Source organism: Acidovorax sp. FHTAMBA (assembly GCF_038958875.1).
Taxonomy (GTDB): Bacteria; Pseudomonadota; Gammaproteobacteria; order Burkholderiales; family Burkholderiaceae_C; genus Acidovorax.
In genome coordinates, this window is record NZ_CP152407.1 from 2,822,560 (window position 1) to 2,877,339 (window position 54,780).

55 protein-coding genes (1 of these 55 only partly in view) are annotated in these 54,780 nt (G+C 65.1%); 28 read left to right on the plus strand and 27 right to left on the minus strand.

The genetic code is table 11. The features are described 5' to 3' along the window. The 4 genes from AAFF19_RS13275 to AAFF19_RS13290 form a co-directional block, all read right to left on the minus strand. A protein-coding gene (locus AAFF19_RS13275) for a carboxymuconolactone decarboxylase family protein (protein ID WP_182119542.1) crosses the window boundary here: on the minus strand, positions 1–185 show its 5' portion. 175 nt of this gene lie to the left of the window's left edge; 185 of the gene's 360 nt are visible here — the first part of the coding sequence; the start codon lies at positions 183–185; its stop codon lies off the left edge, out of view. Positions 186–249: 64 nt separating this feature from the next. Continuing rightward, positions 250–441: a DUF2892 domain-containing protein gene (locus AAFF19_RS13280; protein ID WP_008904868.1), complete on the minus strand. Its 192-nt coding sequence runs from the start codon at positions 439–441 to the stop codon at positions 250–252. An 86-nt stretch (positions 442–527) separates the two neighbouring features. Further along, a complete protein-coding gene (locus AAFF19_RS13285) occupies positions 528–908 on the minus strand; it encodes a rhodanese-like domain-containing protein (protein WP_008904869.1) in 381 nt (126 codons plus the stop codon). A gap of 30 nt (positions 909–938) precedes the next feature. Further along, positions 939–1,799, minus strand: a complete 861-nt coding sequence (locus AAFF19_RS13290) for an MBL fold metallo-hydrolase (protein WP_342720323.1) — start codon at positions 1,797–1,799, stop codon at positions 939–941. A gap of 100 nt (positions 1,800–1,899) precedes the next feature. Between AAFF19_RS13290 and AAFF19_RS13295 the strand changes: the two genes are divergently transcribed. The 7 genes from AAFF19_RS13295 to AAFF19_RS13325 all read left to right on the plus strand — a co-directional run bounded on the left by AAFF19_RS13295 (position 1,900) and on the right by AAFF19_RS13325 (position 7,397). After that, positions 1,900–2,235, plus strand: a complete 336-nt coding sequence (locus AAFF19_RS13295) for a metalloregulator ArsR/SmtB family transcription factor (protein ID WP_342720324.1) — start codon at positions 1,900–1,902, stop codon at positions 2,233–2,235. Further along, positions 2,229–2,660 carry a YeeE/YedE family protein gene (locus tag AAFF19_RS13300; RefSeq protein WP_182119539.1) on the plus strand — a complete coding sequence of 144 codons (432 nt, stop codon included), beginning with the start codon at positions 2,229–2,231 and terminating at the stop codon, positions 2,658–2,660. The genes AAFF19_RS13295 and AAFF19_RS13300 overlap by 7 nt, the downstream gene beginning before the upstream one ends. Before the next feature lie 29 nt (positions 2,661–2,689). Continuing rightward, the gene (locus tag AAFF19_RS13305; protein ID WP_342720325.1) at positions 2,690–3,139 is read left to right on the plus strand and encodes a YeeE/YedE family protein; all 450 of its coding nucleotides are present in this window, start codon (positions 2,690–2,692) and stop codon (positions 3,137–3,139) included. Position 3,140: 1 nt separating this feature from the next. Continuing rightward, positions 3,141–3,497 (plus strand): TIGR01244 family sulfur transferase, encoded by a 357-nt coding sequence (locus tag AAFF19_RS13310; RefSeq protein ID WP_342720326.1) that lies wholly within the window; start codon positions 3,141–3,143, stop codon positions 3,495–3,497. 16 nt (positions 3,498–3,513) lie between these two features. After that, a complete protein-coding gene (sulP, locus tag AAFF19_RS13315; protein ID WP_342720327.1) occupies positions 3,514–5,253 on the plus strand; it encodes a sulfate permease in 1,740 nt (579 codons plus the stop codon). Between the two features lie 78 nt (positions 5,254–5,331). After that, positions 5,332–6,417, plus strand: a complete 1,086-nt coding sequence (locus AAFF19_RS13320; protein ID WP_342720328.1) for an IS630 family transposase — start codon at positions 5,332–5,334, stop codon at positions 6,415–6,417. Positions 6,418–6,599: 182 nt separating this feature from the next. Next, entirely contained in the window at positions 6,600–7,397 is a 798-nt protein-coding gene (locus tag AAFF19_RS13325; RefSeq protein WP_342720329.1) for an SDR family oxidoreductase, read from the plus strand. A gap of 76 nt (positions 7,398–7,473) precedes the next feature. Here AAFF19_RS13325 and AAFF19_RS13330 read toward each other — a convergent pair whose 3' ends face one another. After that, positions 7,474–8,880, minus strand: a complete 1,407-nt coding sequence (locus tag AAFF19_RS13330) for an MATE family efflux transporter (protein ID WP_342720330.1) — start codon at positions 8,878–8,880, stop codon at positions 7,474–7,476. Between the two features lie 35 nt (positions 8,881–8,915). Further along, positions 8,916–9,395 carry a MarR family winged helix-turn-helix transcriptional regulator gene (locus AAFF19_RS13335; RefSeq protein WP_182119534.1) on the minus strand — a complete coding sequence of 160 codons (480 nt, stop codon included), beginning with the start codon at positions 9,393–9,395 and terminating at the stop codon, positions 8,916–8,918. Positions 9,396–9,466: 71 nt separating this feature from the next. On the opposite strand from AAFF19_RS13335, the gene AAFF19_RS13340 reads away from it, so the two are divergent. Both AAFF19_RS13340 and gloA read left to right on the plus strand, forming a co-directional pair. Further along, positions 9,467–10,018 (plus strand): PaaI family thioesterase, encoded by a 552-nt coding sequence (locus AAFF19_RS13340; RefSeq protein ID WP_182119533.1) that lies wholly within the window; start codon positions 9,467–9,469, stop codon positions 10,016–10,018. Continuing rightward, the gene (gene gloA, locus AAFF19_RS13345) at positions 10,015–10,428 is read left to right on the plus strand and encodes a lactoylglutathione lyase (protein WP_182119532.1); all 414 of its coding nucleotides are present in this window, start codon (positions 10,015–10,017) and stop codon (positions 10,426–10,428) included. Before AAFF19_RS13340 ends, gloA begins: the two co-directional genes overlap by 4 nt. Before the next feature lie 114 nt (positions 10,429–10,542). On the opposite strand, the gene AAFF19_RS13350 is transcribed toward gloA, so the two are convergent. After that, positions 10,543–11,067, minus strand: a complete 525-nt coding sequence (locus tag AAFF19_RS13350; RefSeq protein WP_008906840.1) for an OmpA family protein — start codon at positions 11,065–11,067, stop codon at positions 10,543–10,545. A 113-nt stretch (positions 11,068–11,180) separates the two neighbouring features. Between AAFF19_RS13350 and AAFF19_RS13355 the strand changes: the two genes are divergently transcribed. The 3 genes from AAFF19_RS13355 to AAFF19_RS13365 all read left to right on the plus strand — a co-directional run bounded on the left by AAFF19_RS13355 (position 11,181) and on the right by AAFF19_RS13365 (position 13,386). Beyond that, positions 11,181–11,774, plus strand: coding sequence for a gamma-glutamylcyclotransferase (locus tag AAFF19_RS13355; RefSeq protein WP_182120043.1), 594 nt, complete (start codon positions 11,181–11,183; stop codon positions 11,772–11,774). Between the two features lie 53 nt (positions 11,775–11,827). Then, positions 11,828–12,712 carry a universal stress protein gene (locus tag AAFF19_RS13360; RefSeq protein WP_182120044.1) on the plus strand — a complete coding sequence of 295 codons (885 nt, stop codon included), beginning with the start codon at positions 11,828–11,830 and terminating at the stop codon, positions 12,710–12,712. Between the two features lie 152 nt (positions 12,713–12,864). Then, positions 12,865–13,386, plus strand: coding sequence for a superoxide dismutase family protein (locus AAFF19_RS13365; RefSeq protein ID WP_008906843.1), 522 nt, complete (start codon positions 12,865–12,867; stop codon positions 13,384–13,386). Positions 13,387–13,402: 16 nt separating this feature from the next. Here the strand turns inward: AAFF19_RS13365 and AAFF19_RS13370 are convergent, their stop codons facing one another. The 4 genes from AAFF19_RS13370 to AAFF19_RS13385 form a co-directional block, all read right to left on the minus strand. Further along, positions 13,403–13,981 carry an NTP transferase domain-containing protein gene (locus AAFF19_RS13370; RefSeq protein WP_342720331.1) on the minus strand — a complete coding sequence of 193 codons (579 nt, stop codon included), beginning with the start codon at positions 13,979–13,981 and terminating at the stop codon, positions 13,403–13,405. Further along, a complete protein-coding gene (locus AAFF19_RS13375; protein ID WP_342720332.1) occupies positions 13,981–16,272 on the minus strand; it encodes a xanthine dehydrogenase family protein molybdopterin-binding subunit in 2,292 nt (763 codons plus the stop codon). The genes AAFF19_RS13370 and AAFF19_RS13375 overlap by 1 nt, the downstream gene beginning before the upstream one ends. A gap of 15 nt (positions 16,273–16,287) precedes the next feature. Then, entirely contained in the window at positions 16,288–16,749 is a 462-nt protein-coding gene (locus tag AAFF19_RS13380; RefSeq protein WP_342720333.1) for a (2Fe-2S)-binding protein, read from the minus strand. A 185-nt stretch (positions 16,750–16,934) separates the two neighbouring features. Continuing rightward, positions 16,935–17,507 (minus strand): TetR/AcrR family transcriptional regulator, encoded by a 573-nt coding sequence (locus AAFF19_RS13385; RefSeq protein WP_342720334.1) that lies wholly within the window; start codon positions 17,505–17,507, stop codon positions 16,935–16,937. Positions 17,508–17,641: 134 nt separating this feature from the next. Between AAFF19_RS13385 and pdxH the strand changes: the two genes are divergently transcribed. Beyond that, the gene (gene pdxH / locus AAFF19_RS13390; RefSeq protein WP_342720335.1) at positions 17,642–18,295 is read left to right on the plus strand and encodes a pyridoxamine 5'-phosphate oxidase; all 654 of its coding nucleotides are present in this window, start codon (positions 17,642–17,644) and stop codon (positions 18,293–18,295) included. 60 nt (positions 18,296–18,355) lie between these two features. Here pdxH and AAFF19_RS13395 read toward each other — a convergent pair whose 3' ends face one another. Further along, a complete protein-coding gene (locus AAFF19_RS13395) occupies positions 18,356–19,309 on the minus strand; it encodes an AEC family transporter (RefSeq protein WP_182120049.1) in 954 nt (317 codons plus the stop codon). A gap of 423 nt (positions 19,310–19,732) precedes the next feature. On the opposite strand from AAFF19_RS13395, the gene AAFF19_RS13400 reads away from it, so the two are divergent. Beyond that, on the plus strand, positions 19,733–22,132 hold the full coding sequence (locus AAFF19_RS13400; RefSeq protein ID WP_182120050.1) for a choice-of-anchor Q domain-containing protein: 2,400 nt from the start codon (positions 19,733–19,735) through the stop codon (positions 22,130–22,132). Between the two features lie 174 nt (positions 22,133–22,306). Here AAFF19_RS13400 and AAFF19_RS13405 read toward each other — a convergent pair whose 3' ends face one another. From AAFF19_RS13405 to AAFF19_RS13450, 10 genes are all read right to left on the minus strand, one after another. Continuing rightward, positions 22,307–23,188 (minus strand): hypothetical protein, encoded by an 882-nt coding sequence (locus AAFF19_RS13405; RefSeq protein WP_182120051.1) that lies wholly within the window; start codon positions 23,186–23,188, stop codon positions 22,307–22,309. Between the two features lie 428 nt (positions 23,189–23,616). Beyond that, positions 23,617–24,528: a bifunctional GNAT family N-acetyltransferase/nucleoside diphosphate kinase regulator gene (locus tag AAFF19_RS13410; RefSeq protein ID WP_182120123.1), complete on the minus strand. Its 912-nt coding sequence runs from the start codon at positions 24,526–24,528 to the stop codon at positions 23,617–23,619. A 174-nt stretch (positions 24,529–24,702) separates the two neighbouring features. After that, positions 24,703–26,325 (minus strand): PAS domain-containing protein, encoded by a 1,623-nt coding sequence (locus tag AAFF19_RS13415; RefSeq protein ID WP_342720336.1) that lies wholly within the window; start codon positions 26,323–26,325, stop codon positions 24,703–24,705. 170 nt (positions 26,326–26,495) lie between these two features. Then, positions 26,496–28,595 carry a TonB-dependent receptor gene (locus tag AAFF19_RS13420; RefSeq protein WP_182120053.1) on the minus strand — a complete coding sequence of 700 codons (2,100 nt, stop codon included), beginning with the start codon at positions 28,593–28,595 and terminating at the stop codon, positions 26,496–26,498. Between the two features lie 345 nt (positions 28,596–28,940). After that, entirely contained in the window at positions 28,941–29,426 is a 486-nt protein-coding gene (locus tag AAFF19_RS13425; protein ID WP_342720337.1) for a hypothetical protein, read from the minus strand. Positions 29,427–29,505: 79 nt separating this feature from the next. Beyond that, positions 29,506–30,153, minus strand: coding sequence for a DUF3299 domain-containing protein (locus AAFF19_RS13430; RefSeq protein WP_182120055.1), 648 nt, complete (start codon positions 30,151–30,153; stop codon positions 29,506–29,508). Between the two features lie 43 nt (positions 30,154–30,196). Then, positions 30,197–30,448: a hypothetical protein gene (locus AAFF19_RS13435; protein WP_182120056.1), complete on the minus strand. Its 252-nt coding sequence runs from the start codon at positions 30,446–30,448 to the stop codon at positions 30,197–30,199. Between the two features lie 137 nt (positions 30,449–30,585). Beyond that, positions 30,586–31,824 (minus strand): FtsX-like permease family protein, encoded by a 1,239-nt coding sequence (locus AAFF19_RS13440; protein ID WP_182120057.1) that lies wholly within the window; start codon positions 31,822–31,824, stop codon positions 30,586–30,588. Further along, the gene (locus AAFF19_RS13445) at positions 31,821–32,504 is read right to left on the minus strand and encodes an ATP-binding cassette domain-containing protein (RefSeq protein ID WP_342720339.1); all 684 of its coding nucleotides are present in this window, start codon (positions 32,502–32,504) and stop codon (positions 31,821–31,823) included. The genes AAFF19_RS13440 and AAFF19_RS13445 overlap by 4 nt, the downstream gene beginning before the upstream one ends. Then, positions 32,501–32,926: a transcriptional repressor gene (locus AAFF19_RS13450; RefSeq protein WP_342721852.1), complete on the minus strand. Its 426-nt coding sequence runs from the start codon at positions 32,924–32,926 to the stop codon at positions 32,501–32,503. Before AAFF19_RS13450 ends, AAFF19_RS13445 begins: the two co-directional genes overlap by 4 nt. A 161-nt stretch (positions 32,927–33,087) precedes the next feature. On the opposite strand from AAFF19_RS13450, the gene AAFF19_RS13455 reads away from it, so the two are divergent. Then, positions 33,088–33,342: a hypothetical protein gene (locus AAFF19_RS13455; RefSeq protein WP_342720340.1), complete on the plus strand. Its 255-nt coding sequence runs from the start codon at positions 33,088–33,090 to the stop codon at positions 33,340–33,342. A gap of 32 nt (positions 33,343–33,374) precedes the next feature. Here AAFF19_RS13455 and msrA read toward each other — a convergent pair whose 3' ends face one another. Further along, positions 33,375–33,911 (minus strand): peptide-methionine (S)-S-oxide reductase MsrA, encoded by a 537-nt coding sequence (gene msrA / locus AAFF19_RS13460; RefSeq protein WP_342720341.1) that lies wholly within the window; start codon positions 33,909–33,911, stop codon positions 33,375–33,377. Between the two features lie 96 nt (positions 33,912–34,007). Between msrA and AAFF19_RS13465 the strand changes: the two genes are divergently transcribed. From AAFF19_RS13465 to AAFF19_RS13490, 6 genes are all read left to right on the plus strand, one after another. Then, positions 34,008–34,727: a TetR/AcrR family transcriptional regulator gene (locus tag AAFF19_RS13465; RefSeq protein WP_342720342.1), complete on the plus strand. Its 720-nt coding sequence runs from the start codon at positions 34,008–34,010 to the stop codon at positions 34,725–34,727. 2 nt (positions 34,728–34,729) lie between these two features. Beyond that, complete coding sequence (locus AAFF19_RS13470; RefSeq protein WP_342720343.1) at positions 34,730–35,923, plus strand: efflux RND transporter periplasmic adaptor subunit; 1,194 nt, start codon at positions 34,730–34,732, stop codon at positions 35,921–35,923. Positions 35,924–35,947: 24 nt separating this feature from the next. Beyond that, positions 35,948–39,130 (plus strand): efflux RND transporter permease subunit, encoded by a 3,183-nt coding sequence (locus AAFF19_RS13475; RefSeq protein WP_342720344.1) that lies wholly within the window; start codon positions 35,948–35,950, stop codon positions 39,128–39,130. 39 nt (positions 39,131–39,169) lie between these two features. Continuing rightward, positions 39,170–39,883: a protein-L-isoaspartate O-methyltransferase gene (locus AAFF19_RS13480; RefSeq protein WP_342720345.1), complete on the plus strand. Its 714-nt coding sequence runs from the start codon at positions 39,170–39,172 to the stop codon at positions 39,881–39,883. A 28-nt stretch (positions 39,884–39,911) separates the two neighbouring features. Further along, entirely contained in the window at positions 39,912–40,265 is a 354-nt protein-coding gene (locus AAFF19_RS13485) for a rhodanese-like domain-containing protein (RefSeq protein ID WP_008906874.1), read from the plus strand. A gap of 96 nt (positions 40,266–40,361) precedes the next feature. Continuing rightward, on the plus strand, positions 40,362–41,696 hold the full coding sequence (locus AAFF19_RS13490) for a TolC family outer membrane protein (RefSeq protein WP_182120065.1): 1,335 nt from the start codon (positions 40,362–40,364) through the stop codon (positions 41,694–41,696). A 36-nt stretch (positions 41,697–41,732) separates the two neighbouring features. On the opposite strand, the gene AAFF19_RS13495 is transcribed toward AAFF19_RS13490, so the two are convergent. After that, positions 41,733–43,094 carry a 3-deoxy-D-manno-octulosonic acid transferase gene (locus AAFF19_RS13495; protein WP_342720346.1) on the minus strand — a complete coding sequence of 454 codons (1,362 nt, stop codon included), beginning with the start codon at positions 43,092–43,094 and terminating at the stop codon, positions 41,733–41,735. Positions 43,095–43,119: 25 nt separating this feature from the next. Further along, on the minus strand, positions 43,120–44,508 hold the full coding sequence (locus AAFF19_RS13500; RefSeq protein WP_342720347.1) for a phosphomannomutase/phosphoglucomutase: 1,389 nt from the start codon (positions 44,506–44,508) through the stop codon (positions 43,120–43,122). A gap of 132 nt (positions 44,509–44,640) precedes the next feature. Between AAFF19_RS13500 and AAFF19_RS13505 the strand changes: the two genes are divergently transcribed. The 4 genes from AAFF19_RS13505 (at position 44,641) to AAFF19_RS13520 (ending at position 51,722) form a co-directional block, all read left to right on the plus strand. Continuing rightward, entirely contained in the window at positions 44,641–46,203 is a 1,563-nt protein-coding gene (locus AAFF19_RS13505; protein ID WP_342720348.1) for an AlkA N-terminal domain-containing protein, read from the plus strand. Between the two features lie 62 nt (positions 46,204–46,265). Beyond that, positions 46,266–46,814, plus strand: coding sequence for a methylated-DNA--[protein]-cysteine S-methyltransferase (locus tag AAFF19_RS13510; protein ID WP_342720349.1), 549 nt, complete (start codon positions 46,266–46,268; stop codon positions 46,812–46,814). After that, positions 46,811–47,737, plus strand: coding sequence for an EamA family transporter (locus AAFF19_RS13515; RefSeq protein ID WP_008906881.1), 927 nt, complete (start codon positions 46,811–46,813; stop codon positions 47,735–47,737). Before AAFF19_RS13510 ends, AAFF19_RS13515 begins: the two co-directional genes overlap by 4 nt. A gap of 154 nt (positions 47,738–47,891) precedes the next feature. Continuing rightward, positions 47,892–51,722, plus strand: coding sequence for an EAL domain-containing protein (locus AAFF19_RS13520; protein WP_342720350.1), 3,831 nt, complete (start codon positions 47,892–47,894; stop codon positions 51,720–51,722). Between the two features lie 284 nt (positions 51,723–52,006). Here the strand turns inward: AAFF19_RS13520 and AAFF19_RS13525 are convergent, their stop codons facing one another. Beyond that, complete coding sequence (locus tag AAFF19_RS13525; protein ID WP_008906883.1) at positions 52,007–52,339, minus strand: hypothetical protein; 333 nt, start codon at positions 52,337–52,339, stop codon at positions 52,007–52,009. A 207-nt stretch (positions 52,340–52,546) separates the two neighbouring features. Between AAFF19_RS13525 and AAFF19_RS13530 the strand changes: the two genes are divergently transcribed. Beyond that, positions 52,547–52,729, plus strand: coding sequence for a hypothetical protein (locus tag AAFF19_RS13530; protein ID WP_008906884.1), 183 nt, complete (start codon positions 52,547–52,549; stop codon positions 52,727–52,729). A 49-nt stretch (positions 52,730–52,778) separates the two neighbouring features. Then, complete coding sequence (locus AAFF19_RS13535) at positions 52,779–53,180, plus strand: TerB family tellurite resistance protein (RefSeq protein ID WP_182120071.1); 402 nt, start codon at positions 52,779–52,781, stop codon at positions 53,178–53,180. A gap of 50 nt (positions 53,181–53,230) precedes the next feature. Here the strand turns inward: AAFF19_RS13535 and AAFF19_RS13540 are convergent, their stop codons facing one another. Continuing rightward, a complete protein-coding gene (locus AAFF19_RS13540) occupies positions 53,231–54,115 on the minus strand; it encodes a LysR family transcriptional regulator (RefSeq protein WP_182120072.1) in 885 nt (294 codons plus the stop codon). A 128-nt stretch (positions 54,116–54,243) separates the two neighbouring features. Between AAFF19_RS13540 and AAFF19_RS13545 the strand changes: the two genes are divergently transcribed. Beyond that, the gene (locus AAFF19_RS13545; RefSeq protein ID WP_008906887.1) at positions 54,244–54,642 is read left to right on the plus strand and encodes a hypothetical protein; all 399 of its coding nucleotides are present in this window, start codon (positions 54,244–54,246) and stop codon (positions 54,640–54,642) included. Positions 54,643–54,780 lie beyond the last annotated feature (138 nt).

Below are 54,780 nucleotides of genomic sequence, written 5' to 3' on the forward strand. Positions count from 1 at the left end.
CACCGCTGTGTGACGCCGATGGCCAGTGCAATCAGCTCCTTGTGCTTGGCGCTCAGTGTACCCTCTGCCATGGACGCTTGTGCGAGCTGGGCAAAACCCCGCATGGCATCCGGCTGCGCCTTGCGGAAAGGTGCCAAGCTTTCATTGATGCCTTGGATCAGGCCTGCGTGATCAAACGTACTCATCGAAGGGGTCCTTCCTCGAACGTTGCAGGGGCATGCACGCATTGGCGCAATGCCTTCGGGTGATTCATTTCTTCATGGGGCAGGTGTTGACGCCCAACAAGGTATAGGCCGGGCAAAATCGAAACAGGCCGGTGGCCAGGGGCACCACGCCCAGCCATCCCCACCAGCCGACAGTGCCCGTGGCTGCCAGTGCTATCAGGACCAGCCCTGCCACGACGCGCAGCGCGCGATCCAACGTTCCAACATTGACTTTCATGATGACTCCTTGGGTTAATTTACCGGCCCCATGTGGGGCCCCTGTTTGACCTGGGCAGTAGGTGCGGCATGCACGCACTGCACAGGTCAATCGAAAGCCGGAGATTCCGGCACCACGACGGGCTTGCCGGCCGCGAGCCAAGCGTCAAAGCCGCCGGCGATGGACTGCACCTGGAGGTAGCCCATATCGTGCATGGCGCGCGCCGCCAGCGCAGCTCGCCCGCTGGTTTTGCAATACACCACCACCTTCAGGTCGCGCGGGGTGAGTGCGGGCGTGCTGCTGAGTTTGAACTCCAGCACACCGCGTGAGGCATGGATTGCGCCGGGGATGTGTCCCGCCTGGTATTCATCGGCTTCCCGGACATCGATCAACACGTCGGCTGCACGAATGGCTTGCTCGGCCTCGTCCACCGGGGTTTCCTGGATCTGGGCTTTGGCTGCAGCGACAAGGTCATGGGCAGTTTTCATGGCGTGGTCCTTGGATTGGATTTGAGCGTGTCACAGCGCGTTGACGGGAATCTTGAGATAAGTCACGCCATTGGCTTCCGGTGGCGGCATTTCTCCCGCCCTGATGTTGACCTGCACCGAGGGCAGGATGAGCACGGGCATCTCCAGCGTTGCATCGCGCTGGGTGCGCAGTGCCACGAAAGCCTCCTCGCTCACTCCGTCGTGGATGTGGATGTTCCTGGCACGCTGGTCCGCAACAGTGGTTTGCCAAGCCACGGGGCGCCCTGCGGGAGGGTAGTCGTGGCACATGAACAGGCGGGTTTCATCCGGCAGGCAGAGCAATTTGCGCACTGACTGGTACAGCGTATGGGCATTGCCGCCGGGAAAGTCGCAGCGCGCGGTGCCCACGTCGGGCATGAAGAGGGTGTCTCCCACAAACACAGCGTCGCCCACCTGGTAGGCCATGCAGGCGGGCGTGTGACCGGGCACTGCCAGCGCCTGGGCCTCCAGCTGGCCGATGTGGAAGACCTCGTTGTCGTGCAGCAGCTGGTCGAACTGGCTGCCATCGGGGTGGAACCCGGGCTCCAGATGAAACACCTTCTTGAACACGTCCTGCACCTGGGTGATGGACGCACCAATGGCGATTTTTCCACCCAACTTGTCGCGAAGGTAGTGTGCGGCCGACAGATGGTCTGCGTGGGCATGGGTTTCCAGAATCCATTGCACTGTCAGCCCCTGACTTTGCACGAACTCCACGATCTTGTCGGCAGACCGTGTGCGGGTGCGGCCCGACTTCGGGTCGTAGTCCAGCACGGAATCCACCACCGCGCAGTGGCCGCCAGACCGATCGAACACCACATAACTTACCGTCCAGGTGGAGTCATCAAAGAAGGCTTCTATCTGGGGTTTCATCGAAGGGCTCCGTATTTAATTTCGATGTTTATAGTTTATTGACGTATAGATTGTTAGTCAATAGAATATCAACATCGAATTTGAAAAGGAGCGCGCCACCATGCACGCAGAAGCACAAATGGACCTGGAAGCGTTGCGCAGGTCCGCCGACAGCGCTTGCCGCTTGATGAAGGTTTTGTCCAACCCCGACCGCCTGCTGCTGCTGTGTCAGCTGACCCAGGGTGAAAAGCGGGTGGGTGAACTGGAAGAACTGGTGGGCATTTCCCAGCCCACCTTGTCGCAGCAACTGGGCGTATTGCGCGATGAGGCACTCGTCAACACCCGACGCGAGGGCAAAAACATCTATTACGAGATCGCCAGTCCCCAGGCCCTGGCGGTGATGAACGTGCTGTTTGAACAATTTTGTGGCCCCGCCCAGGAGAGCGCACCATGCTGATCGATTGGACCCATTTCACCCCCTGGGCTGCCCTTGCGGGCGGCGTTTTGCTGGGGCTTGCCTCGGCGCTTTTTGTGCTCCTCAATGGTCGCATTCTGGGCATCAGCGGCATTGTGGGAGGGCTGCTGCGCCCCCGCGATGGTGACATTGGCTGGCGCGTGGCTTGTGTACTGGGCATGCTGGTGGCTCCTGGCCTCTACTGGCTGGTGATCGGCCCCACGCAGCCGCGCATTGACGCGACCTGGGCCATGGTGGTGATCGCCGGCCTGCTGGTGGGTGTCGGCACCCGTTACGGATCGGGCTGCACGAGCGGCCACGGCGTGTGCGGGCTCTCGCGCATGTCTCCCCGGTCCCTGGTCGCCACCCTGGCCTTCATGGGTGCCGGGTTCGTCACCGTCTTCCTCATCCGGCACGTGCTGGCCTGACCTCCCATCCCATCGGAGCATTGATCTTTATGAAAAATCGTATTTCAGAGTTTGTGGTGGGCCTGATCTTCGGACTGGGCCTGATCGTCTCGGGCATGACCGACCCCGGCAAGGTGCTGGGCTTTCTGGACCTGGCGGGCTTGTGGGACCCATCCCTGGCCTTTGTGATGGGCGGCGCGATTGCGGTGGGCGTCTTTGCGTTTGCCGTGGCCAAGAAGCGCACCACCAGTTTCCTGGGGGGCGCCATGCATTTGCCCACGTCGCGCGACATTGATCGCCGTCTGGTGATCGGAAGCCTCATCTTCGGCGCAGGCTGGGGCATTGCGGGCTTCTGCCCGGGTCCGGCCATCGTTTCGGCGGGCGCAGGCCAGCCCAAAGCCATCGTGTTCGTGATCGCCATGCTGGCAGGCATGTGGCTGTTTGAACTGGCCGAACGCGTGTCACGCCGCACCCCATCCACCCGGACCGGAGCCCGCTGACATGCCGCTGCAGATCATTGCCCTGACCCCCGACTTCGCAGTGTCTCCCCAGCTCGCCACGACGGACTTTGCCTCTTTGGCCAAGCAGGGCTTCAAGACCATCATCAACAACCGGCCGGACGGGGAGGGCGGGGGCGCACAACCCACCAGCCCTGAAATGGAGCGCGCTGCCACAGTGGCCGGGCTGCACTATGTGTACCTGCCCGTGGTGAGTGGCTCCATCACGCCGGAACAGGTGCAGGCCATGCACAAGGTCCTGATCTCCGCCCCCAAGCCCACGTTGGCGTTTTGCCGTTCAGGTGCCCGGTCTGCCCAGTTGTTCGGGCTGGCGCAGAACCTGGACGCCGACGCGTCCTGATCACCCGGGAACCACCATGCACCTCATCCCCGGCTGGATCCGCAACTACCAGAAGTCCTGGCTCTCCGGAGACATGGTCGCCGGGGTGATTGTTACGGTGATGCTGATCCCGCAGAGCCTGGCCTACGCGCTTTTGGCGGGCTTGCCCCCCGAGGTGGGCTTGTACGCCAGCATCCTGCCCATCATTGCCTATGCCGCGCTGGGCTCCAGCATGACGCTGGCTGTGGGGCCCGTGGCGGTGGCCTCGCTCATGACGGCGAGCGCCCTGCAGCCGCTGGCTGCCGCTGGCTCGCCCGACTACATTGCGCTGGCCATGCTGCTGTCACTGCTCTCAGGGGGCATGTTGCTGCTGTTTGGCGTATTGCGGTTGGGTTTTCTGGCGCACTTTCTGAGCCATCCTGTGATCAGCGGGTTTATCTCTGGCTCGGCAGTGCTCATCGCTGTGGGGCAGGTCAAGCACCTGCTGGGCGTGAAGGCCGGTGGTACCGATGCCTTTGACACCGTGGTGCAACTGGCCCACGCAGCGCCCGGAATCAACCTGGTCACTCTGGGCATCGGCGCCGGCAGCGTGTTGTTTCTGGTGCTTGCGCGCAGGTCCTTGTCCCCATGGCTGGTCCGTCTGGGCGCCAGCCAACGCTTGGCAGACATCGCATCCAAACTGGCGCCGATGCTGGCGGTAATGGTCTCCACCGCCTTGGTGGCCGCCATGCGGTGGGACCAGACGGCGGGGGTCAGCATTGTGGGCACGGTGCCCCAGGGCCTGCCGCAGCTCGGGCTGCCGGCGGTGTCGATGGCGTCCGTGGGCTCGCTGTGGCTGCCTGCGCTGCTGATCTCGCTGGTGGGCTTTGTGGAAAGCGTGTCGGTAGCGCAGTCTCTGGCGCTCAAGCGGCAGCAGCGCATTCAGCCCAACCGTGAACTGCTGGGTCTGGGGGCTGCCAACGTCGCCAGTGCGCTGTCGGGTGGTTTCCCCGTCACGGGCGGCTTTGCGCGGTCTGTCGTCAATTTTGCGGCGGGTGCCAATACGCCCCTGGCAGGCGTCATTTCGGCCGTGCTGATGGGTGTGGTGATCGCAGCGCTGACCGGGCTTTTTCACTATCTGCCCCATGCCGTGCTGGCAGCCACCATCATCGTGGCGGTGGTTTCCCTGATCGATATGGAGACGCTGCGCGAAGCCTGGCACTACGACAAGGCCGACGCCATGGCCCTGCTGGCCACAGCAGGGGGCGTGATCGCTTTTGGCGTGGAAGCCGGCATCCTGATGGGGGTGGCGTTGTCGCTGGGCACCTTGGTGTGGCGCAGCAGCCATCCGCACATCGCGGTGGTGGGGCGCGTGCCAGGCACGGAGCACTTTCGCAACGTGACCCGACACACGGTGAACACAGAGCCCGGCCTGATTGCCGTGCGGGTGGATGAAAGCCTGTATTTCGCCAACTCCGACGCTTTGCTGGACCGTGTGGAGGAATTGGTGGGCGCCCAACCCGATACCCGCCATGTGCTTCTGGTGTGCTCAGCCATTAACCAGATCGACACAACCGCGTTGGGCGTCTTGACCGATCTGGAGCGAAGCCTGGCCCAGCGAGGGGCGGCACTACTGCTGTCCGAGGTCAAAGGCCCTGTGCTCGACCGTTTGCAAGGCACGGAACTTGGCCAGCGGCTGAAGGGGCGTATCTTTTTGAGCACCCATGCTGCGTTTGAATACGCAAGGCAGGCTGGCAGCATGGAGCGGCGGTATGGGGATCCGGCATCGGCTATCTAGTGTCCTGAGTTAAAAATTCATTGAATTATTTTCCCTGACGGTGATCAGTCGTGTAGTGTGTTGTACGACGAGGTGGCCATGAGCGGAAGACCAAAGACTCCATTGGTGTTGGGCGCGACGGAGCGAGAGCAACTGATTGCGCTGACCAAGCGTCGCAAGACAGCGCAGGCCTTGGCCCTGCGAGCGCGGATCGTGCTCGCTTGCGCAGAGGGCTTGGACAACAAAGTGGTGGCAGCGCGCCTGCGGGTCACGCAGCAAACAGTTTCCAAGTGGCGGGGCCGTTTTGTTGAACTGCGCATGGATGGTTTACTGGATGCCCCGCGCCCTGGTGCTCCACGCACGATTGAAGATGAGCGCGTCGATGCAGTGATCGCCAAGACGCTGGAGTCTGTGCCGACTGGCGCAACTCACTGGAGTACCCGCTCTATGGCGCGGGCAATGGGCATGTCACAGACGGCTGTGAGCCGAATCTGGCGGGCTTTTGGTTTGCAGCCGCACCGCCAGGAGACGTTCAAACTCTCCAGTGACCCGTTTTTTGTCGACAAAGTCCGTGACATTGTCGGCCTGTACATGGACCCGCCACTCAAGGCGATGGTGTTGTGCGTGGATGAGAAGAGTCAAATACAGGCACTGGACCGCACACAGCCAATCTTGCCGCTGGCACCGGGTATTCCTGAGCGCAGAACCCACGATTACATGCGCCATGGAACGACGACGCTGTTTGCGGCACTGGACATTGCCACGGGCCAAGTGATTGGAGAGTTACACCGGCGCCATCGCAGCACGGAGTTTTTGCAGTTCCTGCGTACCATTGAAGCGAATGTGCCAGCCCAGCTGGATGTGCATTTGGTGATGGACAACTACGGCACGCACAAGACCCCTGCGGTCAAGGCATGGTTTGCAAGACACCCCAGGTTCCACGTGCACTTCACGCCAACCTCCGCGTCTTGGCTCAATCAGGTGGAACGTTGGTTTGCAACCCTGACCGAGAAGTACATCCGTCGCGGCACACACCGATCGACAAGACAGCTTGAGCAGGCGATTCGCCAATACCTGGAACTGAACAACTCAAATCCCACACCGTTCGTCTGGGTCAAGTCTGCCGATGACATCCTGGCGAGCATCGAGAGATTTTGTCTACGAATTTCTAACTCAGGACACTAGGTATGGACGGATGGGGGCGTCGAACGGACGCCCTGATCCGTAGAAGATCTTTTACGAAGCAAATTAAATATTTAACATAATATACATCGTATTAATCAATATGTGGTTTCGCCAATCACTCCTCAATACGCAATCTGCGCTCTCGGCGTTTGCCTGTGCCCGTACCGCTAACATCACCGCCCATGACACTTCTCACTCAAGCCCCTTCCACATCCCACATCCACTTTGGTCATCGTGACCGCGTCTGCATCGTCACTGGAGGTGCCCAAGGCATTGGCGAGGCCTGCGTCCGCCGCTTTGCGGCTGATGGTGCGAAGCCAGTGATCGTCGATGTGGACGATGCGCGTGGGCAGGCGCTGGCGCAGGAACTCGGGGCGCTGTATGTGCGTTGCGATGTGGGTGACAAGGCGCAGGTGGATGCTCTGGTGGCCGAGACCTTGGCGGCCCATGGACGCATTGACGTGCTGGTGAACAACGCGGGCATCTTCCGGGCGGCAGACTTTCTGGAGGTGACCGAGGCCGACTTTGACGCCGTGTTGCGCGTCAATCTCAAGGGCTCATTTCTGGTGGGTCAGGCCGTGGCGCAGGCCATGGTGGACTCGGGTGGCGGCGCCATCGTCAACATGAGCTCGGTCAACGGCGTGCTGGCCATTCCCAACATCTCCAGCTACAACGTGAGCAAAGGCGGCGTGAACCAGCTCACGCGCGTGATGGCGCTGGCGCTGGCCGACAAGAACATCCGCGTGAACGCCGTGGCGCCGGGCACCATCGCCACCGAGCTGGCTGCCAAGGCCGTGTTGACCAGCGACGAGGCCAAGAACAAGATCATGAGCCGCACGCCCATGAAGCGGCTGGGCGAGCCGTCCGAGATTGCCGATGTGGTGGCCTGGCTGGCCAGCGATGCGGCCAGCTATGTGACCGGCGAGATTGTGACCGTGGACGGTGGGCGCATGACGCTGAACTACACCGTGCCGGTCTGACAATCACAAATACTATTAAATTGATAGCTGCTAGCGCATGATGGATAAGTGCTAGCGGCCGATTTGGCTCCTATTTTTAAGCCTGCGGCATGCGCCGCAGCAACCCCGCCGTGCTGCGCGGCCAGCCGACCCGGCCAAACCAGGCGCCACCCGCAATCGCCCAGGCGTTCACCGCGCCGTACAGCACCAGTGCCCCAGCCTGCGCCGCAAACACGGCGGCCAAACCACCGCCCCAGCGCAGCGCCAGCCAACCACCGGTAACCGCCACCGCCAGCCGCACGATGTTGCCCACCACCGGCCAGAGCAGGCGCCCTGCCCCCTGCGATGAAAAGTACAGCGCCAGCCCCAGGCCAAAAAAGCCGTACACCGGCCCCACGGTGCGCAGATAGAGCGCACCCGACTCCAGCATGGCGGGGTCGCTGTTGAAGAGCCGCAGCCAGGAGTGGGGAAACGCCGCCGCCCAGAGGCCAATCGCCTGCGTCATGACAAACGCCATGCCCGCGCCGATCCAGGTGGCGCGCAAGGCCCGTTCGCGCTGGCCTGCGCCCATGCAGGTTCCTACCATGGCCACCAGCGGTGCGCCCAGGCCAAACACCAGCGGCACCAGCAAGTATTCAAGCCGCGACGCCGTGCCGTAGCCAGCAATGGCCGCTGTGCCAAAACCACCCACCAGCGCGGTCGTGACGCCAATCGCCAGGTTGGTGGCGACGGTAGAAACCGTGCCCACCAGGCCTACCCGCAGGATGTCCTTGAACAGCACCCAGCGAAACCGGATGTGCGTGAACGATGGCTGCAGCAGGCTGCGCGGCGACCACAGGTACGCCGCCAGCACCATGCTGCCGATCAGGTAGTACGCCATCAGCGCAATAGCCCCGCCGGCAATGCCCAGGCCGGGCACGGGGCCCCAGCCAAAGATCAACAACGGTGACAACGGCACCAGCACGACGGCCCCCAGCACCGTCACATAGGCAGGCACGGCCATGTTCCCTGTGCCCCGGATCACGGCCGACAGCGTGTTGAACAGCCACACCAGAAACGCGCCCGCAAACACCCAGTTGGAATAGACCAGCGCCGCATCCAGCGCGCCGCCGGTGCCGCCCATGCGGGTGTAAAGCCAGCGCCCTCCTCCCACCACGCCGACTGTAAAGATCAGCGAGAACACCGCCGCGATGACCAAGGAGTGCAGCACCAGGGCGTCGGCATCGTCCCGTCGCCGAGCGCCCAAGGCACGCGCAATGGCGGACGCAATGCCGCCGCCCATGGCGCCGGCGGAAGTCATCTGCATCAGCATGACGACCGGGAACACCAGCGCCATGCCCGCCAGCGCATCGGTGCCCAGCTTGCCGACAAAGTAGGTCTCGATGAGCCCGACGCCCGCCTGCGCCAGCATCACCAGCACATTGGGTGCGGCCAGGCGCAGCAGCGTGGGGGCGATGGGCGCCTCCAGCAGCATGTGGGTGCGGGGATTGAGGCCTTCAGTCATGGGTGACCGTGGCAACGTTGCCGCGCAAGGGGAACTCAACCCGCATCGCCCGGCTCCTGCTGGGGCCATGCCGCCAGCACATCCAGCGTTTCGTCCACCAGCGTATGGAGCGCCATCACACGCTGCACGCCCAGCGCTTCGTTCAACGCGAGCTGCGCGGCCTTCCAGTGGCGCTGTGCCTCGGCACGTTTGTCGCGGCCTGCATCCGTGATGTGCGCCAGGCGGCTGCGGGCATCAGCGCCCGCCTCCAGCGCCACCCAGCCTGCATCGACCAGAGGGCGCAGGTTGCGTGTGAGCGTGGAGGCATCCATCTTCATGGCGGCGGCCAGATCCCCGGGGCGGATCGGGCCCAGCTTGAGCACATGTGACAGCAGCGAATACTGCGTGGTCTTGAGCCCGCATTTCGCCATCTCGGCGTCGTAGTGGGTGGCCACGCGGCGCATCAGCTGGCGCAGCTTGAAGTTGGTACAGCCCTGCGGCAGCACAGGTGCCAGGGTGGTCGTATCGGCTTGCATGGATTTGATTGTATCTGCAATAATTGCATACGCAACTGTTTTCGTCCAATCCTCTACCACCCGGATACCCCATGACCCAACACAACCACCTTGAACACTGGCTGGCGCAGGAGCGCGACATTCTGGCGCGTCTGGACGACGGCCCTGGCCCCGGCGTGGCGACACGCGAGCAGATCGCCCACCTCAACGGGCTGCAGCAGATGCAGGCCATGCTGCGTGGCGAGCTGCCCTACGCCGCCATTGCCAAGACGCTGGATTTTCTGATCGTGGAAGTGGGCGACGGCACGGCCATCTTCCAGGGCACGCCGCGCGCAGAGCATATGAATCCGATGGGCACCGTGCACGGCGGCTGGTTTGCCACCCTGCTCGATTCCGCCCTGGGCTGCGCCGTGCACACGCGCATGGAGCCCGGGCGCGGCTACACCACGGCCGAGCTGGGCATCAACCTGGTCAAGGCCATCACGCCCAAGGTGCAGCGTGTGCGTGCCGAAGGCCGCGTGATCCACAGCGGGCGCCAGTTGGCCACAGCCGAAGCACGCCTGGTGGGCCCGGACGGCACGCTGTATGCCCACGCCACCACCACCTGCCTGGTTTTCGACTTGCCTGCACAATCGAAGGCATGAAATTCCTCCACACGATGCTGCGCGTTGGCAACCTTCAACGCTCGATTGATTTCTATACCCAGGTGCTGGGCATGCAACTGCTACGCCAGTCCGAGAACCCCGAGTACAAATACTCGCTAGCCTTTCTGGGCTTTGAAGGCGGTAACCCCGGCCAGGCCGAGATCGAGCTGACCTACAACTGGGGCACCGAAAGCTACGACCACGGCAATGCCTATGGCCACATTGCCCTGGGTGTGCCCGATGCGTACGCCGCGTGCGAAAAGATCAAGGCTGCGGGCGGCAACGTGACGCGTGAAGCGGGCCCGGTCAAAGGCGGTACTACCGTCATTGCCTTTGTGACCGACCCGGACGGCTACAAGATCGAGTTGATCCAGCGCGCCGAAGGTGCAAGCGGCCAGGGCCTGCGGTAACGTTTTGCTATCGATAATATAGCTGCTTGCGCTTTACAGACAAGCGTCACCGGCATATTTGACCCATAAAAAAACCCGGCAATGCCGGGTTTTTTACGTCCACCGCCAATCTGATCACTGACCGCTCAGGGCCACTTCCACACGACGCGCTTCGGCGTTGCTGCCGCTGGCGGTGGTTTCTTCGGGCTTCTTCAGCTCGATCTTGTCTTCTGCCACGCCCAAGCCCTTGAGCGCGTCGCGCACGGCAAAGGCGCGCTGCTTGGCCAGCTCGGCGTTCATGGCGGCGTCGCCCGTGGCGTCATGAAACCCCGAGACCACTGCCGTCTTGCCCTCAGCAACGCCCTTGACCACATCGGCCAGCGCTTCGTTGGCGCCCGCTGCAAGTTCGGCCTTGCCGGATGCAAAGAAGAACTTCACCACACCGTTTTCCACCCGCACGCTGGCCTCATCTGCCATCGCTGCGGCCGCGGGAGCGGCAGCATCTGCCGCCACTGCGGGCACAGGCTGGGCCGCGGCGCCCGATGCGCCCACCCGTTTGACCACCACCGTGCCCACCACGACCGAGATCACCAGCGCAATCAGCGCAAACATGAAACCCAGGGCAAAACGTTGTTGGCTATCGTCATCGGAGCTGGACATGGAAGACCTCTGTAGTGGTTGGAAAGAAAAACAGGGTGCGGGGGCCGCGCTGGGCACCACAAAAACGGGTGCCTGGCCGCATACCGCAAAGCCTTTGATTGTAGAGTGAAGCCATGACGAATCTTCCCGCTCCCCTGCGCGATCCTGCACCGATGCTCGAACGCGCGCTGCACGAATGGGGTGGCCATGAGGACCTGTGGATCTTCGGGTATGGCTCGCTCATCTGGCGCCCGGATTTTGACTATGCCGAGCGCCGTCCGGCCAAGGTGCATGGCTGGCACCGCGCGCTCAAGATGTGGAGCCGCATCAACCGCGGCACGCCAGAGTGCCCCGGCCTGGTGTTCGGCATGCTCTCGGGCGGCAGTTGCCGGGGCATGGTGTTCCGGGTAGACAAGGCGCATGCCCGCCAGGTGCTCATCAACCTCTGGCAGCGCGAGATGCCCACCGCTGTGTACGACCCGCGCTGGCTCACCTGCCACACCCCGCACGGCCCCGTGCGCGCCCTGGCCTTCACCCTGTCCCGCAAAAGTCCCAACCACACAGGCGAGCTGCCCGACCACGAGGTGTGCCGCATTTTTGAGCAGGCCAGCGGGCGCTATGGCACCACGCGCGACTACGCCCAGTCCACATACGACGAACTGCGCAAGCACGGCATCCACGACCGGGCGCTGGCGCGGCTGATCGCACTGTCGGGCGGCAAGCGTTGACACTGGTGGACAATGATCCGTTCGAGCCATCGTACGCACCCCGGAGGAACCCCATGGCGACCCTGAACCGGCTTGTTGCCGCCACCGATCTCTCTGCACCCGCGCGCCATGCGGTGGACCGTGCCGCCAGCGTGGCGCTGGCCACGGGGGCCGCACTGCACCTGTTGCACGTCGCCACGCCCGCGCCCATCGAGAGGTTGAGGCGCCTGGCTGGCCAGATCCCCCCCGACCTGGAAAAACTCATGCGGGATGAACCCGGCGGTGCGCTGAACGGGCTGGCACATGCCGTGCAGCAACGCTATGGCCTGACCGCCCAGGTGCACCTTGCCAGTGGCCCGCTGCTGCAGCAGCTGCGCGAGCACGCCGACACCGTGGACGCCGACCTGGTGGTGCTGGGCGCGCGCGGCGCCAGTTTCATGCGGCACATGCTGCTGGGCTCTACCGCCGACCGCATGGTGAGCAAGGCCACCCGCCCCATGCTGGTCGTCAAGCAGGCGCCGCACGAACGCTACCGGACGGTGCTGATTCCGGTCGATTTTTCTGCGAACTCGCTGCGCTCCATCCGCCTCGCCCAGGCCGTGGCGCCGGGGGCCAGACTCATCCTGCTGCATGCCTTTGAAGTGCCCTTTGAGGGCATGATGGAGTACGCGGGTGTGCAGACCGACCAGATCCAGCACTACCGCACCAACGCACGCCGCGAGGCGCAGCAGAGCATGGAAGAGCTGCGCGTGCAAGCAGGCCTGCCCCTGGAGTCAACCCCCACGCTGATCCTGCATGGCGACCCCTCCCTGCTGCTCGTTCAGCAGGAGCAAGAGCTCGACTGCGACCTGATCGTGATGGGCAAGCAGGGCGACAACGCGGTGGAAGACATGCTTTTGGGCAGCGTCACCCGCTATGCGCTGGCCCAGTCGCAGTGCGACGTGCTGGTTTCGGTCTGAGCCAGGCGCCCGGGCCCGGGGCGCACACAGCTGTTGTGATCCCTGCGCGGCAGGTGGAGAATGTGTCGGCACACAGGGCCGACCGGCGACATCCCTTGCAATTGCAGCCCTGTAATGCCAGTGCCAATCCCCACCTTTTCAGGAGTCAAGGCATGTTCTTCCCCCAGTTCTTTTTATCGGCTGCCGCGGTGGCCTTGCTCGCGGGCTGTGCCGCGTATTCCGCCGGGCCCCGCGCCACAGCCACGCTGGAGCCCACACGGGGCAACACTGCGGCCGGAACGGTCACCTTTGTGCAGGCGGGTGACGTGGTGAAGGTGTCGGGCTCGGTCAAAGGCCTCAAGCCAGGCGCCGAACACGGCTTTCATGTACACGAAAAAGGCGACTGCTCCAGCGGCGACGGCATGAGCACCGGCGGGCACTTCAACCCGGGCGGCAAACCCCACGGCAGCCATGGCATGGGCGAGCACCACACGGGCGACCTGCCCAGCCTCAAAGCCGATGCCAACGGCGTGGCTGCGTTCAACTTCGAATCTCGCACCATCAGGGTGGGCAGCACGTCCAACGACATCATCGGCAAGGGCCTGATCGTTCACCGCGACCCGGACGACTACAAGACCCAACCCACCGGCAACGCAGGCCCGCGCCTGGCCTGCGCGGTGATTGCCGCCAGCTGACCCAGACCCGGCCGCGTCAGGAGCGCGCCGCCAGCCTCTGTGCGGCGCGCTCCAGATCATGCACGGTGTCCACATCGGTCACCGCGCCCTCGTCTTGCACCTCCACCAGGCGCACCCTGCCCTGCTGCGCCTGCGCGCGCACCAGGCTGGCAGCGCCCTGCTCGCCTGTCAAAGCCAGAAGGTCCTGAAGGCATTGCGCAGCAAATCCCACGGGATGACCGCGCTCGCCCCGGTACACGGGCATGGCGACGGCGCAGTCCGGGTCCGCCAATGCGGCGGCAATGGTACGCAGGGTTTCGGGGCGTATCAGCGGCAGGTCGCCCGGCAGCACCAGCCAGCCAGCCGCACCCGCTGTGGCATGCACGGCCGCTGCTATCGAATCGCCCATGCCCGGGTGCCCGGCATCCTCCAGGTGCCAGGGCAAGCCGCTGGCGCGCACGGCGGCCAGGGTGAGCTCCAGCACCGTGGTGCCGCCCAGGGGTGCACGCAGCTTATGCACCGTGCCACCTGACGCGGCAAAACGCAGTCCCCGGCCCGATGCCAGCACCAGCACCACGGGTTGGGCAGCCGAAGCGGGGTGGATTTCAGCTTCCATCACGCCAACTTGAAGGGCAGCTCGCGCGGCGTCTTGCCCGTGATCTGGGCAATCGCGTTGGCAAACGCTGGCGCCAGCGGCGGCAAACCGGGCTCGCCCATGCCCTTGGGTGGGTCGGCGCTGGGCACGATGTGCACGGCCACCTGCGGCATGTCGGTGATGCGGGGTACGGCGAAGTCGCCAAAGTTGCTTTGCTCCACCACACCGTCCTTGAAGGTGATGGCGCCGCCCGGCAGGCACATTGACAAACCCATCAGTGCGGAGCCTTCCACCTGCGCCTCCACACTCTTCGGGTTGACCACCAGGTTGCAGTGCACGCCCGCCGTCACGCGGTGCAGCCTGGGCGTGCCGTCTTTCACCGACGCTTCGACCACATAGGCCACCACCGATTCGAACGACTCATGCACCGCTACGCCCCAGGCGCGGCCTTCGGCCAGCTTTTTCATGCCGTAGCCCGACTGGGCCACGGCCAGTTGCAGCGCAGCCTTGTGACGCGGGTGCTTGTCGCCCATCAGCTGCATGCGGTAGGCCACCGGGTCCAGCTTGCTGGCGCGGGCCACTTCGTCGATGAGGGTTTCCATGACGTAGGCGGTGTGGGTGGACCCCACACTGCGCCACCACAGCACCGGCACATTCACGTCGGGGTGGTGCACCGACAGCTTCATGGGCACCTCGTATGGCTCCTTCATGCCCTCCACGGCGGTGGCGTCCACACCGTTCTTGACCATGAAGGCCTCGAAGGGTGAGCCCTTGGCGATGGACTGGCCCACGATGGTGTGGTCCCACGCCAGGATGCGGCCCTTTGCGTCAAACCCGATCTCGGCGCGGTGCACGTGCATGGGGCGGTAGTAGCCGCCCTTGATGTCGTCCTCGCGGCTCCACAGGGTGCGGACCGGCGCGGTGATGCCTGCCGTGCGCGCCGCCTTGGCCACGCCGCAGGCCTCCACCACATAGTCGCTGCTGGGGATGGCGCGGCGGCCAAAGCCGCCACCGGCCATCTGCGTGTGCACCTTGATGTTTTGCGGCTGCAGGCCCAGCGTCTTGGCGGCGGCCATGGCGTCCAGGCCTGGCATCTGGGTGCCCATCCACAGCTCGGCCTTGTCACCGTCGAGCTTGACGGTGCAGTTGAGCGGCTCCATGGGCGCGTGCGCCAGGTACGGGAACACGAACTCGGCGCTGATCTTGTGGGCAGCGCCCGCCAGCGGCGCCATGTCGGCCTGCAGGGCCACGTTGCCGGGTTGGGCGGCCAGCTCGCGGTACTGCGCCAGCAGCGCCGTGGTGTCGGGCTTGCCCACCGCGCTGGTGTCCCATTCCACCTTCAGCGCGTCGCGTCCCAGCTTGGCGGGCCAGTAGCCGTCGGCCACGATGGCCACACCCTCGCCGCCCCGGTCGGTGGGTACGCGCAGCACGGCTTTCACGCCCTTGATGGCTTTGGCTGCAGAGTCGTCCAGCGACTTCACCTTGCCACCAAACACCGGCGGGCGTGCCACCACGGCAGTGAGCATGCCGGGCAGGCGCACGTCGATGCCGTAGTCCTGCTGGCCGCTGGATTTGGCCTTGGCATCGAGCCGCCCGGTGGGCTTGCCGATGAGGCGGAACTGCCTGGGGTCTTTCAGGGTGACCTTTTCGGGCACGGGCTGCTTCATGGCCGCTTCGGCCAGCGCACCGTAGCCCAGCTTCTTGCCGCCGGGGCCGACGACAAAACCATTGCTGGCGCGCAGTGCCGAGGCATCCACACCCCACTGCGCCGCAGCGGCCGAGACCAGCATGGCCCGGGTGCGTGCGCCCAGTTCGCGGTACTGGGTGTAGGAGTTTTTGATGGAGTTGGACCCGCCCGTGAGGTGCATGCCCATCATCGGGTCGGCATAGGCGATGTTGGCATCGCCGTGCACGCTGCGCACCTTGCTCCAGTCGGCATCCAGTTCCTCGGCCAGGATCATCGGCAGGCCCGTCTGCACACCCTGGCCAAAGTCCAGCCGGTTGATGGTGACGGTGACCGTGCCATCGGCGTCGATGCGGACAAAGGCTGAAGGTTGTTCGAACGGCTTGAGGCCTGCCGGGGCCGCTGCTGCGGCACCCTGCGCAGAGGCCACCAGCGGAAACGCGCCCAGCGCAAAGCCCGACGCCGCCGACACCTTGAGGAAGGTGCGGCGTGCCAAGCCTTCAATGCCTTCTACCGCATCGTTCACTCCTGAATTAGTAGCTGCTTGCGCTTTATCCATAAGCGCTAGAAGGTGTTTTGGCATAAAAATGTGTGCCTGGCTCTGCAGGGCATGGGCATCAAAGTGCATGGTGATCTCCTTCAATCAAGCCAGAGTTTTGGCAGCGTCATGGATGGCCGCGCGGATGCGCACATAGGTGCCGCAGCGGCACACGTTGCCCGCCATGGCCGCGTCGATGTCGGCGTCGCTGGGCTTCTTCTTGCCTTTGAGCAAGGCGGTGGCGCTCATGATTTGGCCGCTCTGGCAGTAGCCGCATTGCGCTACGTCGTGTTTCACCCAGGCGGCGTGCACGGCCTTGCCCACCTTGTCGCTGGCCGTGACGGCCTCGATGGTGGTGATCTTCTGGCCCGCAGCCGCCGAGATGGGCGTGATGCACGAGCGCACCGGCGCGCCGTTCAGGTGCACGGTGCAGGCCCCGCACAAGGCCTGGCCGCAGCCAAACTTGGTGCCGGTCATGCCCAGCGTATCGCGCAGGGCCCAGAGGATGGGGGTGGATTCATCGGCATCCACAGTCGTGTCTTTGCCATTGATGTTGAGGGTAGGCATCGTGGGGTTCTCCGTGGGAAGGGTGTTGTTGTGTCTGGAGGCAGGCGAACAGAGGGGGCGGGGGATGGCGCTAGCGGCGCCATCGGCCATGAAAAGGTTGGAGCGTGGTGCGTGGCATTTTTAAGAGAATATAAATTCGATTAAAAAATCAGTCCAGGGCGGCAAAACGCATTGCTATCTCCCGCTCAGGCCTTCAAGGCGTCCCAGCACAGCCCAAAAGCCATCTGGTGCACGGCCTCTTCGTCGGGCAGCACCTTGGTGCGGATCAGGTTGCCCGTCTCGCGCACCGAGCCCACCAGGCTGGCCGTGAGCAGCGGTATCGGCACGGCCTTCAAGATCTCTTGCTGCTGGCCTTCTTCCATCAACGCAAAAAAACCGGCCATCAGGCGGGTCGAGAATTCGCGGTTGCCCTCGGTGAACCAGGGCGAGTTGTAGTACTGCTCCTGGAACACCACCTCGGCATACTGGTCCAGCCGGTGGCGCAGCAGGTTGCCCCAGGCGCGCCGCACGCGTGCGCGGTACGGCATGCCGGGCACGATGCCGTCCATGATGCGGGCGGCAGTGACCGTCTTGGCATCCTGGTAGAGCTGGCTGATGAGTTCATCCTTGGACGGGTAATACACATACAGCGTGCTGGTGGCAACACCCGCCGCGCGGGCAATGTCGGCCAGGGTCAGGCCGCTCAGGCCCGTCTGGGCCACCAGCTCGAAGGTGGCCTGGGCAATGGCACGCTGTTTTTCGTCGTCTTTGGGTTTCATCGATTCGGCAATATAAGCGAATAATTATTCGGCAACAACCGGGGCCATGCAAGACCCCACGTTACCCAGATCCCGCCCGCCCGTCACCCCGTTTGCAGCGTGCCCGCCGTTGCTGGCAACCACCCTGCCCCCGCATGCACAATCGGCCCATGACCACCTCCATCGCCGACCTTCGCAAGAGCTACGAGCGCGCAGAACTCAACGAAGATGCCTCGCACGCCGCCCCCCTTCAGCAGTTTGACCAGTGGCTCAAGGAAGCCATCAGCGCCCAGGTGCCCGAGCCCAACGCCATGACCGTGGCCACCGTGGGCAGCGACCTGCGCCCCAGCACCCGGGTGGTGCTGATCAAGGGCTATGACGAGCGCGGTATCGTCTGGTTTACCAACTACGACAGCCGCAAGGGCCGCCAGATTGCCGGCAACCCCTATGCGGCGCTGCAGTTCCACTGGGTGGAGCTCGAACGCGTGGTGCGCATCGAGGGCGTGGTGGAAAAGGTGAGCAATGTAGAAAGCGACGAATACTTCCACAGCCGCCCGCTCGATTCGCGCATCGGCGCCTGGGCCAGCCCGCAAAGCCAGGTCATCTCTGGCCGCGGCGTGCTGGTGGCCAATGCGGCCAAGTACGGTGCGCAGTTTTTGCTGAAGCCTCCCCGCCCGCCACACTGGGGTGGGTACCGGCTCAAGCCCGATCAATGGGAGTTCTGGCAGGGCCGCAAGAGCCGTCTGCATGACCGCCTGCGCTATCGGCTGGAGGACGGCAACTGGCTGCGGGAGCGGTTGGCGCCCTGAGCCAAGGTTCTGCGCCAGCGCAGCTTCAGCCGTGGCGCCGGGCAGCGGTGAACAACCGCCCTACACCACCCAGCGCGTCACCGCCAGAATCACCAGGGGCATGGTCATCAATGCCAGCGCGGTAGACACCGCCACACTGGCCGTCACCTCATCCTCGGCCACCGCATAACGCTGTGCAAACAGGAACACGTTGGCCCCCACGGGCAGCGATGCCGCGACGATCATCACCGCCAGCGGCATGCCCGACAGGCCCAGCGCCCAGCCCAGGGTGGCCAGCACGATGGGGTGCACCACACACTTGACCAGCGCAATGCGCAGGGCGGACTTGAAATGGTGGCCCACCTTGGTAAAGGCGAGCGTCACCCCCACCAGCAGCAGCGCAATCGGCCCCAGTGCCTGCCCCAGCAGCAGCAGGGGTTTGTCCACCACCTGCGGCACCACCAGCCCGGTCTGCGCGAACAGCAGCCCGGCAATGATGGGCAGCGGCACCGGGTGCACGATACCGTTGCGCACGGCCTGCAGCACCGTGCGCCACATGGGCTGCTGCACCCCGCCTGAGCGCCCGGCGTGTTCACGCGCAGCCGCCAGCTCGAAAACGACGGTGGCAGCGGTCAGCAGGATGAGCGAGTGCACGGAGATCAACGTGAACAGCGTCACCAGCCCCGCATCACCGAACACCAGGCCCACCAGTGGTACGCCGATCATCAGCGTGTTGCTGAAGGTATTGGCCAGCGCCCGCGCCGCGCCCAGGCTGCTAAAGCCCAGCACCGCCAGCGTGGCCGCATACACCACGCCAAACGCCACAAAGTAAATGCCCACCGGGCCGAAGTTGAGGTCTTCGATGTGCACCGTGCTCATGGTGCGAAACAGCAGCGCAGGCGTGAGCACCATGAACACGAGGTTGGCCAGGTCCTTCACCGCTGGGGCCCGAATCCAGCCGCGCCGCCCCACGTAGAAGCCGATGGCGATGAACAGGATCACGGGGATCAGTGAGGTGAAGACGGGCGAGTTCAAGGTGAATAGGCAATCTGGCGAGGGAAGGTGCCTATTGTGGCTCTTCGTCAAGTACAGCGTGCGCAGACAGCTATACAAGTGATAGCTCAAAGCAACGCCAACCCCGCGCGGTCAACGTGCGATCAAACGGCTGCTACCCCGCCGTTGATAAAGCATCAGGTTATCTTGTGAAACCAAATAACGCGATGTTCATTTATTTTCCGACGAGTTACGGGCAAAAAGTAGCATCGCTACAGGGATAAAAGTTCTTCTTAATGCTGTAACGCTTTGCTGTTTCCGTTCAGACCGAGAAACAGGTGCTTGCACAAATGAAGGTATGGGCCTTCAAGAATGACTGTCCCATGTGCGTGCCATGGTGCCTGGTGGTCTGGACGTGCATGGGATTTCACAATTATTTCTATTTATCACCGAGGAGAAAACAGCATGAGAATATTATTCGGAATCGCTGCCGCGATGCTGATATCAGCGTGTGGTGGTGGTTCAGACTCGATGGAATCCGCTGCCAAATCCGGGCAGCAAACCGCAGCAGTTTCTGGAAATCCAAAAACTCTTGGCGTTGGCACTACTGGCAACACTTACTTTATTCGTGCGGACGGAGGCAGTGCCGCACAGTGCAATGGCAAGGCAGATCTGCCCTACCCGGGCAGTGGGTCGCTGCAAAACTGCGCGTGGCAGTCACCGCATGACGCCCTGCCAACGACCGACAAGCCCCGCATCGCCGGTGGCGACACGCTGATCATAGGCGCAGGTGAATACCAGGTCGGCTGGGGCGCTCCCGGGGCAGAAGACGGTGGGCGTTGCGGTAAGAGCTGGAGATACGGCTGTCATCTCGCCGCCATACCCAGTGGCCCCAGCCCAGAGCAGCCAACCCGCATTCTGGGTAAAGGGCACGACGGTGTTTGCAACGCTCCGCCCAAACTCTGGGGGAATGAACGCGTACCGGCAGTGCTGAACATGGCCGACAGCTCCAATGTGGAGATTGCGTGTCTGGAAATTACGGACAAGAGTATTTGCGTAGGCAACCACGCCAGTGATGCTCTGCGCTGCGTAAGGGGTGACGCGGCAGTATATGGCGCCTATGCCGATGCGGGGATTCGCGCATATCGTTCCAACAACGTGAAACTCAGGGATCTGAATATCCACGGGCTCGCATACCATGGTATTCAAGCAGGAGGCATCTCCAATTGGACGGTAGAACGCGTTCGCCTTCTGCGCAACGGATATGCTGGCTGGGATGGTGATATGGCCGGAATCCCCAAGGTCGAAACCAGTTCCAACAGCGGCGAGCTCACTTTCCGGAATGTCGAAATTGCTTGGAATGGTTGCGCTGAAGACCCCAACACGGGCGAAGCGAAGGGTTGCTACGCACAAAAGAACGGTGGTTATGGCGACGGGATTGGCACCGCTTTGACCGGCGGCAAATGGCTGTTTGAGGATGTCTCCATCCATCACAACACTTCTGACGGCTTGGACATGCTGTACCTGGATGGCAAGGCTGACACCAGCATTACCCTCAACCGCGTTCATGCGTATTCCAATGCCGGCAATCAAGTGAAGGTCGCCGGGAACGCAACCGTTCGCAATTCCGTACTCGTTGGAGACTGCGGATACTTCTACAGGGAAGGTCAGAAGTATCCCTACCTGGGTAGCGGCGACCACTGCCGAGCTGGTGGTACCGCCCTGTCGCTGGCTCTACTGACGAACAATCAAGTGGATGTAACGCACAACACCATCACGGGCGAGGGTGACATCCTGATTTTCCACGGCGCAAAAACAGACCGCGCAGGTGTCCCCATGGATGACACCGGCGCGAAGCTGCTGATCCGCAACAATATCTTGAGAGGTCAAAAAGACTTTACGGGGTACGGGGACGAACTGGTGGCTGGGCACTATTGGGAAAACACCAAGGCCAGCACCACGTATGCAGGCAATATCTTTTTCAACGTCAAGAGCAACCAGTGCCCGGCTGGAAGCATTTGTGCCGACCCTCTGCTCACGGTGTCCGAGATGCGCGGTTTTGATCCACGCCTGAAGCCCGGCAGCCCGGCGCACGACAAGGTCGCTCCGATTGTGGGCATCAACACGGACTTCTTCAATCGCAAGCGCGTCTATGGCCCGGCAGCAGATATAGGCGCCGTTGAAACCCAGCCGGTCACGGACACGCCTGTCTGCACCCGGGCTCAACCGACGATGGATCTGCGCCAACCCACATCGCCGATCGTGCCGGGGGCTTCGGTAACCTTGACCGTTACGTTGAAAAACAACGATATCGCAGCGTGCGGCCCGACAAACTTCCAGCTCGCCCACACCGCACCCCAGGGCTGGTCAGGAGAATTGAGTGCCGGTGCGCTGAGTTTGGCGCCTGGCGCTCAGGCGACGGCGTCGCTGACAATGAAAAGCCCGACGACCGCATCGGGGGTTTACAACATCCCTGTGCGCAGTACCAGCCAGCAGGGTGCCGTCCACACCGCCGACGCTACCGGCGTCGTTCAGGTGCGTCCTTCAGACAACTCTGGGGGTGTGCTGAGTGGCGGGGTGGTTACAGACAAGGTGGTCTACAGACTGGGCGAGACCATCAAAATCGGCGCTGCCGTCAAACTCAATGGACGGCCCCAGCGCGGTGCGACGGTGGACTTGTCTATCGAAGGGCCCAACGGTCTGCGTTGGACTACGCGCACAACCACTGATGAAAACGGCATGGGATGGGCTAGCTACCAGCCGCCGTCCACCAGCCAGGCACTGGGGCACTACTACATCTACGTAAAAGGGTCCTATCTCAACGCTACCACCTTCACCAATCGCAATCGGTTCGACGTGAAGTAATCGGCTACAGACGTTGCCGTTGCATGCGGCCCTGAAGCCGCATGCAGCCGACACCCCGCAACTACGGCCATCAGCCAAAAATGCGGGGTGTTTTTTCATTGAAGCGGCTCAAACCCCCACCCCATCGAGGAACCGCGCGTATCCGCGACGTAACAGCGTTGCAACGATGTCATGTCACCCTGGGCACGGCCCCAGCCACACGCCGCTGCGCAGGCGCTCCGGCGGGTGCGGCGACCACACCTGGCCGCTGGCCTCCCAGGTGTCCATCTGCACACTCAGGCCGGCAAACACGCCATAGCCCTCGCCCGCCTGGATGTCTTCGCCCGCACTCAGGCTTTCGCCGGCCTTGATCGATCCGTGGGCGTGGATGCACGCACCCGCCTTGATGCCCCAGCCGGCTTCAAGGTGCTGCACGCCGGTGATGGCGCCCGCCACCACGATCCCCTGCCCCACCCGCAGGCTGTGCTGCGCGCCGGTCAGGTGGCCGCCTACGCGCAGGCCCTTGTCGCAGTCCACCGGCCCGTTCACGATCAGGTCCTGGCCCACAAAAGCACCGCCCTTGAGCGACAGCCTGCCTTGGCACACCACGTCCCACCCGGCGCGCAGGTCGCCCGCAGTGGTGATGTCGCCCTGCACATCCACCCCCCAGTCCGCCCGCACATCGCCACCCGCCTGCAGCTGCCCTTCGCTCACGATGATGCTGCCCGCCACACGGATATCCTCCCCGGCCACCACCCGCCCAGCCCGCAGCCCACCGCCCGCACGGATGGAGCGGCCGGCATGGATCACCGTGGCCACGTCGATGGAGCCGCGCACCTCCACCGTACCGGCAAACACCACGGCCTCGGCCTCCAGCGCGTCCAGCACCAGCACCAGCACCGCATTCGTCGGCCCGAACTGGCCCAGCAGCCAGCAGGCATCGTCCACGCGGCCGGCCTGGACCAGCGTGTCCAGCGCATCCTGGTAGCCGCTGCCGTCTTCCACATGGCGGCTGAACCAGCGGAACCCGTCGGCGCACGGGCTCTTGGCCCGCAAGAACTTTTTGGTGAATTCCATGGCCGCTCACTCCTGGCGCGGGTGCGCAGACGGTGGATGAACGGGATGGGACCCGATGGGTGTGGACCCCTGGGGTTCAATGGTGTGCATGGGGCATCTCCTGGGTGGAGCGGCCCGGCCACGCGGATTGAATGGACGCGAACGATCGAACGGTCCATCAACCCATTGCGGAGGATTCCATCCGCCGGCCGGTCGCCATCGCGCTGAGCGAGTTGCCCGGCGATGGATGGTTTGCGCAAATGAGGGGAAAAAGGTTTATCGCCGGGCGGAGGAATGTGCGACCGGCTTGTACAAACGCCAGATCTCACGCACCGCATTCCTTCCGGCAAAGGCCAGACACAGGCTGCCGCTCAGCGGGCCTGTATCGTGGAGCGTGGTGGATGGAAACAACATGAAATCTGGAAGTCCCTGACTGCCGCGTAGATAACTTACAGATGGAAATCGCCAGCCGCTTCGGGCTGGTACAGCACTTTTTCGATGCGGATGTGGCACGTCCTGTTGGGGATCCGCCAGGTGAAGGCATCGCCCTCCTTGTAGCCCAGGATCGCCGTGCCGATACCGGAGCACACCGACAGTTTGCCGGCACGGTCGTCTGCGTCTTCGGGGTACACCAGCGCAACTTCCAGGGCCTCATCATCGACCTGCAACAAGGCCTTGGAGTTCATGGTGACGACATCTTGCGCCACGTTGAACGGGTCCACCACGATGGCGCGTTCGATCTCGTGCTCCAGCTCAAACACGTCCGGGCCGCTTTCCACCGCGACGAGGCTTCTGAGCCGGGCCTTGTCGACCTCGGTGATGTAGATGTCTGCGGTATGGACCGCCGGGCTTTCGCGCAACAGCCGTGGATAGCGTTGCGAACTCATGGAAAGCGACTTCACCGAAGGCGTTTCGCTGTGCAGCACAAAGCCGCTGTGCAGGAAGGCTTTGAGCGATCGTGCGTTGTCGGGATGGATTTTGGCGATGAGCCTTTCGGCCCGCATGTCGAAAAAGGCCAGCTTCATGCCTTCGCGGATGGCACTGGCGCCGAGCTTGCGGCCCCAGTTGTCGCGGTTGCCGATGACCAGCACCATTTCACAGTCTGTACCCGCCTTGACGAGGCGCACAAAGCCGACGGGCACGTCACGCTCGTCGTAGGCCATGAAAAATCGGCCGCCCTGGTTGAACAGGTGTGTGAGGATGGGAAGTTGCACCCGGCCGATGACCTGTTCGATGAAACGGGAGACATGGCGCGAATCGCTGAGGTAGCGGGTCACATCCTCGTCTTCCAACCAGTCCATCAGGGTCAGCGCGTTGGCGCGGGTAATCTCTGGGCACAGAGCTATAAAAGGCTTGTTCATCTTCACCACCTGTGGTTTCAAGAATGAAAGCCTTTCATGACTGCGGCCATGACGGTTCTTTCGGCGAACCGGGGATTTTACAACAGTGCGCATTTTTTGTGCACCGTGGCCTGCCCAAACCCCTGAAGTACGGGGCGCCGCTCCCCGAGCAAGCCTTATCCCCCGCACACAGCTTTATTGCGCCACACACACGCCCAATGACTGGCTTTTGGCCCTGTACATGGCGGTATCTGCGGCGCGCAGGTAGTCGTCCACCGTTGCCAGCCTGGCTGCGCTGCTGACCAGCCCCACACTCGCGCCACTGATCACGGTGTGTTCGCCGATCACATAAGGCGCTGCGAGGGCGACGGCGATCTGCTCCGCGCGTTGGCTGGCTTCAGCGGAATCAATGGACTCCAGCAGCACATTGAACTCGTCGCCACTCATGCGGGCGACCAGATCCACCGCGCGCACGCAGGATTCGAGCCGCCGCGCCACCTGTTGCAACAGCTGGTCGCCCACATGGTGCCCGTAGCTGTCATTGACGGCCTTGAACCCGTTGAGATCCAGCAGGAGCACGGCGAACATCGTGGCGCCATCGCGGACCGGCACGCCATCGCCGTTCACCGCCTCGTTCTGGTGCAGCGCTATGAGATGCGCGAGGCGATCGCGGAACAACGGCCGACCGGGCAAGTTGGTCAGCGCGTCGTAGGAGCTGCCCCGCTCGGCCAGATCACTCAACGACCCCGCCATGCGAACGGGAACACCATCCTCGAACTCGGCGAGCCCGCGCCAATTGACCCACACCAGCCGCCCCGCCCCGTGGAACGCGCGGAAATCCACCGAAAAGTTCGGGCTGAACCCTGACAGGTGCCTGCGGTAGGTCGCCTGCACGCGCACGCGGTCTTCGGGATCGATGAGTTGCTCGAGAAAGCGCCAGCCACCGTCAAACACATGATCGCGGCTACCCATCCCGACGATCTGGAGAAAACGCCCGGACACATGCAGGGCGTCCGTGCGCAAGTTCCAATACCAGATGCCGTCATTGGACCCGCGCGTCGCCAGCAAATAGCGGTTTTCCGAGCGCACCAACTCCAGTTCGGTGTTCTTCTGCTGGGTCACGTCGATCATCAGGCCGATCATGCGGTTCGGCCGCCCCGGCTCGACCACCGCGCGGCACAGATCGCGCACCCACACAACCTTGCCGGACTTGGCAATCAGCCGGTAATTCATCTCGTAGGCATGGCTGTGCGTGGCGTTGTAGGCGGCATCGTCGATCACCAGGGCCTGCGCCAGGTCATCGGGATGCACATGCGCCCGCCAGAAGTTAGGGTCAGCCCGCCACTCCTCGACGGAGTAACCGAACAAGCGTTCGACCTGCGGGCTCAGAAAGGTATTGCCCACGCCGATTTCAGCTTCCCAAACCACGCCATCAATGGTTTCCAGCAAGCGCAGAAAGCGCTGGCGAATTTCCACCAGCACCTGCTCGGTGACCTCGGTGATCTCGATCAGGACACCCTGGCGGCTGATCACCCGCTCCGCCGCATCCGTCTCCGGGTGGAGCTGCAGACGCACCCAGCGATAGTCCGCGTCGGCAAAGCGCAAGCGGAACACAGGCATGCCCGAGCGCATGGTGCCGATGTCGTCGGGATGCACGAACTCCAGCAGAGACCTGCCGAGCGCCGCCTCCACCGAATGGCCGGTGAGCTTGTGCCACGCCGGGTTCAGATAAGTGATCTCCCACAGCGCATCGGTTTGCACCACCGCCTCGGGTAGCAGTTGCAGCAGTTTTGCGGACGGCGTGGGAGTGGGGGGCATGCAGGGCTGTTGCAAAATAAGGGAGCGAAATCAACCACGTGAGATCAAGTATGGCACGGGTCCCGGGCCTTTGAGCCCCTTGGTTTCGGTGGTTTGGGGCAGCCAGACAGCGCAAGCCAGCAACGCCCTCCCCCGCCGCTGGCTCGCTCACATCACGACGGAATCACCCGTCAGAACGCCACTTTCACCCCCAGGGTCACATTGCGCCCCATCAACGGCGCTGCGTTCTTGATGAACGAGGTGTGCGCGTACGCCAGGCGGTCGGTCAGGTTGTTGGCCTTCAGGTACACCTGCCAGGGGGTGCCGCTGCTGAACTGGCCGTTGTAGCTCACACCCAGGTTCAGCATGCCGTAGCCAGGGGTGGCGCTTTCAAACTCGGCCACGCGGTTCTGGCGGGCCACTTGCACCCATTCGACCTGGCCTTCCCAGGCCCGCCAGTTGGCGTCCAGCCGCACACCGGCGCGGGTTGCCGGGATGCGCGGCAGCAATCCACCGCCGTCCAGCTTGGCGCGCACGGTGTCGCCGAACAGCGTGATGCCCAGGTTGCGGTTCAGACGCTGGCGCACCTGGCCTTCGATGCCGGTGAAGGTGGCGTCGGCCTGGCTGTATTGCAGCAGTTGCAGGCCATCGACTTCATCGAGAGTGCGGCCGTAGATGTAGTTGTTGATGCGGTTGCGGAACACGCTGACGCCAAAGGTGGTGTCGCCGCTGGTTTTCTTCAGGCTCACGTCGATGTTCTGCGAGATCTCGGACTTCAGGTTGGCGTTGCCGCGTTCATACGTGCTGGTGGCCATGTGCAGGCCCTTGGCATACAGCTCTTCGGCCGACGGGGCGCGGCTGGCGCGGGTGAACGATGTGCCGACCTGGTAGCCGGGCGTAAACTTCCACACCGCGCCCAGCGATGCGGAGGTGCCGTTGTGGCTGCGCTCGATGCCGCTGGTCTGGGCCTCGGCAGTCTGGCGGTCGTGGCGCAGGGCGGCTTCGAAGCGCCAGTCACGCCAAAGGTACTCCTCCAGCACGAAGAGGCCCGTCTTGCGGGTCACGGTGGGCTGCACATAGGCCTCCTCGCCCTCGGCGCTGAACTTGCGCTGCGAGGTCTGCAGGCCAATCACGCCTTTGAAACCAGCGATGGGCTCGTGCTGCAGCTCGATCCGGGTGTCGTAGGCCTTGTTCTTGAAGGTGGTGCTGATGGCGCCGTCTTCGACTTCGTCGTGCACATAGTCCGTAATGCCCGCGCGCAGGCGCAGAGCCGAAAAGCCGGCAAAGGGGTTGCGCAGCTCGCCCCGGATGTCCAGGCGTTCGCTGCGCAAGTCCACCACGGGCACGTCGCCGTGTTCGTCTTCATGGCCGTGGTCGTGGCCGTCGTCTTCGCCGTGGCTGCCGCAGTGCAGGTGGTTGCCGTGGGTGTGGCAGCCTTCAAAGCCGTGGTTGTGGCCGGGCAGGCCGTATCTGGCGGTCTGGCGGGTGTAGGCGGCGCCCAGGTAGCCGCTGCTTCCCACCCACGAGATGCCCACGCTGCCGGTGTCGGTGCGGTTGAAGCTGCCGGGCACCTTGCGGTCCACATGGCCGTCGTGCAGCCAGCCGGGGCCCACGCGGTAGTCGGCGGCGTCGCGCGCCACGCCTTCCACGTGCACAGCCAGGTTGCCGGTGCCGCCGGTGAGCGAGAAGGCACCTGCTTTTTCACGCGCGCCGGAGTTGGCGCGCAGCTCGGCGCTGCCCTCGTAGCCCTTTTGCGGGACGGCAGTGGGGATCTTGCCGTCAAGCACGTTGACCACGCCGCCCACGGCGCCGTTGCCGTAGACCAGGGCCGAGGGGCCGCGCAGCACTTCGATCTGGGTGGCGAGCAGGGGCTCGGCCACCACGGCGTGGTCCGGGCTGATGGTGGAGGCGTCGTGCAGTTCGGCGCCGTCGCTCAGCACCTTGACGCGCGGGCCGTCCATGCCGCGGATGATGGGGCGGCTGGCGCCTGCGCCAAAGTGGCTGCTGGTGATGCCAGGCTCGCTGTTCAGCGTCTCGCCCAGCGTGGCCTCGCGGCGGCGCACGAGTTCATCGCCTTCGAGCACAGTGACGGGCGTGGTCATGTCGTTGACGCCCAGTTGCAGGCCGCTGGCAGAAACGGTGACCGGGGGCAGGCTGGCGGCGGACGAGAGCGTTGCCTGCGCGTGCGCCGGGCCGGTGCCCGATAGCGCGAGGATGGCGGCCAGAGCCACCGGTTGCAGGGCTGGAAGGTGACGGGCGCTACGGGTGGTATTGCTACTTTGGTGTGTCATGGCTGAATGAGAAATGCGTGGGTGTGCCGTGCGGCATGCGGTGGGCTGCGCAAGGCGGCCAACACAAATCACCCACAAAAATATGAATAAAAAGTGGCTCCAGCGCTTATCCATCAAGCGCTGGCAGCTATGAAATCAGGAGTTTTTGCGTGACGGCCCAGCGCAGCAGCGTGCGCAACGGGTTGAGCCCGTTACGGGTGAAGCGGCGGTAAAGAGGCTGACCGTGCGTAGGTCACGCCGCGCGGGTTCGGTGAAGTGAACGAAACGATGCCAATTCATCCGGCCGCGACGCAGCGCAATGGCTGCAGACGGCGGCGGCAGCTGCACCGCTACCGGCTCTACCCGTCACCCCGGCCCGGGTGGGCCGCGGGCCTGAAAAAACGCAACAGGCCCGGCCGCAGCGGTGGCGCCCGGTTGCCCCGGCGGCGCCTGCGCTGGCACTGCCGCGGTCAAAGCCACCGGGGCACTGTGCAATGCGTCGCCCAGAGCCAGCTGGTCCAGCAACAGGCAGTCCACCGGCGCGTGGTGCGCCAGCAAGGTGTCGATCAGCCCGTGCGCGTGGGCGGGGGCCGAGCCCTGCCCGGCTATGGCGCCAGCCGCCAGGCCGGGTGCTGCAAAGGACAGTGCACCCGGGGTCGACAGCGCATGCGCCTGTAGCGCCGGGGCGTGCATGACCTGGTGCAGGCGCCCCAGCGTGGGCACCACCACCAGCGCCAGCAGCAGCCACGCCAGTGCGGCCTGTGCCCATAGCCTGCTGCCTGTGCTGGCCCTGCCCCGCGCACGCAGCCCTGCCCTGCAGGCTGTGGCGTGCAAGGGGGCAAGCCATGCCATGGGGCTGGGTCGGTGGTCGCGGTTGCGGATCATGGGGCGGGTGGCATCTGCCAATCAGCGGGTCAGGTAGCAGCCCGGTTCACTTCACCGGCACAGCATCCACCATGCGGTAGTACAGACCGTATTGGTCATTGGCAAGCAGGGTGAACCTGCCCTCCACCACCACGGGCTCGAGCGAGTAGCGCACGGGCGTCCTGGCCTTGACCTCAACCATGCTCTCGGGCCCGCCGGGGATGCAAAAGGAGCAGGTCAGCGGCACCGAGGTCAGCAGAAAGTGCGTCTGCGTGGCCTTGGCGTCCAGCGGCATCATGAAGCCCTGGATGCGCTGGATGGTTTTGTCCATGCCTTTTTGTGTGTCGTTGAACACGGGCAGGACGCGATCCTTGGTGGTTTTCTTGGTGAGGTCTGCCAGCACCGACCAGGGCACCACGTCGCTGCGCTGCGGCAGAGGCGCAATGGGGCTGTCGGGGCTGTGGTAGCCCGCGCCCGATCCGGCACCGGGTGCACCCGGCGTCACCACCCTGCCCGCGCCTTGGGGCAGCGGCGACGAGAGTACCGCAGGCGCTCCCGTCGCACCCTCCTTGGTGCGCTCGGCAGCGCCCGGTAGCGGCTGGGCAGAACTGCCCTGCTGCGCGTGGGCGCCGCCTGCAAGCGCCAGCGCGGCGGCCCAGCAAGCCAGGCAGTGCGCTCGGCCGGCAACGGATTGGGGGATCACGGTATGGGACATGGTGGGCAACCTCTGCACACAATCAAAAGCGTGGGACCGGCGATCAGTGCGCGTGGCGCATGCCGCAGTACTTGCCGATGCCCAAACCCTTGCACGCGGCCTGGAGCTCCTTCTGGCACACATCGTGGCCCTTGCCGGATTCAAGGCACTTGGCTGCGGCCTCGTGTGCAGCAGCCATGGCGCGGTGGCGCTCTGCGTCGGCCTTGGTTTCCTTGTCGCTGTGGGCCTGGGCGTGTGCCAGGGAGCCAACGAGCAGCATGGGGGCCAGGGCCAGTGCAGTGAGGAGCTTTTTCATGGTGTGTCCTTTCAGGTGGTGGTGAGAAAAAGGGTGATAAAACTGGCGCGGCCAAAGTCAGCGCCGCCAGGGAACTGGCTTTGCCAGGCCCCGGGCGTCCCCCACCGGGGAAGACGCGAAGCGGCACAGGGGCGCTTTCATGCTTCGCTGAGCAAATCTGCCACTTCGGTGCGGTAAGCCTGCATGGCAGGCAACAACGACGCCAGCGCCGCCACACCCGCCGCCAGCAGGGGCACACCGGCCTCGGCGGGCAGCCAGATCCAGCCGGTGACGGGCAGCAGCCCCTGCGCCTGCAGTGCCCAACCCAGGCCATGGGCCAGGCCGTGGCCCAGCAGCAGGCCCAGAACAGACGCCATCGCGGCCAGCCACAGGGCCTCCCACAGCACCAGCCCGGCCACGCGGCCCGGGGGCGCGCCCAGCATGCGCAGCATGGCCAGGTCGGCGCGGCGCTCGCGCACGGCATTCCACAGGGCAATGAACACGCTGAGCGCCGCCACCGCCAGCAGCACGCCGCCAAAGGCGCGCAGCACATCGGCCCCCACGCCCAGCAGGCGCAGCAGGCGCGTGACCTCGATGGCGGGCGCTGCCGCCTGCATTGATGTGTCGCTGTTGATCTGGCGCGGCAGCGTGATGGCGGCCATGGGCGTGCGGTAGCGCACCAGGGCCACGGTCACTTCGCGCTCTTCTTTCAATATCTCCAGGTCTTCGGCGTCGTTGGCCGTGGCCGTCTCGTGCACCATCCAGACGGATTCGGTGCTGGTCAGGATCAGCCGGTCGAGCACGCAGCCGCAGGGCGCCAGCACGCCGCTCACACGGTAGGGGTGGTTGCCATGCGCATGCCCTCCCCCACCCAGGCCGTGGCTGCCGATGAAGGTGGCGCCCACCAGCGGCGCGCCCGCATGGCTGGTTTTGACAATCCCGCGCGCCACGCTGGCGCCCAACACCGCGTCCATGGGTTGCTGCCACAGTGCGCCCTCAGCAAACCTTGCGTCGTAGTGCGCCACGTAGTCGGGCGTGGTGCCCACGATGCGAAACCCCTGGTAGCTGTCACCCAGGCTGAGCGGGATGACCTGCGCCACCAGCGGATTTTTATGCAGTGCCTGCACCTCTTGCAGCGGGATGTTGCCCGTGGGCACGTCGATGTGGAACACGCCCGCCAGGATCAGCTGCAGCGGGCTGCCCTTGGCGCCCACTACCAGGTCGATGCCGCTCAGATCACGCTCGAACGCCTTGTCAAGCTGCGTGGCCACCAGCAACACTAGCGTGATGGCGGCCAGGCCCAGCGTGAGCACCAGCAGGTTCAGCACAGCCGCCAAGGGCCGGGACCACAGGTAGCTCCACGACAGGCGGGCGAGTTTGAATACTCCTGAATTCATAGCTGCTCGCGCTTATCCATCAGGCGCTGGACGCCAATTTCATTCAAATCCAGCGTTTGCACGCCCGCCAGGGCCTGCACCACGCGCTGGTCGTGCGTGGCGATCACCAGGCTGGCATCGCAGGCGGCGGCGCTTTGTTGCAGCAGCGCCAGGGCGCCAGCGGCGGACTCGTCGTCCAGACTGGCCGTGGGCTCGTCGGCCAACAGCACCTGAGGCGCCAGCAACACGGCCCGCGCCAGCGCCACGCGCTGCGCCTGCCCGCCCGAGAGCTGATGCGGCTTGCGGGCGGCCAGCTCGGCCACACCCACCTGCGCCAGCGCGCGCATGATGGCTGCATCGTCGCGCTGCAGCCCGGCCGCAAAGTAGACCAGCGCCAGGTTGTCGGCCACCGTGAGCGCGCTGCTCAGATACAGCTTTTGCGGCAAAAAGCCGATGCTGCGCGCGCGCCAGGCGTCGATCTCGGCCCCGCGTTGCGTGCCCAGCTGGGTGCCCGCCACAAACAGGTCGCCCCCGCTGGCGCCGCGCAAGCCCGCCATCAGCGCCAGCCAGGTGGATTTGCCGGTGCCCGAGCGCCCCCGCAGCAGCAGCGTGCCGCCCTGGCGCAGGTCCACATCCGGAAAGCGCAGCGGCGCGGCGCCACCCGTGGCATAGGTGTAGGAAAGCCCCCGGGTGCGGATCATGCGGCAGCGCCCTCTGCCGGGTGCGCGCAGTCGGCACAGCGCCCGTGCACTGCAATGTCCACCGCCAGGCTCTCGTGTCCTGCGGTGGCCAGCGCCTGCAGCACCTGCTTGAGGGCGGTCTGCACCTTGGCCGAACCCTGTGACAGGCGGAACTGGCGGTGGCAGTCGTCGCATTCAAAACGTGGGGCGGCGCCCTCTTCCCCTTGTGGCGCCAGCGCATACCGCGTCACGCGGGCGGCATCCACCTGCTTGTGCAGCAGCCCGGCGCCGGCAAAACGGTCGAGCATGCGGTAGACGGTGACTTTGTTGACCGGGGCGCCCGCCTCGACCAGCGCCGCTTCGACTTCCGCTTCGGAGAGTGCAGCGTCGGGGCGCGTTTCGTACAGCGCCGCCAGCGCCCGCGTGGCGCGCGTGGCGCGCATGCCGGGAGGGGGCGACCAGGGCTGAGGGAGGGAGGATGAAGGGACTGGAGCGGGCATGAGGCACTGCGGCAGGCTGAAAACGCCTTTAACGCAATTGGGTTGCATTATGCGCGCTCTGTCAACGCCTTTTACTATGGTGGCTCCGCATAAAGGGCCACTCAATGGGTTACGAATACACGCTGAAGGTACAGAAAGAATTCAGAGCCGCCGTTGCAGAGCAAGCCAGTACAGGCATATCTCATATTTACGAGCGTTTGCCCGCAGGTGCTTCGAAGCATGTCAACCTCTCGCCCGTCCCGGAAGGGTTGCTGCTTTGCGACTATTTGTCGCATGAAAGCGATGCAGCGATGGCCCTTCAACGGGCGGTTCAATGGCTGCTTCTGCACGCCCCGGAGGTCACTATTGCAGAAGCTTGACATGGTGTGACAAAGCAGGACCCCACGATGAACTAGGCCTTCAGGTACTTAGCAAACGTCTTCCTGAACTTTTCCACCTTCGGCCCCACCACAAACGCGCAGTACCCGGCATTCGGGTTGTTCGCAAAATAATCCTGGTGGTACGCCTCGGCCGTGCTGTAGTTGGCGAGTGGCTTGACCTCGGTGGTGATGGGCGCACCGAACAGCTTGTCCTGCGACATCTGGCGGATCATGTCGTTCGCGATCTCGCCGTGCCCGGGGTTGTCGTAGTAGATGCCGCTGCGGTACTGCGTGCCCACGTCGTTGCCCTGGCGGTTGAGGGTGGTCGGGTCGTGAGTGTGGAAGAAGATTTCCAGGATTTCTTCCAGGCTGATCTCATCGGCATCAAACGTCAGGCGTACCACCTCGGCATGGCCGGTGTCGCCCCGGCAGATCTGCTCGTAAGTGGGGTTCAGCGTGTGCCCGTTGGTGTAGCCGCTTTCCACATCGGTGATGCCGCGCACGCGGTCAAAAACGGCTTCGGTGCACCAGAAGCAGCCGCCGCCCAGGGTGATGGTTTGCAATGTCATGGTGGTCCTTGGGGTTCAAACGGGGTCATTATGAATTGACGCCCCATCCGGCGCTTGCTACATTACTAACCGGTCAGTCATTAACAAAGCGATCCCTTGTCTCCCACCTCCCCACCCTCCACCGCCCCCCCAGGCACCAAACGCGAGCGCCGCAAGGAAGCCCGCCCTGGCGAGCTGCTGGAGGCTGCGCTGGACCTTTTTGTCGAAAAGGGTTTCGCCGCAACGCGGGTGGATGAGGTGGCGGCGCGCGCAGGGGTGTCCAAGGGCACGCTGTTTCTGTATTTCCCCAGCAAGGAAGAGTTGTTCAAGGCAGTGGTGCGCCACAACATCGCGGGGCGCTTTGACGAGTGGCGGGAAGAGCTTGAAGCTTTCGAGGGCACCACCAGCGAGCTGCTGCGCTACTGCTACCAGGTGTGGTGGGAGCGCATTGGCTGCACCAAGGCATCGGGCATCACCAAGCTGATGTTCAGCGAAGCCCAGAATTTTCCGGAGATCACCGAGTTCTACCAGCAGGAGGTGATCCTGCCGGGGCAGATGCTGATACGGCGCATCATCGAGCGCGGCATCGAGCGCGGCGAGTTCCGCCCCGTGCCGCTCGACTACATCGTGCATGTGGTGCTGGCGCCCATGATTTTCCTCATGATGTGGAAGCACTCCCTTGGGGCGTGCATTCCCGATTCACTGGGCCTGCGGCCCGAGCTGTACATCACCGCGCAGATCGACAACGTGCTGCACGGGTTGCTGGTGCGCTCCGCAGAGCCGCCTCCCTTGCCCTCCCCTCTCTCTTCCTCTGCGCCGCCCTCCCGCGGCTCCTGATCATGAAACGCTGGATTCCCTGGCTGGTGGCGGCCGTTGTTGTTGTGTTGCTGGGCGGCGGCGTCTGGCGCGCCATGGCCGCGCGGCAGGTGCAGCAAAAGGCGCTGGCCGACGCCACCGCGCAGCGGGCCCAGGCGCCGCTGCAGCTGGCAGCGGAAGAGGTGTTGCAGGTGCGGCGCCAGAATCTGGCGGTAGGGGTTCCGGTGTCTGGGGCCTTGCGTGCGGTGGATTCGGCCATGGTGAAGGCGCGCGCTGGTGGCGAACTGCAAGGCCTCACCCTGCGCGAGGGCGACAGCGTCAAAGCCGGCCAGGAAGTGGCCCGCATCGACCCCACCGAAGCCCGCGCGCGCCTGCGCCAGGCACAACAGCAGGCCGAGGCTGCCAAATCCCAGGTGGACATCAACCAGCGCCAGTACGCCAACAACCGTGCACTGGTGGACCAGGGCTTCATCTCCGCCACGGCACTCGTCAACTCGCAGGCCAGCCTGGAGGCGGCCCAGTCCAGCTACCAGGCCGCCGTGGCGGCGGCTGACGTGGCCCGCAAGGCGCTGGAAGACACCGTGCTCAGAAGCCCCATCAGTGGGATGGTGGCGCAGCGCCTGGCCCAGCCGGGCGAGCGTGTGGCGGTGGACACCCGCATCATCGAGGTGGTGGACCTGTCGCGGCTGGAGCTCGAAGCGCTGCTCAACCCCGCCGACTCCGTGGCGGTGCGCGTGGGCCAGAAGGCGCAACTCACCATCGAGGGCGTTGGCGCTCCGGTGCCGGCCACCGTGGTGCGCATCAATCCCAGCGCACAGGCTGGCAGCCGCACGGTGCCCGTGTACCTGCGGGTGGAGCAGCCCGCCAGCGCAACGCCGCTGCGGCAAGGCCTGTTCGTGCAGGGCACGCTCGATACCGGGCGGGCCGATGTGCTGGCCGTGCCGCTGGACGCCGTGCGCACCGACAAGCCCGCCCCCTATCTGCAAGTCCTCAAAGACGGCCGCGTGGCCTATGCCGAGGTCAAGACCGGCAACCGTGCGGTGGTGGACGGCCAGACCCTGGTGGCGGTAGAGGGCATACCCGAGGGCACGGCGGTGATCGCGGGCCGCATCGGCCAGCTGCGTGAGGGCACGGCGGTCGCAGTGGCGGCATCCACGGCCGCACCCGCTGCTGCGCCCGCACCTGCTCTGGCAGCAGCATCCCGCGCCGCGCCCTGATTGCCCTGACGACCCCGACCCGCCATGTGGTTCACCAAAGTCAGCCTCCAAAACCCCGTGTTCGCCACGATGGTGATGCTTGCCATCGTCGTGCTGGGCTTGTTCTCGTACCAGCGCCTCAAGGTCGACCAGTTCCCCAACATCGACTTCCCGGTGGTGGTGGTCACCGTGGACTACCCCGGTGCGTCGCCGGAAATCGTCGAGAGCGAAGTCACCAAGAAGATCGAGGAAGGCGTCAACTCGATCGCAGGCATCAACGCCCTGACCTCGCGCAGCTACGAAGGCACGGCGGTGGTCATCATCGAGTTTCAGCTCCACATCGACGGCCGCATGGCCGCCGAGGATGTGCGCGAGAAGGTGGCCACTGTGCGCCCCATGCTGCGCACCGAGGTCAAGGAGCCGCGCGTGCTGCGCTTTGACCCGGTCAGCCGGCCCGTCTGGTCCCTGGCCGTGCTGCCGGACGAGAACTCCGGCCGCAGCGCGGTGGAGCTGACCACCTGGTCCGAGCAGGTGCTGAAAAAGCGTCTGGAAAACGTGCGCGGTGTGGGCGCGGTGAACCTGGTGGGCGCCACCAAGCGCGAGATCAACATCTACCTCAACCCGCAGGCGCTCGAAGCGTTTGGCGTGACCCCCGACCAGGTGGCGCAGGCCGTGCGCAACGAGAACCAGGACCTGCCCGTGGGCTCCATCCGGTCCCTCGCGCAGGAGCGCGTGGTGCAGATCGACGCCCGCATGGAGCGGCCCGAGGACTTCGGCAAGATCATCGTCGCCCGCAAGAATGGCGCGCCGGTCCGCCTGGACCAGGTCGCGCGCGTCAACGACGGCGCGCAGGAAGTGGAGAGCTTGGCCCTGTACAACGGCCAGCGCACGCTGCTGCTGTCGGTGCAGAAGTCGCAGGGCGAAAACACCATCGAGGTGGTGGACGGCCTGAACGCTGCGGTCGTCGAGCTGAAGAACCAGCTGCCCCCCGGCGTGCGGCTGGAGACCATTGGCGACAGCTCCCGCCCCATCCGCGTGGCGGTGAACAACGTACGCCAGACGCTGATCGAGGGGGCCATCCTCACGGTGCTGATCGTCTTTTTGTTCCTGAACTCCTGGCGCTCCACCGTGATCACGGGGCTGACGCTGCCGATTGCGCTGATCGGCACGTTCCTGTTCATGAACATGTTCGGCTTCACCATCAACATGATCACGCTGATGGCGCTGAGCCTGTGTGTGGGGCTGCTGATCGACGATGCCATCGTGGTGCGCGAGAACATCGTGCGCCATGTGCAGATGGGCAAAGGCGCCTACGCCGCCGCCATGGACGGCACGCAGGAGATTGGCCTGGCGGTGCTGGCCACCACGCTGTCCATCGTGGCGGTGTTCATGCCCATCGGCTTCATGGGCGGCATCATCGGCAAGTTTTTCCACGAGTTTGGCATCACCATCGTCGCGGCGGTGATGATCTCGATGTTTGTGAGCTTCACGCTCGACCCCATGCTGTCGAGCATCTGGCACGACCCGAGCATCCACGCCCACGGCCAGAAGACCGTGCCCGTCACCTTCTACGACAAGACCATTGGCCGCGTCACGGGCTGGTTCGACCGCGCCACGGATGCGCTGGCCGAGGGCTACCAGCACATCCTGCGCTGGTCTCTGGTGCACAAGCTGAGCACCATGGCCATTGCGCTGGCCATTTTTGTGCTGAGCATCTTCATGGTGCCGCTGCTGGGGACGGAGTTTGTGCCCAAGGCGGACTTTTCGGAAACCTCGCTCAACTTCTACACGCCCGTGGGCTCGTCGCTCGAAGCCACCGAGGCCAAGGCCAAACAGGTCGAAGGCATCCTGCGCGAGATGCCCGAGGTGCGCTACACGCTCGCCACCATCAACACCGGCAGCGCCCAGGGCAAGATCTACGCCAATATCTACGTGCGCCTGGTGGACCGCAAGGACCGCAGCCGCAGCGTGGACCAGATGTCCGACGTGCTGCGCGAACGCCTCAAGACCGTGCCCGGCATCACCGTCACCCACGTGGGGCTGCTGGATGCAGTGGGCGGCCAGAAGCAGGTGGAGTTTTCGCTGCAGGGCCCCGACCTGCAGGAGCTCGAGCGCCTTACAAAGATCGTCACCGAGAAGATCCGCGACATCCCCGGCCTGGTGGACTTGGACACCAGCGCCAAGCCTGACAAGCCCGTGATCGCGCTGGAAATCAAACGCGATGCGGCCTTCGATCTGGGGCTGTCGGTGGCGCCCATGGCCGCATCGCTGCGCACCCTGGTGGCGGGCACCACCGTGGGCAACTGGCGTGCGCCCGACGACCAGACCTACGACGTGAATGTGCGTCTGGCGCCCGAGGCGCGCACCCAGCCGGCCGACCTGGAGCGCCTGCCCTTTGCGCTGACCGCTGCCGACGGCAGCACACGCATCGTGCGCCTGAACCAGGTCGCCAGCGTGACCGAGTCCACCGGTGCCAACCAGATCAACCGGCGCGACCTGACGCGCGAAGTGGCGGTGAACGCCAATGTCGCGCAGCGCTCTGCGGGCGAGGTATCGGCAGACATCAAGACGGCGCTGGATACCGTGGCTTTCCCGCCCGGCTACCGCTACCAATTTGGCGGCTCCACCAAGAACATGGCCGAATCGTTTGGCTATGCCATTTCGGCGCTGGTCATGGCCATCATCTTCATCTACATGATCCTGGCCAGCCAGTTCAAGAGCTTCTTGCAGCCGCTGGCGCTCATGACATCGCTTCCGCTCACGCTGATTGGCGTGGTGCTGGCGCTTCTGATGTTCCGCTCCACGCTGTCCATGTTCTCGATCATCGGCGTGGTGATGCTGATGGGCCTGGTCACCAAGAACGCCATCTTGCTGGTGGACTTTGCCATCCGCGCCCGCGAAGAGCACCCGGATGACCAGGGCCGCCTCGTGCCTGGCCTGCCCCGTGCCGACGCCCTGCTGCTGGCCGCCCGGGTGCGGCTGCGCCCCATTCTCATGACCACGCTGGCCATGATTTTCGGCATGGTGCCGCTGGCATTCGCGTTGTCGGAAGGGTCCGAGCAGCGCGCGCCCATGGGCCAGGCGGTGATCGGCGGGGTGATCACCTCGTCGCTGCTGACCCTGGTGGTGGTGCCGGTGGTGTACTGCTACATGGACGACCTGGCCCAGTGGGCGCTACGCAAGATGGGACGCGCCCCGGCAGCGCCTAAAATCGAAGGTTTGTCCTGATCGCCCCGATCGGCCCTGCACCTGCCCCACGGAGAAACCATGAACCTGCCCCTGAACTCGCTTGCCAACATCAACGATCCGGTTGCCCAGGCGCGCTACAACATGATCGAGCAGCAGATCCGTCCCTGGAACGTTCTGGACGCGGATGTGCTGGACCTGCTGGCGGTGGTGCGCCGCGAGGATTTTGTCCCTCCGGCCTACCGCAGCATGGCGTTCATGGACATTGAAATCCCCCTGCTCGGCAACGACGCCGAAGAGGCCGTGCGGCTGGGCCTGAGCATGCTGCAGCCGCGCGTCGAAGCGCGCATCCTGCAAGACCTGCAGATCCAGCCGACAGACCGTGTCCTGGAGATTGGCGCAGGTTCGGGCTACATGGCAGCCCTGCTGGCCGCCCGCGCCGAGCGTGTGGTGTCGCTCGAAATCCACCCCGACCTGGCCGAAATGGCCCGCGAGAACCTGCGCGACGCGGGCGTGCACAACGCCGATGTGCGCCTGAACGACGGCGCCCGTGATGCCATTCCCGACGGCCCGTTCGATGTGATCGTGCTGAGCGGCTCGGTGGCCGAAGTGCCGACCGCCCTGCTTGCGCTGCTGCGCGACGGTGGCCGCCTGGGTGCCATCGTGGGCGGCGAGCCCGTGATGCGCTTCACCCTGACCCGCCGCACCGGCGACCGCTTTGAGACCACTTCCCCGTGGGACACCATCGCGCCGCGGCTGATGAACTTCCCCGAGCCTTCCGGCTTCACATTCTGAGTCTGGTTCCGCCCCTTCGGAGTTTTGCATGATCGATCACGTCCGCCCCGCACAGTTGTTGGCCTGGTTTGCCGCCGCATCCGACGGCAGCCAGCCCCTGGTGCTGGACGTGCGCGAACCCTGGGAGCTGCAGACCGCCAGCGTGCGCCCCGACGGCTTTGAGCTGGTGGCCATCCCAATGGGCGAGCTCACTGCGCGGCTGGCCGAGCTGGAGCCCGCCCGCCAGGCCCAGCGCCCCATCGCCTGCCTGTGCCACCACGGCGCCCGCAGCCTGCGGGTGGCCGGGTTCCTGCAGCACCACGGGTTTGAGACAGTGGCCAATATCTCGGGCGGCATCGATGCCTGGTCGCAGGAAAGCGACCCCGCTGTGCCGCGCTATTGAAGCGCAGCCATTCGCCGCCCCTGACCACGCCGCTCACCTCGCGCTCACCACCCGTTTGGCCCCCATTCGATCCGCAGACTCTTCCGAAGGACCTCCATGACCCCGCATCGGCCCCTTTCCCTGTCCCTTCTGTCGCTGGCGCTTGGCGCCGCGCTGTGCGCTCCGGCGCATGCCCAGAGCCTGCTGGAACTGGTGGAATCGGCCCGCACCTATGACACCACCTGGCAGTCCGCCCGCGCCCAGCTCGATGCCGCAGCGCGCCGCGCGGACCAGGCCCGCGCGGGCCTCTTGCCCAGTGCCGGGCTCACGGCCGGGCTCAGCCGCGCCAATGTGGAGCTGAGCCGCCCACCGGTGGAGAACACCGGTACCCAGCAGACCGTGGGCGTGCAGGCATCGCAGCCCCTGTTCCGCCCGGCCAACCGTATCGGCTTCGAGCAGGGCCAGCGCGGCATCGATGTGGCCCAGGCCCAGCTGGACGCCGCCACACAAGACCTGCTGGTGCGCGTGAGCCAGGCCTACTTTGACGTGCTGGCGGCCCAGGACACCCTGGCCTTCGTGCGCGCACAGAAGGTGGCGGTGTCCGAGCAGCTGTCGTTCGCCAAGCGCAACTTCGAGGTGGGCACCACCACTGTCACCGACTCGCGTGAAGCCCAGGCCCGCTACGACCTGGTGATTGCCCAGGAGATCGCCGCCGAGAACGACCTGCGCGTCAAGCGCCTGGCGCTCGATCAGCTGGTGGGCATCAGCGGCGCCGACCCCCGCCCCCTTGCGCTGCCCGTGCCATTGCCCACGGTACAGCCCGACAACGTCACCACCTGGGTGGACACTGCGCGCGACCAGCAACCCGGCGTGCGCCAGGCCGCGATCGCGCTCGACATTGCCCGGCTGGAAACGAAGAAGGCCGAAACCGGCCACCTGCCCACGGTGGATCTGCAGGTGGGCTACAACGTCACGCGCAATCCCAACGGCACGGTGCAGTCGCCCGGGCTGAACAGCCGCACCAACAGCGCGAGCGTGGGCGTGGCGCTCAACCTTCCCCTGTTTGCGGGCTTTGCGGTGCAAAACCGCGTCAAGGAAACGCTGGCGCTCGAAGAAAAAGCCGCCGCCGACCTCGAAACCACCCGCCGCAACGTGGCCCAGGCCACCCGCGCCGCGTTCTTTGGTGTGCAGTCGGGGCTGGGCCAGGTGAAGGCGCTTGAAGCCGCCGAGGCCTCCAGCCAGAGTGCGCTGGATGCCAACAAGCTCGGCTACCAGGTGGGTGTGCGCATCAACATTGACGTGCTCAACGCGCAAAGCCAGCTCTTTCAGACCAAGCGCGATCTGGCCCAGGCCCGCTACAACGTGCTGCTGGGCACGCTCAAGCTGCGCCAGGCCGCGGGCACGCTCACTCAGCAGGACATCGAGGCGATCAACGCCCTGCTGGCAAAATAAGCATCAAATGAGGCTCTAGCGCTTGATGGATAAGCGCTAGCAGCTATCAATTTGGTAGTTTTCTGCCGATGCCAGCAAGCTCGCTACCGCAGCGGCGGTAGCGCTGGCGGCGCCCCGGTGGGCGGCCGCAAAGCGCAGCGTCACATCGCGCACGGCGGCATGGCGCCCTGGGTCGCGGGCCAGTGCGCACGCCGCCGCCACGCCAGCGGCCATGTCACCCACCCGCTGCGCGGCCCCCGCCGCACAGGCCCGCTCGGCCGCTTCGGCAAAGTTGAAGGTGTGCAGGCCCAGCACCACGGGGCAGCCGCACGCCGCCGCCTCGATCAGGTTCTGGCCCCCCAGCGGGGCAAAGCTGCCACCCAGCAAGGCCACATCCGCCAGGCCGTAGTACAGCGCCATTTCGCCCAGCGAATCGCCCAGCCAGACATCGGCAGGTTCTGGCCCGGCCGCCCAGAGGCTGCGGCAAGATACGCTGAGCCCAGCGCGCTCTAGCAGCTGCCGAACCTCGTCAAACCGTTGCGGGTGGCGCGGCACGACGAGCCACTGCACCGGGTTCGCTTCACTATTGATAGCTGCCAGCGCTTGTCCATCAAGAGCCGAGGCCATTTTTTGCTTGATATTTTCAAGCCACATCGTCTCTTCACCCTCGCGGCTGCTGGCCAGCAGGACCACCGGGCGGCCGGTGCTGGCGCGCCAGGCGCGGCCATGGGCCAGCTGGGCGGCGTCGGGCACCACATCGAACTTGAGGTTGCCCAACACGCCGTGCACCGGGGCGCCGATGGCGCGCAGGCGCGCGGCATCGTCCTCGGTCTGCGCCCAGACGGCCGCCAGGCCCGCATAGGCGGGCCGCGCCAGCCAATGCAGGCGCTGAGACTTGCGCAATGATTTTTCGTTGAAGCGCGCGTTGGCCAGCACCAGCGGCACACCGCGCTGTCGGCAGCCCGCCACCAGGTTGGGCCAGACCTCCGTCTCCATGAGGATGCCGATCACCGGGTGAAACTTGCTTAAAAACCGGGCCACGGCACCCGGGGTATCCCACGGCAGCCACACCTGCACGTCGCCCGGCTGCAGCAGCTTCTCGCCCTCGGCCCGCCCCGTGGCCGTACCGTGCGTGAGCAAGAGGCGCATGCCCGGGAACTGTGCGCGCAGCGCGGCCAGCAAGATGGCTGCTGCCCGCGTTTCACCCAGCGACACCGCGTGCACCCACACGAAACCGCCCAGCGGGTCGCTGACGCTGGGTGAGACCAGGCTGTCAATCGGGGGCGGATAGCGGCCAAACCGCTCCCCCACTGCCTGGCCATAGCCGGGCTCAGCCACGGCACGGCGGCGCAGCTTGCGGCGCAGCAAGGGCTGCGCGCACCAGGTCACCACGCTATACAGGGCGCGTGCAGCGTTCATGGGAAAGGTTCAGCCTGCGCGCGCGTCAGTGGCTTGCCGCGCCCACCTGCGCATCGGGCTTGACCCGGTGCAGCAGGGCCAGCATGGCCGCTTCGATACGGGCCAGGGCCTCGGGGGTGTGGCCTTCAAAACGCAGCACCAGCACCGGCGTGGTGTTGCTGGCGCGGATCAGGCCAAAGCCATCGGGCCAGTCCACGCGCAGGCCGTCAATGGTGCTGATGGCGGCAGGCGCGGCAAAGGTCTCCGCGGCCAGGGCCTGCAATTCAGCCGTGAGGCGATGTGGTTCGCCCTCGGCGCAGGCCACGTTCAGCTCGGGGGTGGAGTGGCTGGTGGGCAGCGCATTGAGCACCGCGCTCGGGTCGGCGCTTTTGCTCAAGATCTCCAGCAGGCGGCAGCCGGCATACGTACCGTCGTCAAAGCCGTACCACCGTTCCTTGAAAAAGATGTGGCCGCTCATCTCGCCGCCCAGCGGGGAGTTTGTCTCCTTCATGCGCGCCTTGATGAGCGAGTGGCCGGTCTTGAACATCACCGGCACGCCGCCCGCGGCCGCAATGGCAGGCGCCAGGCGCTGGGTGCACTTCACGTCGAAGATGATTTCGCCGCCGGGCACGCGCGAGAGCACGTCTTGCGCAAACAGCATCATCTGGCGGTCGGGGAAGATGTTGGTGCCTTCCTTGGTCACGATGCCCAGGCGGTCGCCGTCGCCGTCAAACGCCAGGCCCAGCTCGGCGTCGCTGGCCTTCAGGGCCTCGATCAAATCACGCAGGTTCTCGGGCTTGCTCGGGTCGGGGTGGTGGTTGGGGAAGTTGCCGTCCACCTCGGAGAACAGCTCGATCACCTCGCAGCCCAGGGCGCGGAAGATGTCCGGCGCCGAGGCACCGGCAATGCCGTTGCCGCAGTCCACCACGATCTTGATCGGGCGGGCCAGTTTCACATCGCCCACGATGCGTTCGCGGTACGCGGGCAGCACGTCCACAGGGCGCACCGAGCCGCCGGGCAGCAGCTGCCAGGTTTCCTGCTCCATGGTGCGGCGAAGCTGCTGGATTTCTTCGCCATAAATGGCGCGGCCGTTCAGCACCATCTTGAAGCCGTTGTAGTCCCTGGGGTTGTGGCTGCCCGTGACCTGAATACCGCTGGCACACAGCGTGCTGGCTGCAAAGTACAGCAGCGGCGTCGTCACCAGGCCCACATCGATCACCTCCATGCCAGCCTCCACCAGCCCCTGGATCAGCGCACCCGAGATGGCCGGGCCTGACAGGCGCCCATCGCGCCCCACTGCCACGGTGGTCTGGCCTTCGGCGCGGGCTGCCGTGCCAAAGGCCCGGCCCAGGCCCAGGGCCACTTCTTCGTTCAGCGTGGACGGCACAATGCCGCGGATATCGTAGGCTTTGAAAATGGCGGGGGTGGGCTGCACGCAGGGGGCCTTTCGCGATGGGTTGACACGGTCTTGAAGTCCGCAGCATTGTAGGCGTGGCACTTTGGCCGCCGCTGGGCACATGTCCGAAAACGGCCAGTGCACGGCCGCCGGCCTCCTATCATTGGGCGCATGACCTCGCCTGCCCTGCCCCTTGCCGCCGATACCGCCCGGGACGAAGGCCGCTACCTGGCCGTGCTGGCGCGTGATGCACGGTTTGACGGGCATTTCTTCACGGCCGTGACCTCCACCGGCATCTACTGCCGCCCGGTGTGCGCCGTGCGTGCGCCCCGGCGCGAGAACTGCCGTTTTTTTGTGCTGGCCGCGCAGGCGGAAAGCGCCGGGTTTCGCCCCTGTCTGTGCTGCCGGCCCGAAGTCGCCCCGCAGGCGCTGGTGTGGTCGGTGCAGGACGCGAGCAACATCCTGGTGCAGCAGGCCGTGCGCCTGCTGGATGCCCCCGACCTGTGGCCCGCGCCGACCGCGCCGGGCGAAGGCAGCGCCACCGTGGCCCGGCTGGCCGCACGCCTGGGTGTGAGCGACCGGCACCTGCGCCGTATTTTTGAGGCGGCCCTGGGCGTGTCGCCCTTGCAATACCTGCAGACACGCCGGCTGCTCACGGCCAAACAGCTGCTCACCGACACCCCCATGCCCGTTACCCAGGTCGCTTTGGCCAGCGGCTTTGCGAGTGTGCGGCGCTTCAATGCAGCGTTTTCGGGCCACTATGGCCTGAACCCCACACAGCTGCGGCGCAGCGGCACCACCGCATGGGCGCAATCCACCAGCACGCTGCGCCTGGCCTGGCGCCCGCCGCTGGATGTGCCTGCGCTGCTGGCATTTTTTGAACGGCGGCAGTTCCACGGCGTGGAATGGGTGGTGCCGCAGGAGGCCACGCTGCGGCGCACGGTACGTCTGCCCGCCTCCTGCACCGGCCTGACGGGCGAAACCACGGGCTGGTTCAGCGCACGCTTTGACACGCCCCGCCACCAGGTGCTGCTGCAGACCAGCGACAGCCTGTACCCCATGCTGCCGCTCGTGATCCGCCGCGTGCGCGCCATGCTCGACCTGGACGCCGACCCCGCGGCCATCAACGCCGTGCTGCACGCGCACTTTCCGCAGGGCGACGGCTTGCGCGTGCCCGGTGCGTTCGATGGCTTCGAGCTGGCCGTGCGCGCCGTGCTGGGCCAGCAGATCACCGTGGCCGCTGCTCGCACCCTGGGCCAGCGGCTGGTGGAGCGGCTGGGTGAGCCCATCGAAACGCCCTGGCCCGGCCTGAACCGCCTGTTCCCCACCGCTGCCACGCTGGCAGCGGCCGACGGAGATACCTTGGGCCAGCTGGGCATCGTGCGCCAGCGCCAGGCGGCCATCGTGGCCCTGGCCCGCGCTGTGGAGGGCGGCACACTGGCCTTGCACGCGGGTGCCGACGTGGCCAGCACCACGGCCGCGCTGTGTGCCCTGCCCGGTATTGGCGACTGGACGGCCCAGTACATCGCCATGCGCGTGCTGCGCTGGCCCGATGCGTTTCCGGCCGGGGATGTGGCGCTGCACAAGGCGCTGGGCGTGCAGGGGCACAAGAACCCGGCCCGCGCTGCCGCCGAGGCCTCGCAGGCCTGGCGGCCGTGGCGCAGCTATGCGGTGCTGCGCGCCTGGGCGGCAGGTGCAGCTGCGCCAGCGCCTTCAGAACTATCAAAAACATAGCTGCCAGCGCATATCCAGCAAGCGCTGGAGGCCAATTTCATCTAAAAATCCAGATTTCAACCATGCAATTTCATCCCCACACCGTGCAGTTGCGCACTTCCACCCTGCTCGGGCCCGTGCGCCTGGCGGCATCACCTACCGGCCTGGCGGGCGTCTGGTTTGAGGGCCAGCGGCACGAACCCGGTATGCAGCTTTACGGCCCCGCCGCCTGGCCGTGCGTGCCCGGCCACGCGCTGCTGAAGGAGGCGGCCCAGCAGCTGGAGCAATACTTTGCCGGTCAACGGGCGGGGTTTGACCTGCCACTGGACTTTTCGGGCGGCACGCCCTTCCAGCAGGCCGTGTGGCAGGCCCTGCTGGCGATCGGCCGGGGCGCCACCACCAGCTATGGCGCCTTGGGCCGCCAACTGGGCCGCCCCCTGGCCGTGCGCGCCGTGGGCGCCGCCGTGGGGCGCAACCCCCTCAGCGTGGTCGTGCCCTGCCACCGCGTGGTGGGCTCGGACGGCAGCCTGACGGGCTATGCCGGTGGCCTCGACCGGAAGACGGCCTTGCTGAGGCTGGAGAATGCGGGGCCTGCCACCGCTTACAACTTTCCACCGCAAGGATTCGCATGAACAGCCCCGGCAACCAGCCCGTATCCACCTGGATCGGCGAATTCATTGCGCTGGCGGCGCTCTGGGGCGCATCGTTTCTGTTCATGCGGCTGGGCGCTTCAGAGTTCGGGCCCCTGCCCACGGCCGGGTTGCGCGTGGCCCTGGCTACGGTGTTCCTCTGGCCGATCATGCTGCGCCAGGGCCACGGCGGCGCGCTGCGCCAGCACTGGCGCCCCATTCTGTTCGCGGGGGTCATCAACTCGGCCATTCCGTTTGCATTGTTCTCGTGGGCGGTGCTGCACATTGCCACGGGGTTGACCTCCATCCTCAACGCCACGGTGCCGCTGTTTGGCGCGCTGGTGGCCTGGGCGTGGCTGGGCGACCGCATCAACCGCCTGCGCTGGCTGGGGCTGGCGCTGGGTTTTGTGGGCGTGGCCCTGCTGGCGTGGCGGGCGCCATCGGGCACGGGTTTCAAGACCGACAGCGCCCACTGGGCCATCGCCGCCTGCCTGCTCGCCTCGGCGTTCTATGGGCTGTCGGCCAGCTTTGCGCGGCGCTATCTCACCGGCATTCCACCGCTGGCCACTGCCACCGGCAGCCAGCTGGGTGCGGCGCTGGGCCTGGCCCTGCCCACGCTGTGGTTCTGGCCCGCGCAGATGCCCGGCCTGCGCGCCTGGGGCGCCATTCTGGCCATAGCCGTGCTGTGCACCGGCATTGCGTACATCCTGTACTTCCGCCTGATCGCCAGCGCCGGGCCCAGCCGGGCTCTGGCCGTGACCTTCATCACCCCGGTGTTTGCGGTGCTGTACGGCGCGCTCTTCCTGGGCGAGCGGATTACCCCCTGGATGATGGGCTGCGCCCTGGTGATCGTGTGCGGCACCCTGTTGTCAACCGGACTTATCAGGACGCTGCCCCTGCTGCGACCCGCCCCTGAACGGCCCTAAACTTGACGCATGGGTTTCTCACCGGGCGTTTGCCATCTGACCGAGTCCGCCTGCGGCAGGGGGTGGGGCCCTGCCACCCACACCAACGGTGGCGCCCCACGCGCTCGGTGGCCTGCGCGTGTTTTTCCGCCAGGTCTTGTGCGGGCGTTCTTTCATGGGTAACAACACCCTTTTGGCGGGCACGGCGGTCATGTCGCTGCTGCTGGTACTGGCATGGCTGCCCCCCAAAGAGGCGCTGACCCCGTCGCGCAGCACCCTGCTGCTGCTGGGCGTGGCCGGTGGCATTGTCTCGGTGCTGGCCTTTGCGGCCTTGCGCTGGAATGCCCCGGAACTGCGCGTGGCGGCCTACCCTACTGCGGCCAGCTTTCTGGCACTTTTTTTCGGCGCACCGGCGGCCATCGTCACGGCACTGATGGCCCTGGCCGCGGTGGTCTGGGCCGACCCGCAGAGCGCACTGCCAGCCACCGTGGTGCTTGGTATGGCGGTCACCAGTGGAATGCTGTGGCGCATGGTGGTCGCGCGCAGCGGCGTACCCCCTTGGGCTGCGGTGGTGGGCCTGACCCTCACCTTGCCGCTGGCAGTGGCCATCGGCCTGTGGGCCAGCAGCGGCGGGGCCGATGCGCTGCTGCCCTTGCCCTGGCACCACGGCGCCGGTGTGTTGATGCTGGGCGTGGGGCGCCTGCTGCTGGCCACCAAGGCGCGTGCCGAGCTTGCGCGCACCGACATCCAGCACACGCTCGGGCAGCAGGAGCAGCAACTGCAGCTGGCGCTCGATTCGATGGCGGGCGGGCGCTGGGAATGGGACGTGGCAGAGCGGCGATTTCGCTGCCATGGCAGTTTTTACGAGACCTTTGGCATCACCGCGGCGGATGCCGAAGCGCCCGACCTGTGGGACCGCTGGTATGCCCGGCGCCACCCCCAGGACGCCGAGCACAACGCCGCCAGGCTGGCGCGGGCGATGGACGGGCTGGAAGACAGCTACGAAGCCGAGTTCCGGGTGATGGACAACGAGGGCCGCTGGCACTGGCTCATGTCGCGCGGCACCGTGGCCACGCGCGATGCAGCCCACCGGCCCACCAGCCTGATCGGCATGGACGTGGACATCACCGCGCACCGCGAGGTGCAGGACGCGCTGCGCACCTCAGAGCTCAAATACACCACGTTCTACCAGACGCTGCCCGACCCTGCGGGCATCTCGCGCATCGCTGACGGCCGGTATCTGGACGTGAATCCGGCATTCTGCGAACTGCTGGGGCGACCGCGTGAGGAGGTGATCGGGCGCACCTCCACCGAACTACGGATCTGGGCCAGCGAACACGAGCGCACCCGCTTGGTGGAGACCTTCCTGCGCGAGGGCAAGGTGGACCGCCTGCCACTGGTGGCGCAGCGCGACGGTGTCCGCATACCCGGCCAGATGTCGGCACGCTCCGTGCTTGTGGATGGCGAAAACTGTTTTGTTTTCGTTTTCCACGACATGACCGAAGCCCACCGCGCGAGTGAAGAGTTGCGCGCCCTCAACGGCCTCTTGCAGCAGGCCGGCCGCCTTGCCCGGCTGGGTGCCTGGGAGGACGAACGCGGCAAGGGCCTGGTGTACTGGTCCGACGTGTGCCGGGACATCCACGGCCTGCCCCCGGGCTCTCCCGTGCCGCACGACTACATCAACCACCATGTGGCCCCGGCGTACCGGGACGCCCTGCGGGAGCGCGTGCGCCAGAGCATCCTCACGTGCACCGACTGGAGCATGGAGATGGAGATCGTACGCACCGATGGCCTCCTGGTGTGGGTGCGTGCCCGGGGCGAGCCGGTGGTCGAGAACGGGCGCGTAACCCGGTTGCGCGGCGTTGTGCAGGACATCGACGAAACCAAACGCGCCGAGCAGCGACTGCGCCAGTCCGAAGAGCGCTTCTCGCGCATCTTTCACCTCATGCCCTACCCCATGGGCCTGTCCCGCCGCAGTGACGGGCGCTATGTGGACATCAACGCCGCCTGGGTGGAGATGCTGGGCATCCCCCGCGAGGAAGCTCTGGGCCGCACGGCCGTGGAGCTGGGCATCTTCCCCGCGCCCGTGCGCGAGCGCCTGGTGGCCGAGGTGGAGCGCACGGGCCACCTTGCCAGCTACGAAGTCATCCTGAACGTGCGCAACGGACCGCCGCGCACGGTGCTGCAGTCAATGCGGGCCACCGAATTTGACGGAGAACCCTGCTGGCTTTTCTCGGTGCACGACATCACCGACCGCAAGCGCAGTGAAGAGCGGGTGCGGGAACGCGAGGAATTGCTGTCGCTCACCATTTCAGCCGCCTCCCTGGGCCTGTGGGACTGGAACCTGCAAACTGGCGAAATCACCGGCGACACCCGATGGCGCGCGATGCGCGGGATTGCCGCCGATGACGAACAGGCGCCCACCGGCCCCGTCGCGACGCAGTGGACCGCAGGCGTACCGCCGGACGACATGGACCGCATCACCGCCGAACTGGCGCGCCATACCGAACACCCCGCCACACCGTTTGATGCCACCTGGCGCGTCAACCCGCCCGGTGACCCGGCGCGCTGGGTGCGCAACCTGGGCAAGATCGTCGGCTTTGACGCAGCGGGGCGCCCCGAACGCATGCTGGGCGTGGCCATCGACGTCACCCCCCAGCGGGAGCAGGAGGTGTTGCTGCAGCGCCTGGCGCTGTTTGATGCCCTCACCGGCCTGCCCAACCGGGTGCTGCTGGCGCGCAAACTGCAGGAGTGCATGGACAAGGCACACAAGACCGGCAAGCAACTGGGCGTGGCCTATCTGGACCTGGACGGTTTCAAGCCCGTGAACGACCGCCTCGGCCATGGCGCGGGAGACCGCCTGCTCGTGGTGGTGGCCGGGCGCCTCACCCGCGCGCTGCGCCCGCTGGACACGGTGGCGCGCCTGGGCGGTGACGAATTCGTGATCCTCATGCCCGAACTGGAAACAGCCGACGACTGCGAACGCCTGCTCCACCGGTTGATGGAAAGCGTTTCAGCGCCGTACACGCTCGACACCGAGCGCGTCGTGGTCACGGCCAGCATTGGCTACACGGTGTTTCCGCAAGACGCCGCCGACGCCGACGCCCTGCTGCGCCACGCCGACCAGGCCATGTACGCCGCCAAGCAGGCCGGGCGCAACCGTTTTCACCAGTTCGACGCCGCGCAGGAACGTGCCCTGCAGGTGCTGCGCGAACAGGGCCGCCACCTGCGTGAAGCGCTGACGGCGTCGCAGTTCACGCTGTACCTGCAGCCCAAGGTGGACATGCGCAGCGGCGCAGTGGTGGGCGCAGAGGCGCTGGCCCGCTGGAACCACCCCGAGCGCGGCGTGGTGCCACCCGGCGATTTCCTGCCCCTGCTCGAAGGTACCGAACTGGAAATCAGCTTTGGCCAGTGGGTGGTGGAGACCGCACTCACCACTCTGGAGCAGCTTTCTGCGCAGGGCCTGAATCTGCCCGTGGGCATCAACATTGCCGCGCCCCACCTGCAGCACCCCGAGTTTTCAGACTGGATGGCCCGCTGCATCGCGCGCCACCCCGGCGTGCCCGCCCATCGGCTCGAAATTGAAATCACCGAGAGCGCCGCCCTGTACGACCTGGGCGCGGTGGCCCAGACCCTGACGGCACTGCGTGCCCAAGGGCTTGTCATTTCACTGGACGACTTCGGCACCGGCTATTCATCGCTGACCTACCTGCGCCGCCTGCCCATGGACACACTCAAGATCGACCAGAGTTTTGTGCACGGCATGATGAGCGACCCCGGCGATCTGGCCATCGTGCAGGGCGTGATCGGCCTGGCCCGCTCGTTCGGCTACCGGGTGATTGCCGAAGGCGTGGAAACAGTTGAGCAGGGGCAGATGCTGCTGCAGCTGGGTTGCCCCCAGGCGCAGGGGTATTGCATTGCACGGCCCATGCCGCTGGATGACTTTGTGGTGTGGACAGAGGGGTGGCTGCCGCCTGCGGGCTGGCAGCGGCAGCGGCCTCTCTAGACAAATAGGACTTCATCGCTTTATCCGCGTGAACTCGTAGCTATCGATTCCATAGCTCCCCTGCCTGCGATAACCCAGGTCCGCGGCCTCAACGCCGCCTCTCTCGCCGCTGCACTGCGTTACCCCGGCAAAAAAACGTTTCCGCGGCAACACCAGATCGTGATGACCGGGGCGTGCGGCAAGTGCCCAATGCCCTTGCCGTAACGTGAGCGCACCGCCTTATGCACCAAGGGCGGCGCGCGACACATCGCAACGGGTCCCGGCGCCTGCGTCATGCGTCATGCTTATTGCAAACCGGCCGAGCGCGGTACCCTGGATGGCGAGGTGCGCTTGATCTTGCGAAATACCGTGCGGACAGCACGTGCGAGCGCCTCGTCCAGCGCGGTGCGCCAGTCCCTGGCCACCGAGGAAACCACCACCAGTCCACGCCCTTCTGTTTTCACTGAAAGCTGGCAGCGCTTGTCGCACCCACCGCGCGGACCGTTGAGGTCCGACAGCTGGACTTCAGTACGGGGCACTTGCCAGCCGAGGCGGCGGAACACAAATCGCACCCGACGCTCGGCCTGATCGCGCATGTTGGAGCCTTCGGGGTCGCGTGTAAGAAAAAGCACTTGCATGACATGTCTCCTGGTTGAAGGAAGCCTCAAGACTAGGATGAGGGCAGCGCCGGAAACAGCAGGTTTTTCGGAAGCCTAACCTCGCACCGGACTGAGCAAATAAGCATCGGTTTTATCTACGTGTAGCTACGGTTTAAACAGGTTTTTCCACAAGCGTGGAGCACCTAAATTGCAGTGTCTGCAACACGACCCCGAAAGAACTCAATCATGAAAATCCGATACACGCTCGCCGCCGCTCTGCTGGGCAAATTCCACCACGTCCTAGAAGCCGTACGGACTCTTCTAGCTGCACCGGCCAGGTCTGCCCTGCAGCCAGTACGGATCCAGACGAAGGCAGAACGCCGCCTGCGGGCCGGCCACCTGCCCGGCCGCTATCGCCACTACGACTAGCCATCTCTCCCCACACGCCATTGCTCCCGAATCTGCACAGGAGGATTTCATGCGCAACTACCCCCACAACAGTCCTGAGGCCGCGGCCCGCATCGTGGCCCTGGTCCTGATATCAGACGGCAACGTCTGTCGTTCGGAGATCGATACGCTCAGGGATATGGAAGTTGAACAAGAACTGGGTATCGCGCCTGGTGCGTTCGCCCGCGTGGTCAGGGACCTCTGCGAAGATCTGCTGATGGGCGCACACAGCAACCGCTCCATGACCGCTTACCTGGATGAAAACATGCTGACATCGATGATGTCCGCGATCAGTGCGAAGCCCTTGCAGCACAAAGTCTTGCGCCTCGCCGCAGCGGCCGCACAGGCAGATCGCCATTTGGCCGAGGCCGAAGCTCGGGTGATGGCGTCGGCTAGCCGCCAGTGGACACCCGAGCCGATGACCGTGCCGTGATCCGGCGCACGCGCCATATGCAGCACATGGGGCTCAAGGCCGCCCGGGCGTCAGGCCTGCGCGCTGGCAGCAAGGATCTGCTTGACCAGCGGATGGTGCAGCCCGCGGCGCGAGCGGATGGCGTGGATTTCCTCGCGCACATCCTCGCACTGCCCCAGCAACCTGAGGCCGCGCATCTGCCCTACATCGCCCGCACCGAGCTGACTTACCGGAAACACTCCCATACCCCGCGCGGCAAACACCGCCAGCAGTGCGCTGTCTTCAAATTCGCCGACGATTCGCGGTTGGATACCCTTCGTGTCGAACCAGTGGTCAAGCGCCATGCGCAGCGCAGAGTGACCTGTGGGCAACAGCACGGGCAGGTTGTTCAGTGACAGGGGAAACCCCTCGCGCTGTGCCTTGCCCACCAGCTTGGCTGGCCCATACCAATGCACGCCCGAATCCACCAGCCGCTCACTGGTCAGCCGCAGGTTGGGGTTGCGCGGTGCCGACTGGCCGGCCAGCACGATATCGAGCTGGTGCAGGGCCAGTTCCGCCAGCAGTTGCTCGACTTCGCCTTCATGGCACACCAGCCTTAGATCGGGGGTTTCGAGCACTGGCGCAAGTAGCGCATGCGCGGCCAGCTTCGAAATCCCGTCTGACAGCCCAACGGAAAGCTGCGCCACACGGCCTGTGGCGGCCTCGCGCACCTCGTCCGGGAGCGACTGCCCAAGGGTGAAAATTTCCTCGGCACGTTTAAATGCGGCCTGCCCGGCAGGCGTGGGCGCAACCCCCCTGCCCGCCGGCTTGAGCAACTGGTGCCCCAGCTGCTTTTCCAGCTCGCGCACCTGGGCACTGATGGTCTGCACCGCCATGTCCAGGCGTTCGGCGGCCCGCGCAAAACCACCTTCCTTGATGACAACCCAAAAATAATAGAGGTGGCGGTAGTTCAACATGTCGAATCAGCTTCGGGAAAACCGCATCTTAGTTGCGGGCAGGGTTGGTTTATCCAGCGCCATTCCCTCGCCAGACTACGGGTTCTCGCACCAACTATCTGACCTATTTCGAAGAAGAGGAACAACACATGCTTTACATCGCCAACTGGACCCTTGTCATGCTGCTGTTTGCGCTGTGGTCGCTCGCGGCCTGGGCCTTTCATGGCGTGGTGGTCTGGGCGCTAACCGTGGCGCCCTCGCTCACCGGGCCGGCGGCCGACCTCTCGTCCGTGCCCATGCCCGCGTGGCTGCTGCAGTTTTTGCCCGTTGAGGCGATTCAGGGCCTGATCGTGGCACTGACCGAAACGTGGACCCTGCTGGCCGGATTCCTGCAGGCTGCGCCCTCGGTAGCCAGCGGCGTTACGGCCGTAACTTGGACCTTGTGGGGGCTGGGCAGCGCAGTGCTGCTGGCGGTGGGTGTGGGCATCCACCTGTGCGTATCGCTGTGGGCCCGTCGCAGCACGGGTGCAGCCAGGCTGTCGGCTTAGGCCGTGTAGCGCGCCAATCGGCGAATAGCCACGAGCGGCTCGACGCCCTGCTCGACCAGATCGGACAGATCGACCAGATCGGGCTGGGTACACCGCACGCAAACCAGCATCGTGCTCTGCCGCAAGATCGACCGCCGC

What these genes read in the sequence shown, in the direction of transcription:
- AAFF19_RS13365 (WP_008906843.1), top strand. Translation starts at nt 12,865, where the DNA reads ATGTTCTTCCCCCAGTTCTTTTTATCGGCTGCCGCGGTGGCCTTGCTC.
- AAFF19_RS13435 (WP_182120056.1), bottom strand. Translation starts at nt 30,448, where the DNA reads ATGAAAAAGCTCCTCACTGCACTGGCCCTGGCCCCCATGCTGCTCGTT.
- AAFF19_RS13495 (WP_342720346.1), bottom strand. Translation starts at nt 43,094, where the DNA reads ATGAACGCTGCACGCGCCCTGTATAGCGTGGTGACCTGGTGCGCGCAG.
- AAFF19_RS13525 (WP_008906883.1), bottom strand. Translation starts at nt 52,339, where the DNA reads ATGCAAGTGCTTTTTCTTACACGCGACCCCGAAGGCTCCAACATGCGC.
- AAFF19_RS13295 (WP_342720324.1), top strand. Translation starts at nt 1,900, where the DNA reads ATGCACGCAGAAGCACAAATGGACCTGGAAGCGTTGCGCAGGTCCGCC.
- AAFF19_RS13305 (WP_342720325.1), top strand. Translation starts at nt 2,690, where the DNA reads ATGAAAAATCGTATTTCAGAGTTTGTGGTGGGCCTGATCTTCGGACTG.
- AAFF19_RS13520 (WP_342720350.1), top strand. Translation starts at nt 47,892, where the DNA reads ATGGGTAACAACACCCTTTTGGCGGGCACGGCGGTCATGTCGCTGCTG.
- AAFF19_RS13455 (WP_342720340.1), top strand. Translation starts at nt 33,088, where the DNA reads ATGGGTTACGAATACACGCTGAAGGTACAGAAAGAATTCAGAGCCGCC.
- AAFF19_RS13330 (WP_342720330.1), bottom strand. Translation starts at nt 8,880, where the DNA reads ATGACTGAAGGCCTCAATCCCCGCACCCACATGCTGCTGGAGGCGCCC.
- AAFF19_RS13280 (WP_008904868.1), bottom strand. Translation starts at nt 441, where the DNA reads ATGAAAGTCAATGTTGGAACGTTGGATCGCGCGCTGCGCGTCGTGGCA.
- AAFF19_RS13515 (WP_008906881.1), top strand. Translation starts at nt 46,811, where the DNA reads ATGAACAGCCCCGGCAACCAGCCCGTATCCACCTGGATCGGCGAATTC.
- AAFF19_RS13400 (WP_182120050.1), top strand. Translation starts at nt 19,733, where the DNA reads ATGAGAATATTATTCGGAATCGCTGCCGCGATGCTGATATCAGCGTGT.
- AAFF19_RS13430 (WP_182120055.1), bottom strand. Translation starts at nt 30,153, where the DNA reads ATGTCCCATACCGTGATCCCCCAATCCGTTGCCGGCCGAGCGCACTGC.
- AAFF19_RS13545 (WP_008906887.1), top strand. Translation starts at nt 54,244, where the DNA reads ATGCTTTACATCGCCAACTGGACCCTTGTCATGCTGCTGTTTGCGCTG.
- AAFF19_RS13300 (WP_182119539.1), top strand. Translation starts at nt 2,229, where the DNA reads ATGCTGATCGATTGGACCCATTTCACCCCCTGGGCTGCCCTTGCGGGC.
- AAFF19_RS13325 (WP_342720329.1), top strand. Translation starts at nt 6,600, where the DNA reads ATGACACTTCTCACTCAAGCCCCTTCCACATCCCACATCCACTTTGGT.
- sulP (WP_342720327.1), top strand. Translation starts at nt 3,514, where the DNA reads ATGCACCTCATCCCCGGCTGGATCCGCAACTACCAGAAGTCCTGGCTC.
- AAFF19_RS13505 (WP_342720348.1), top strand. Translation starts at nt 44,641, where the DNA reads ATGACCTCGCCTGCCCTGCCCCTTGCCGCCGATACCGCCCGGGACGAA.
- AAFF19_RS13285 (WP_008904869.1), bottom strand. Translation starts at nt 908, where the DNA reads ATGAAAACTGCCCATGACCTTGTCGCTGCAGCCAAAGCCCAGATCCAG.
- AAFF19_RS13530 (WP_008906884.1), top strand. Translation starts at nt 52,547, where the DNA reads ATGAAAATCCGATACACGCTCGCCGCCGCTCTGCTGGGCAAATTCCAC.
- gloA (WP_182119532.1), top strand. Translation starts at nt 10,015, where the DNA reads ATGAAATTCCTCCACACGATGCTGCGCGTTGGCAACCTTCAACGCTCG.
- AAFF19_RS13490 (WP_182120065.1), top strand. Translation starts at nt 40,362, where the DNA reads ATGACCCCGCATCGGCCCCTTTCCCTGTCCCTTCTGTCGCTGGCGCTT.
- AAFF19_RS13510 (WP_342720349.1), top strand. Translation starts at nt 46,266, where the DNA reads ATGCAATTTCATCCCCACACCGTGCAGTTGCGCACTTCCACCCTGCTC.
- AAFF19_RS13310 (WP_342720326.1), top strand. Translation starts at nt 3,141, where the DNA reads ATGCCGCTGCAGATCATTGCCCTGACCCCCGACTTCGCAGTGTCTCCC.
- AAFF19_RS13485 (WP_008906874.1), top strand. Translation starts at nt 39,912, where the DNA reads ATGATCGATCACGTCCGCCCCGCACAGTTGTTGGCCTGGTTTGCCGCC.
- AAFF19_RS13385 (WP_342720334.1), bottom strand. Translation starts at nt 17,507, where the DNA reads ATGAAACCCAAAGACGACGAAAAACAGCGTGCCATTGCCCAGGCCACC.
- AAFF19_RS13425 (WP_342720337.1), bottom strand. Translation starts at nt 29,426, where the DNA reads ATGGCATGGCTTGCCCCCTTGCACGCCACAGCCTGCAGGGCAGGGCTG.
- AAFF19_RS13405 (WP_182120051.1), bottom strand. Translation starts at nt 23,188, where the DNA reads ATGGAATTCACCAAAAAGTTCTTGCGGGCCAAGAGCCCGTGCGCCGAC.
- msrA (WP_342720341.1), bottom strand. Translation starts at nt 33,911, where the DNA reads ATGACATTGCAAACCATCACCCTGGGCGGCGGCTGCTTCTGGTGCACC.
- AAFF19_RS13420 (WP_182120053.1), bottom strand. Translation starts at nt 28,595, where the DNA reads ATGACACACCAAAGTAGCAATACCACCCGTAGCGCCCGTCACCTTCCA.
- AAFF19_RS13355 (WP_182120043.1), top strand. Translation starts at nt 11,181, where the DNA reads ATGACGAATCTTCCCGCTCCCCTGCGCGATCCTGCACCGATGCTCGAA.
- AAFF19_RS13410 (WP_182120123.1), bottom strand. Translation starts at nt 24,528, where the DNA reads ATGAACAAGCCTTTTATAGCTCTGTGCCCAGAGATTACCCGCGCCAAC.
- AAFF19_RS13470 (WP_342720343.1), top strand. Translation starts at nt 34,730, where the DNA reads ATGAAACGCTGGATTCCCTGGCTGGTGGCGGCCGTTGTTGTTGTGTTG.
- AAFF19_RS13380 (WP_342720333.1), bottom strand. Translation starts at nt 16,749, where the DNA reads ATGCCTACCCTCAACATCAATGGCAAAGACACGACTGTGGATGCCGAT.
- AAFF19_RS13475 (WP_342720344.1), top strand. Translation starts at nt 35,948, where the DNA reads ATGTGGTTCACCAAAGTCAGCCTCCAAAACCCCGTGTTCGCCACGATG.
- AAFF19_RS13450 (WP_342721852.1), bottom strand. Translation starts at nt 32,926, where the DNA reads ATGCGCGCCACGCGCGCCACGCGGGCGCTGGCGGCGCTGTACGAAACG.
- AAFF19_RS13370 (WP_342720331.1), bottom strand. Translation starts at nt 13,981, where the DNA reads ATGGAAGCTGAAATCCACCCCGCTTCGGCTGCCCAACCCGTGGTGCTG.
- AAFF19_RS13445 (WP_342720339.1), bottom strand. Translation starts at nt 32,504, where the DNA reads ATGATCCGCACCCGGGGGCTTTCCTACACCTATGCCACGGGTGGCGCC.
- AAFF19_RS13360 (WP_182120044.1), top strand. Translation starts at nt 11,828, where the DNA reads ATGGCGACCCTGAACCGGCTTGTTGCCGCCACCGATCTCTCTGCACCC.
- AAFF19_RS13440 (WP_182120057.1), bottom strand. Translation starts at nt 31,824, where the DNA reads ATGAATTCAGGAGTATTCAAACTCGCCCGCCTGTCGTGGAGCTACCTG.
- AAFF19_RS13535 (WP_182120071.1), top strand. Translation starts at nt 52,779, where the DNA reads ATGCGCAACTACCCCCACAACAGTCCTGAGGCCGCGGCCCGCATCGTG.
- AAFF19_RS13540 (WP_182120072.1), bottom strand. Translation starts at nt 54,115, where the DNA reads ATGTTGAACTACCGCCACCTCTATTATTTTTGGGTTGTCATCAAGGAA.
- AAFF19_RS13320 (WP_342720328.1), top strand. Translation starts at nt 5,332, where the DNA reads ATGAGCGGAAGACCAAAGACTCCATTGGTGTTGGGCGCGACGGAGCGA.
- AAFF19_RS13335 (WP_182119534.1), bottom strand. Translation starts at nt 9,395, where the DNA reads ATGCAAGCCGATACGACCACCCTGGCACCTGTGCTGCCGCAGGGCTGT.
- AAFF19_RS13290 (WP_342720323.1), bottom strand. Translation starts at nt 1,799, where the DNA reads ATGAAACCCCAGATAGAAGCCTTCTTTGATGACTCCACCTGGACGGTA.
- AAFF19_RS13480 (WP_342720345.1), top strand. Translation starts at nt 39,170, where the DNA reads ATGAACCTGCCCCTGAACTCGCTTGCCAACATCAACGATCCGGTTGCC.
- AAFF19_RS13415 (WP_342720336.1), bottom strand. Translation starts at nt 26,325, where the DNA reads ATGCCCCCCACTCCCACGCCGTCCGCAAAACTGCTGCAACTGCTACCC.
- AAFF19_RS13350 (WP_008906840.1), bottom strand. Translation starts at nt 11,067, where the DNA reads ATGTCCAGCTCCGATGACGATAGCCAACAACGTTTTGCCCTGGGTTTC.
- AAFF19_RS13340 (WP_182119533.1), top strand. Translation starts at nt 9,467, where the DNA reads ATGACCCAACACAACCACCTTGAACACTGGCTGGCGCAGGAGCGCGAC.
- pdxH (WP_342720335.1), top strand. Translation starts at nt 17,642, where the DNA reads ATGCACAATCGGCCCATGACCACCTCCATCGCCGACCTTCGCAAGAGC.
- AAFF19_RS13375 (WP_342720332.1), bottom strand. Translation starts at nt 16,272, where the DNA reads ATGCACTTTGATGCCCATGCCCTGCAGAGCCAGGCACACATTTTTATG.